Here is a 57,671-nt window from a genome sequence, read left to right on the forward strand (position 1 = left end):
CACAATCCATCAACACCCACACACATATGTGAACTGGGGTCACCACCCCCACCACCAATAACACACCAACCCCCACACAAGAGGGGTCAACAAAAAAATAGAGTTACGGCGGTCCATAGCGGCAGGGAAACGCCCGGACCCATCCCGAACCCGGAAGCTAAGCCTGCCAGCGCCGATGATACTACCCCTACGGGTGGAAAAGTAGGACACCGCCGAACACAAATTAGGAATCGCCCCCCACGTTTTGCGTGGGGGGCGATTCTCTTTTCTCCAATTGAGAAGATTATCGCCACTGCGGGACGTGCCAGTATCCTTTGCGGGGAGGGCGGGTAGAAAGGCACACGTGGTCTCAGACAATCAAGGCGGCGGCGAGCGTCGGCCGCGGCGTGCATCGAACGGCCGTCCCCCCACCGGTGGCGGCCAACGGCAGCGTGACCAACGTGGGCATGATCGCCGGCCGGCAGCCCCGCGATCCTCCGGTCCCGGGCGGGCGCGTTCGGCCCAACCGGCCAGCACCGAGGATCAGTCTTCGGATGCGCCACGGCTTTCGGCGGACATCGAGGCCAGGCAGCTGGCTCCGGATGTCCGCCGGGAACTGACCACGCTGGACAAGTCGACCGCAGATTTCGTGGCCCGCCACCTGGTCGCGGCGGGCAATCTTCTCGATGAGGACCCGGAAACTGCGTTGGCGCATGCCCGTGCGGCCCGGAGCCGCGCGGGGCGGATCGCTGCGGTGCGCGAAGCGGTCGGAATTGCGGCGTACCACTGCGGTGACTGGGCCCAGGCGCTCGCTGAGCTGCGGGCAGCCCGGCGGATGGGCAGCAAGTCGCCGTTGCTGGCGATGATCGCCGATTGTGAACGCGGCATCGGCCGGCCGGAACGTGCCGTGGAACTCGCCCGCAGTGCCGAGGCCGCTGAGCTGACCGGTGCCGACGCCGATGAGTTGCGGATCGTGGCCGCCGGTGCCCGCTGTGACCTCGGACAGTTCGAACAGGCGTTGGCCATCCTGTCGACACCGCAGCTGGATCCGAAGCAAACCGGTCAGGCTGCGACCCGGTTGTTCTACGCCTATGCCGACACCCTGCTGGCCCTGGAGCGTCGCGACGAGGCGTTGAAGTGGTTCATCAACGCAGCGCGTGCTGACGTTGAAGGTGTGACCGACGCGGAAGACCGCATCACGGAGCTGTCCTGAGATGACCACCCTTGCGCGGCAACATGATTGCCTGCTGCTCGATTTAGATGGCACGGTATTCCGAGGGCACGAGCCGACAGTGGGTGCCCTCGACAGCCTGGCCGGCGTCGAGGCGCGGGTGCTCTACGTCACCAACAACGCGTCGCGGGCGCCGGCGCAGGTCGCAGAGCATCTGTGCGAGCTGGGTTTTCGGGCGAAGACCGACGATGTCGTGACGAGTGCGCAGAGTGCCGCGAGCCTGCTCGCCACGCAGTTGGCCCCCGGTGCAGTGGTCCTCGTGGTCGGCACCGACGCGCTGGCGGACGAGGTGACCAACTGTGGCCTGCGGCCCGTGCGGTTGGCCGCGGACAATCCGGTCGCGGTCGTGCAGGGGCATTCCCCGCAGACCGGTTGGTCCGAGCTGGCCGAGGCGGTGCTCGCGATCCGGGCCGGTGCCCTGTGGGTGGCGGCCAACGTCGATCTGACGTTGCCGTCCGAACGTGGTCTGCTGCCGGGTAACGGCGCGATGGTCGCGGCCGTGCGCGCCGCCACGGGTCGTGAGCCCCAGGTTGCAGGCAAACCCGCACCGACGCTGATGAAAGACGCCCTGAGTCGCGGCAGTTTCGACCGTCCACTTGTGGTGGGCGACCGGTTGGACACCGATATCGCGGGAGCCAACGGCGCAGGCCTGCCGAGCCTGATGGTGCTCAGTGGTGTCAGCACGGCGGCAGAAGCGCTGCGGGCCGTCGCGACGGAACGACCGGATTACATCGCGCCCGATCTGCGTGGCCTGCACGAGGATGCCGCCACCCTGGCGGTCGCGCCTCACCCCGCCTGGCGCATCGACGTTGTCGGGGATTCGGTGACAGTGCACGCCACCGGGGCCGACCCGGCCGACTCGCTGTCTGTGGTACGCGCGGCCGCCCATGCCGTGTGGGGCGCCGAGCTCGACCATCAGAGCTTCGCGGTGCAGGCGGGCGATGACGCAGCGCGCCGGGCACTGCAACGGTGGTCGCTGCTGTCGGCGCCCATCGACTAGCGTGAAGACCGCTATGACTACCGATCCCGACGAACTCCGGGCACAGGTCGCTGCGCTGTTGGCCGACCTGCCGGATCCGTCCGTGGAGGGCGCGCAGCTCACGGACGCTGACATCGACCTGCTGGCCGCCCGGTTGGAAGAGGCGCACAACCTGCTTGTCCATGCGCTCGAGGCGGTCGAGAAGGGTCCGGCCGGTGGTAGTGCCGGGTCCGTGGTGCCTGAAAGGTGAGCGCCTGTGGCGCGGCGGGCTCGTGTTGACGCCGAGCTGGTGCGGCGCGGGCTAGCCCGGTCGCGTCAGCAGGCGGCAGAGTTGATCAGCGCAGGCCGGGTCCGCATCGACGGTATGCCGGCCGCGAAACCGGCGACGGCGATCACGGTGGACGCCAACCTCACCGTCTTCCGCAGCGACGAACGAAGCTGGGTGTCGCGCGGCGCACACAAGTTGATCGGCGCGCTCGATGCTTTCGGGATTACGGTCGCCGACCGGCGTTGTCTGGATGCCGGCGCGTCGACGGGTGGCTTCACCGAGGTGCTGCTGGACCGCGGTGCTGCCGAAGTCGTGGCCGTGGATGTCGGATACGGCCAGCTCGCCTGGTCGTTGCGGTCGGATTCGCGGGTGACGGTGTTGGAACGGACGAATGTGCGGGAACTGACTGTCGAGGCGATCGGTGCGCCGGTGGGTCTCATCGTGGCTGACCTGTCGTTCATCTCGTTGGCGACGGTTCTACCCGCGCTGACTGCATGCGCGGAACCCGACGCCGATATCGTTCCCATGGTGAAGCCTCAGTTCGAGGTCGGTAAGGATCGTGTGGGTGCCGGCGGAGTCGTGTTGGACCCCGAGTTGCGTGTCGACGCCGTGTGCGCGGTTGCGCGCAAGGCGGCCGGACTGGGCTGGCCTGCCGTCGCGGTGACGGCCAGCCCGCTGCCCGGACCGTCGGGCAATGTGGAGTACTTCCTGCGCCTTCGCCAGGAGGCCGACCGGTCGCTGCACGGTGACGCGCTTGAACAGGCCGTGCGGCTCGCGGTCGAGGAGGGTCCGCAATGACGAGCGAACGCACGATACTGCTGGTGGTGCACACCGGCCGGGCGGAGGCGACCGAGGTCGCCCGCCGGGTGGAAAAAGTGCTCGGCGACAACGATATTGCGCTGCGAGTGCTCTCTGCCGAGGCGGTCGACCGGGGCCCGCTTCATCTGGCCCCCGACGATATGCGGGCATTGGGCGTGGATATCGAGGTGGTCGACGCCGAAGAGCGCGCGGCCGAAGGCTGCGAGATCGTACTGGTACTCGGCGGCGACGGGACCTTCCTGCGCGCGGCCGAGTTGGCCCGCAATGTCGAGATCCCGGTGCTCGGGGTCAATCTGGGTCGCATCGGTTTTCTCGCCGAGGCCGAGGCCGAAGCCATCGACCGGGTGCTGGAACACGTCATCACGCGCGACTACCGCGTCGAGGAACGCATGACCCTGGATGTGGTGGTACGGGTCGGGTCTGAGGTGGTGAACCGCGGCTGGGCGCTCAACGAGGCCAGTCTGGAGAAGGGTCCACGGCTGGGGGTACTGGGCGTGGTGCTCGAGGTGGACGGCCGCCCGGTGTCCGCGTTCGGTTGCGACGGGGTGCTGGTGGCGACGCCGACCGGTTCCACCGCGTACGCGTTCTCCGCGGGCGGCCCGGTGCTGTGGCCGGATCTGGAGGCGATTCTGGTGGTGCCCAACAATGCTCACGCGTTGTTCGCCCGGCCCATGGTGACCAGCCCGGCGGCGTCGATCGCCATCGAGATCGAAAGCAGCGGTCATGATGCGCTGGTGTTCTGCGACGGTCGCCGGGAGATGCTGTTGCCCGCGGGCGGCCGTTTGGAGGTCACCCGGTGCGCCACCCCGCTGAAGTGGGTACGTCTGGACAGTGCGCCCTTCACCGACCGCCTGGTGACCAAGTTCCGGTTGCCGGTCACCGGCTGGCGGGGGCAGTAGACACCCGTGCTCGCCGAGATCCGAATCGAAGCCCTTGGTGCGATCAGTGCCGCAACCGCGGAGTTCGACCGCGGGCTGACCGTGCTGACCGGTGAGACCGGCACCGGCAAAACGATGGTGGTGACCGGCCTGCACCTGCTCGGCGGCGGCCGCGCCGACGCCACCCGGGTGCGTTCCGGTGCCGACCGGGCGGTCGTGGAAGGACGGTTCAGCACAACCGAACTCGGCGAAGATGTGGCTGGCCGGGTGGAGCAGCTGCTGGACCTCTCCGGTGCCGAACGTGACGACGACGGCAGCGTGATCGCAGCGCGGTCGGTCAGCCGGGCCGGACCGTCGCGCGCCTATCTGGGTGGGCGCAGCGTGCCCGCGAAGTCGCTGAGCAGCTTCACCGCCGAGGTGCTCACCCTGCACGGTCAGAATGACCAATTGCGGCTGATGCGGCCGGATGAGCAGCGCGGCGCGTTGGATCGGTTCGCCTCGGTGGACAAACTGCTGACCCGCTACCGCCAGATCCGCGAGGAGTGGGCGGTGGCCCGGCGCGATCTGGCCGATCGCCGGCTGCGTGCGCGTGAACTGGCGCAGGAAGCCGACCGGCTCAGTTTCGGGATCAACGAGATCGATGCGGTGGCACCGCAACCCGGTGAGGACGAGGCGATCGTCGCCGATATCCGGCGGCTCTCGGAACTGGATGCGCTGCGAGATGCCGCACAGACGGCGCGCATGTCGTTGTCCGGCGCGCTCGACGGCGATCCGTCTCCAGATACGGTGTCGGCCAGCGACGGTGTGGGCCAGGCGAAGTCCGCGCTGGAATCCACCGATGACGCGGCCCTGCGATCGTTGGGCGTGCGCCTTGCCGAGGCGGTGGCGGTGATCGGTGATGTGACTGCCGAACTCGGCCACTACCTCAGCGAATTACCCAGCGATGCCAGCACCCTGGAAACCAAACTGGCCCGGCAGGCCGAGCTGCGCACGCTGACCCGCAAGTACGCCCCCGATATCGACGGGGTGCTGGCCTGGTCGCGGGACGCCGCCGACCGGCTCGCGCAATTGGATGTGTCCGAGGAAGCCCTCGCCGGACTCGAGCGCCGCGTCGGTGAGCTGGAAGCCGCGCTGGTGGTTGCGGCGGGTGAGCTCACCAAGGCTCGCACCAAGGCCGCGAAGGGTCTGGCCAAGGCGGTCACGGCGGAGCTGACCGGGCTGGCGATGGCCAACGCGATGTTCACCATTTCGGTGGGACCGCTGACCGCACGCGCCGACGACTCGGCCCCGGTGACCCTGCCCGACGGCACGGTGGCACACGCCGGGCACGACGGCGTCGACGCGGTCGAGTTCGGCTTCACCGCGCACCGCGGCGCCGATGTGCTGCCGCTGACCAAGAGCGCCTCCGGCGGTGAGCTGTCCCGGGTGATGTTGTCCCTCGAAGTGGTGCTGGCCGCATCGGCCGAGGGCACCACGATGGTGTTCGACGAAGTCGATGCCGGCGTGGGCGGACGTGCGGCCGTTCAGATCGGACGCCGGTTGGCCCGGCTGGCCCGCACCCATCAGGTCATCGTCGTGACCCATCTACCCCAGGTGGCGGCCTACGCCGACATTCACCTCGTGGTCGACAGCGGCAACGGCCGCAGCAAATCCAGCGGTGTGCGCCGCATCGACGACGACGACCGGGTCGCCGAGCTAGCTCGGATGCTGGCCGGACTCGGCGAATCGGACAGCGGCCGGGCACATGCCAGGGAGTTGCTGGAGGCAGCGCAGCAAGACCGCCGCCAGGCTGATTAGCCTGTTACTGATGTGACTAAAGCAACTTGTGAGGCTGGTGTTACGGCGCGCCTCCGCTGTCAGGTGACCGATCCCCGACAGAATCGGCGCATGAAGATGTCAGCGCTGCTAACCCGCAATGCCACCGCACGCCCGGGTGTCACCGGAACGGCCCGCGTAGACCGCGACATCGATCGGCTGCTACGTCGCGTCGGTCCCGGCGACATCGTCGTCATCGACGCTCAGGATCTGGACCGGATCACCGCGGATGCACTGGTCGAGGCCAACATCGCCGGGGTCGTCAACGCCTCACCGTCGATTTCCGGGCGCTATCCCAATCTCGGCCCCGAGGTGCTCGTCGCCAACGGGGTGATGCTCATCGACGAGGCTGGCCCCGAGGTGTTCAAGAAGGTCAAGGACGGCGCCCGGGTACGCCTGCACAACGGCGGCGTGTACTCCGGCGATCGCCGCATCGCGTTGGGCACCGAACGTAATGACCAGGAAATCCACGAGCTCATGCACGAGGCCAAAAGCGGCCTGGTCGCGCACCTGGAGGCGTTCGCGGGCAACACCATCGAATTCATCCGCAGCGAGAGCCCGCTGCTGATCGACGGCATCGGCATTCCGAACATCGACGTCGACCTGCACCGCAGGCATGTGGTGATCGTTGCCGAGGAGGCTGACGCCGCCGACGACCTGAAGGCCCTCAAGCCGTTCATCAAGGAGTACCAGCCGGTGCTGGTCGGCGTCGGCGTCGGCGCGGACGTGCTGCGCAAGGCCGGCTATCGGCCGGCCCTCATCGTCGGGGATCCGGACAAGCTCAGCGTCGAGGTGCTGCGCTGCGGTGCACAGGTGGTGCTGCCCGCCGACGCCGACGGACACGCCGCCGGGCTGGAACGCATCCAGGACCTCGGCGTCGGAGCGATGACGTTCCCGGCGGCCGGATCGGCCGCCGACCTGGCGCTGCTGCTCTGCGATCACCACGGGGCGTCCCTGATCGTCACCGCAGGTCACACCGCCAACATCGAGGAGTTCTTCGACCGGTCCCGCCAACACAGCAACCCGTCGACCTTCCTGACCAGATTGAAGGTGGGGGAGAAGCTCGTCGACGCCAAAGCGGTGGCCACCCTGTACCGCAGCAGGGTCTCCGGCGGTGCGATCGCACTGCTGGTGCTGGCCATGCTGGTGGCCGTCATCGTCACGCTGTGGGTGTCGCGGGCCGACGCGGCAGTGCTCGACTGGCTGGCCGAGTACTGGCACCGCTTGACGGTCTGGGTACAGGGTCTGATCAACTGAGCCGGCGGTCGAACCGTGATTTCGCTACGCACACACGCAATTTCCCTGGCCGCGGTGTTCCTCGCGCTGGCCATCGGGGTGGCGATGGGGTCAGGGCTGCTGTCGAACACCGTGCTCTCGGGGTTGCGTAACGACAAACAGGACCTGCAGCACGAGATCGACACACTCACCGAGGACAAGAACGCCCTCAACGAAAAGCTGAATGCTGCAGGCGAATTCGATGCCCAGATGGCGCCGCGCATGGTCCGTGACGTGCTCAAGGACAAGTCGGTGGTGGTGTTCCGGACACCCGATGCCGCCGATGACGACGTCGACGCCATGTCGCGGTTCATCGGCCAGTCCGGCGGCACCGTCACCGGAACCGTCGCGCTGACCCCGGAGTTCGTGGAAGCCAACTCGGCGGACAAACTGCTCTCGGTGGTGAATTCGCCCATCGTCCCGGCAGGTAAGCAGCTCAGCACCGCCGCGGTCGACCAGGGATCGCAGGCCGGTGATCTGTTGGGCATCGCCCTGCTGACCGACAAGAATCCGGCGGCCCCACCCGTCGACGACACCCAGCGGCAAACCGTGCTCACCGCGCTGCGTGACACCGGATTTCTCACCTATGACGATGAGCACATCGGGGCGGCCAACACCGCGTTGATCGTGACCGGGCCTGCACTCGGCGAGGATGCCGGTAACCGCGGCGCGACCGTGGCGCGGTTTGCCTCCGGTCTGGCCGGACACGGCTCGGGCACCCTGCTGGTGGGCCAGGGCGGATCGGCGTCGGGATCCGGCCCGGTGGCGGTGACCAGGTCCGATGCCGCCTTGACCGCTGCCGTCGCCACCGTCGACGACGCCGACTCCAGCGCCGGGCAAATCACCTCCGTGTTGGCACTGGGCGAACTCGCGGCAGGCGGGCGGCCCGGGCAGTACGGCACCGGCCGGGGCGCCACCTCGGTGACGGTCCCGCAATAACGGGCACCGTCGTCCTGCCCGAAGCCCCGCGCGGCGCGCCGGGCACGGCTTGTCGGGCTCGGTGTTAAGGTGAGATTCCGTGGGTAGGCAGGCCCCAGCTAGGTTCCGCGATCCCCTGCCCGTCATCACGGAGGTTGCTTTTGCCCGCGTTACGCAAGCACCCGCAAACTGCCACGAAACACCTGTTCGTCACCGGTGGTGTGGCTTCTTCACTCGGTAAGGGTCTGACCGCTTCCAGCCTCGGTCAGCTGCTGACCGCGCGGGGCTTGCAGGTGACCATGCAGAAGCTCGACCCCTACCTCAACGTCGATCCGGGCACCATGAACCCGTTCCAGCACGGTGAGGTGTTCGTCACCGAGGACGGTGCCGAGACCGACCTCGACGTCGGCCACTACGAGCGCTTCCTGGACCGTAACCTGTCCGGCTCGGCCAACGTGACCACCGGCCAGGTGTACTCGTCGGTGATCGCCAAGGAGCGTCGCGGTGAATATCTGGGCGATACGGTGCAGGTGATCCCGCACATCACCGATGAGATCAAGAGCCGCATCCTGGCGATGGCCGAGCCCGATGCCAAAGGCAACCGGCCCGATGTGGTGATCACCGAAATCGGCGGAACCGTAGGCGATATCGAATCGCAGCCGTTCCTGGAGGCGGCCCGGCAGGTGCGCCACGACGTCGGGCGGGACAACGTGTTCTTCCTGCACGTGTCGCTGGTCCCGTACCTGGCGCCGTCGGGCGAACTGAAAACGAAACCGACTCAGCATTCGGTCGCCGCCCTGCGCAGCATCGGTATCACCCCCGACGCGCTGATCCTGCGTTGCGATCGGGAGGTGCCCGAACCGCTGAAGAACAAGATCGCGCTGATGTGCGACGTCGACGTCGACGGGGTGATCTCCACGCCGGATGCGCCGTCGATCTACGACATCCCCAAGGTGTTGCACCGCGAGGAGCTCGACGCGTACGTGGTGCGCCGGCTGAACCTGCCGTTCCGCGACGTTGACTGGACCCAGTGGAACGATCTGCTGCAGCGGGTGCACGAGCCGCACGAAACCGTGCGGATCGCGCTGGTGGGCAAGTACATCGACCTGTCCGACGCCTACCTGTCGGTTGCCGAGGCACTGCGTGCCGGCGGTTTCAAGCACCGCGCCAAGGTGGAGATGCGGTGGGTGGCCTCCGACGACTGCGAAACCGAGAACGGCGCCGCAGCCGCGTTGTCCGATGTGCACGGGATCCTCATCCCCGGGGGTTTCGGGATCCGTGGCATCGAGGGCAAGATCGGCGCCATCTCGTACGCCCGCAAGCGCGCGCTGCCGGTTCTGGGATTGTGTCTGGGCCTGCAGTGCATCGTGATCGAGGCGGCCCGTTCCGTCGGGATCGCCGGCGCCAACTCCGCGGAATTCGACCCGGACACCGCGGACCCGGTGATCTCGACGATGGCCGACCAGAAGGACGCCGTCGCCGGCGAGGCAGACCTGGGCGGCACCATGCGGTTGGGCGCCTACCCGGCCGTGCTGGACAAGGGATCCGTTGTGGCGCAGGCCTACCAGGCGACCGAGGTCTCGGAACGGCACCGCCACCGGTACGAAGTCAACAACGCCTACCGGGACCGGATCGCCGAGAGTGGGCTGCGGTTCTCCGGAACCTCGCCCGACGGTCACCTCGTGGAGTTCGTCGAGTACTCGCCCGAGGTGCATCCGTTCCTGGTCGGCACCCAGGCTCACCCGGAACTGAAGAGCCGGCCCACCCGGCCGCATCCGCTGTTCGCGGCGTTCATCGGCGCGGCCCTGAACTACAAAGCCGAAGAGCGGCTGCCCGGAATGGACCTGCCCGAGCAGTTCTCCAACGGGGCCGAGCACGCCGAATCCGAGCTGGAAGCACCGCTGGAGAAATCCGACGTCCGTGGGTGAACACGACTTCGAGACGCTGAGTAGCGAAACCGTTTACGTCGGAAACATTTTCGCGCTCAGGGCCGACGAGGTCAGCATGCCGGGTGGCAACTCGGCGCGCCGTGAGGTCGTGGAGCATTACGGCGCGGTGGCAGTGGTCGCCCTCGACGATGACGGCAATGTGGTGCTGGTCTACCAGTACCGCCATCCGCTGGGCCGTCGTCTGTGGGAACTGCCCGCAGGCCTGCTCGACCTGGCCGGCGAGCCACCCGAGATCACCGCGGCCCGCGAACTCAAAGAAGAGGTCGGCCTGGCGGCCGCGCAGTGGCGGGTACTGGTCGACCTGGATTCCACGCCGGGGTTCTCCGACGAAAGCGTGCGGATTTTCCTGGCCACGGGACTGACCGAGGTCGGTCGTCCCGAGGCTCACGACGAGGAAGCCGACATGATCCTGGAACGGGTGCCGCTGGCCGATGCGGTGGCCCGGGTGTTCTCCGGTGACATCGTCAACGCCATTGCGGTGGCGGGCCTGCTGGCCGCGCACACGGTCTCCGATGTGGAAACGCTCCGGCCGGTCGAGGCGCCCTGGACGGACCGGCCATCGGCGTTCGCCCGGCGCAAGAGTGCGCCGTGACGACGTCGTCCCCACTGCGGGCGACGCTCGAAGGCCAACTTCAGGGCTACCTCGATCACCTGACCATCGAGCGCGGGGTCGCGGCCAACACCCTGAGCTCCTACCGGCGTGACCTGCGGCGGTATGCCGACCACCTGACCCAGCGCGGCATCGACGATCTGGCCAAGGTCGTCGAGGCCGACGTCAGTGAATTTCTGGTGGCGTTGCGCCGCGGTGACCCCGACGCCGGCGTCACCGCACTCTCCGCGGTGTCTGCGGCGCGTGCCGTGGTCGCCGTCCGCGGTCTGCACCGGTTCGCCGTCGCCGAGGGCCTGACGGAACTCGACGTCGCCCGCGCCGTCAAACCGCCCACGCCCAGCCGGCGGCTGCCCAAGAGCCTGACCCTCGACGAGGTACTGGCCCTGCTCGAAGCCGCAGGCGGTGACAGTGAGGCCGACGGTCCGCTGACGCTGCGCAACCGGGCGCTGCTGGAACTGCTCTACTCGACGGGCGCCCGCATCTCCGAGGCGGTCGGGCTCGACGTCGACGACATCGACACCCAGGCCCGGTCCGCGCTGCTGCACGGCAAGGGGGGCAAACAGCGCCTGGTGCCGATCGGCCGACCGGCGGTGAGCGCGCTGGACGCCTATCTGGTCCGGGGCAGGCCCGATCTGGCCCGCCGCGGCCGGGGCGTCCCGGCGATCTTCCTGAACGCGCGCGGTGGCCGACTCTCCCGCCAGAGCGCGTGGCAGGTGTTGCAGGACTCCGCCGAGCGTGCCGGGATCACCTCGGCGGTGTCGCCGCACACCCTGCGGCACTCGTTCGCCACCCACCTGCTCGACGGCGGCGCCGACGTCCGCGTCGTGCAGGAACTGCTCGGCCACGCCTCGGTGACCACGACGCAGATCTACACCATGGTCACCGTGCACACGTTGCGCGAAGTGTGGGCCGGGGCGCACCCACGGGCCAGGTAGGCGGGCCTACCCCAGAAATTCGGACTCCAGCACCAGATCGGGGAGCAGCCTCTGATATTCGGCATGGGTCTTGTGCTCGGTCGTCTCCCAGTGCGTGCCCTGTTGTTCCCGCATGTAGGCGAGGTATTTCGGGGCGCCGGGCAGCCTGACGTTGTCGGCCACCACGATGGCCCCTGGGTGTAGCCAACCGCGCTGCAACAGGCTCTGCAGGTCCGGTAGGTACGCGCTCTTGTGGTGATCGAGGAAGACGAAGTCCAGCGCACCCGCATCGAACCCGTGTTGTGCGAGCGCGTCGAGGGTCCGCCCACCGTCCCCGATGGTCCCGACCACGCAGGTGACGCGGTCCGCCACGCCGGCGTGCGTCCAGATGCGTCGGGCGATTTCGGCGTTGACGGCGGAGAACTCCACCGAGAACACCCGCGCGGCCGGTGCCGCTCTGGCGATTCGCAGGGCGCCGTAGCCGCAATAGGTGCCCAATTCGAGGGCGAGGCGTGGCTTTGCCCGGACGACGGCGGCGTCGAGCAGCGCGCCCTTCTCGTCGCCGACGTTGATCAGGAACGACTTCTCGTAGGCGAATCTGTCGATGGTCGCCAGCACGTCCTCGATGTCGCCGGCGCGGGCGTTGGCCAGGACATACTCGGCCGCCGCGGCCTCCCGGCCGTCACCCCACTGCCCGGTTCTGCCGAAGTGCCTGGCCCCGATTCCCATCCGGATAAACGACCATCGCAACAGCGGCAGTCGCTGCTTGAGAGTCATGTCGCACAGCCTAGGCCGTGCGATTGCCCGCGGGTCTGTCCGTTTTGGGAGCCGGACGACGTTAAACTTGCCCGGATGTTCGCCAAGTCTGTGGGTTGCCTGACCAGCGGTGGTCGCGCGTGACGCCCGACGGCGACGGACCCGATACCGCGCCCGAAGTGGGCCTGACCGGTCGTCCATCACGGTTCATCCCCGAACCACAACCAAAATCGACACACGGCCCGGCCAAGGTTGTCGCGATGTGCAACCAGAAGGGCGGGGTCGGCAAGACCACCTCGACCATCAATCTGGGCGCCAGCCTCGCCGAATGCGGTCGGCGGGTGTTGCTGGTCGACCTCGACCCGCAGGGCGCGTTGTCGGCCGGCCTCGGCGTGCCGCACTACGAACTGGCGCACACGGTGCACAACCTGCTGGTCGAACCGCGGGTGTCGATCGATGACGTGTTGATCAAAACCCGGGTCAGCGGCATGGACCTGGTACCCAGCAACATCGACCTGTCTGCCGCCGAGATCCAGTTGGTCAACGAGGTGGGCCGGGAACAGTCACTGGCCCGTGCGCTGTACCCGGTGCTGGACCGCTACGACTACGTGCTGATCGACTGCCAACCATCGCTGGGCCTGCTCACCGTCAACGGACTGGCCTGCGCCGACGGCGTGATCATCCCGACCGAGTGCGAGTACTTCTCCCTGCGCGGTCTGGCGCTGTTGACCGACACCGTCGAAAAAGTGCACGACCGACTCAACCCACGCCTGGAGATCAGCGGCATCCTGATCACCCGCTACGACCCGCGCACCGTCAATTCGCGTGAGGTGATGGCGCGGGTGATCGAGCGCTTCGGTGATCTCGTGTTCGACACCGTCATCACGCGCACCGTGCGGTTCCCGGAGACCAGCGTCGCCGGCGAGCCGATCACCTCGTGGGCGCCGAAATCCGGCGGTGCGGCCGCCTACCGGTCACTGGCGCGGGAAGTCATCCACCGGTTCGGCGCGTGAACGCCACTGAAACCCAGCCGGACGCGTCACCTGGTTTCAAAGTCCGGTTGACCAACTTCGAGGGGCCGTTCGATCTCCTGCTACAGCTGATCTTCGCCCATCGGCTTGACGTCACCGAGGTGGCGTTGCATCAGGTCACCGACGACTTCATCGCCTACACCAAGGCCATCGGCGCGCAGCTGGAGCTCGACGAGACGACCGCCTTTCTGGTGGTCGCGGCTACGCTGCTGGATCTGAAGGCGGCGCGGCTGCTGCCCGCGGGCGAGGTGCAGGACGAAGAGGACCTGGCCCTGCTGGAGGTGCGGGACCTGCTGTTCGCCCGGCTGCTGCAGTACCGGGCGTTCAAACACGTCGCCGAGATGTTCGCCGAACTGGAGGCCGCGGCGCTGCGCAGCTACCCGCGCGCGGTGTCACTGGAAGATCCCTTCGCCGAGCTGCTGCCCGAGGTGATGCTCGGGGTGGATGCCGACAAGTTCGCCCAGATCGCCGCGGCGGCGTTCACCCCGCGGCCGGTGCCGACGATCGGCACCGAACATCTGCACATGTCCCGGGTGTCGGTGCCCGAGCAGGCCGAGCGGCTGCTCAGCCTGCTGGAACAACGCGGCGTCGGCGAATGGGCGACATTCTCCGAATTGGTGGCCGATTGTTCGGCCGGGATCGAGATCGTGGGGCGCTTCCTGGCGCTGCTCGAGCTGTTCCGGACCAGGACGGTAGCATTCGAGCAAGCAGAACCGCTTGGTGTGCTCCAGGTTTCGTGGACCGGGGATCGGCCGACCAGCGAACACCTGGAAACCGCTGAAGCGGAAGAAGAGATAGAACAATGACTGAGGATATTTCGGCCGACGCCGATCTGGGCATCGACGTCGCCACCGTGCCGGAGCTGGAGGACGGTGAACTCGGCGCGGTGCTCGAGGCGCTGCTGCTGGTGGTGGACACCCCGGTGTCGGTGGATGCCCTGGCCTCCGCCACCGAGCAACCGGCCTACCGAATCGCGGCCAAACTCCGTGTGATGGCCGACGATCTGGCGGCCCGCGACAGCGGTATCGACCTCCGTGAGGCGGCCGGCGGCTGGCGCATGTACACCCGCGCCCGGTACGCCCCCTACGTGGAGCGGCTGTTGCTCGACGGGGCACGGACCAAGCTGACCCGCGCGGCGCTGGAGACCCTGGCGGTGGTGGCCTACCGGCAGCCGGTGACCCGGGCCAGGGTGAGTGCGGTGCGCGGGGTGAACGTGGACGCGGTGATGCGGACGCTGTTGGCGCGCGGGCTGATCACCGAAGCGGGCGTGGACCAGGATTCGGGAGCGGCGACGTTCGCCACGACGGAGCTGTTCCTGGAACGGCTCGGCCTGTCGTCGCTGACCGATCTGCCCGACATCGCGCCGCTGCTGCCCGATGTCGACGTGATCGACGATCTGAGCGAAACACTCGGTGACGAACCGCGTTTCGCCAAACTCAACGGCGGTTCGTCAGGTACCGATCAGCCGATAGCCTTCGATGTGGACAAGGACTGACATGGCTGACGAAGAAGGCGTGCGACTGCAGAAAGTGTTGTCACAGGCGGGTGTTGCGTCGCGCCGCGTGGCGGAACGCATGATCACCGACGGTCGGGTGAAGGTCGACGGGCGGGTGGTGAAGGAACTGGGCACCCGCGTGGACCCGACGGTCGCCGAGATCCGGGTGGACGGCGCCAGGGTGGTGTTGGACGACACCCTGATGTATCTGGCGATCAACAAGCCGCGTGGCATGCACTCCACCATGTCCGACGACCGCGGCAGGCCGTGCGTCGGTGACCTGGTCGAGCACCGGGTGCGGGGCAACAAGAAGCTGTTTCACGTCGGGCGTCTTGACGTCGACACCGAGGGACTGCTGCTGCTGACCAACGATGGTGAGTTGGCACACCGATTGATGCACCCGTCCTACGAGGTGCCCAAGACGTATGTGGCCACGGTGGTGGGCACAGTGCCGCGCGGACTGGGCAAGAGGCTGCGGGCGGGCGTCGAATTGGAAGACGGCCCAGCCCATGTCGACGACTTCGCGGTGGTGGACACGGTGCCCGGCAAGACGTTGGTGCGGGTCACGCTGCACGAGGGCCGCAATCGCATCGTGCGGCGCATGCTGGCCGCGGTGGATTTCCCGGTGCAGGAGCTGGTACGCACCGACATCGCCACGGTGTCACTGGGTGATCAGCGCCCGGGCAGTATCCGAGTGCTCAGCCGCAAAGAAGTTGGCGAGCTGTATCAGGCGGTGGGGTTGTGAGCGGATCATTGGTGGTTACAGTGGACGGCCCGGCCGGCACCGGAAAGTCTTCGGTATCAAGGGCTTTGGCGAGCGCACTGGGTGCGCGCTATCTCGATACCGGGGCGATGTACCGCATCGCAACACTGGCGGTGCTACGGGCCGGGGCCGACCTGGCCGACCCCGAGGCGATCGCCCGGGCGGCCGCAGACGCCGGCGTGAGCGTGGGGTCTGAGCCCGGCGAGGACCGGGCTTACCTTGACGGGGAAGACGTCTCGACCGAGATCCGCGGCGATGCGGTGACGCGTGCGGTGTCGGCGGTCTCCGCGGTGCCCGCGGTGCGGGCCCGGCTGGTCGATTTGCAGCGTGAGCTTTCGGCGGGTGGGTCGCGGGTCGTCGTGGAGGGCCGTGACATCGGCACCGTGGTGCTCCCGGATGCGGATGTGAAGATATTCCTGACCGCCTCTGCCGAAGAGCGGGCGCGGCGGCGCAACGCGCAGAACCTCGCCAACGGGCTGGCCGACGACTATGCGACGGTGCTCGCCGATGTGCAGCGACGCGATCATCTCGACTCAACCCGCGCGGTGTCCCCGCTGCGGGCCGCCGAGGACGCACTGGTGGTGGACACCAGCGATATGGATGAAGCCGAGGTGGTCGCGCATCTGCTCGAGCTGGTCACCCAACATGCGGGGGTACGGCGATGAGCGATGGCACGTGGACCGACGAAAGTGAATGGGAGTTCGGCCAAGAGGTCGCCGAAGCGATCGAGGACGCAGCTGCCGCACCGCCGGTGGTCGCGGTGGTCGGGCGCCCCAATGTGGGCAAGTCCACTCTGGTGAACCGGATCCTCGGCCGGCGCGAGGCAGTGGTGCAGGATATTCCGGGCGTCACCCGCGACCGCGTTTCCTACGACGCGAACTGGCTGGGCCGCCGGTTCGTGGTGCAGGACACCGGCGGCTGGGAACCCGACGCCAAGGGGTTGCAACAACTCGTCGCCGATCAGGCGTCGGTCGCGATGCGCACCGCCGACGCAATCATCCTGGTGGTCGACGCGGTGGTCGGAGCGACCACGGCCGACGAAGCCGCCGCGCGACTGTTGCGGAAGTCGGGTAAGCCGGTCTTCTTGGCAGCCAACAAGGTTGACACCACCCGCGGTGAATCCGACGCCGCGGCGCTGTGGTCACTGGGGGTGGGGGAGCCGCATCCGATCAGCGCCATGCACGGTCGCGGTGTCGCGGACCTGCTGGACCATGTGATCGAGAAACTGCCCGAGGTGTCCGAACTCGCTGCCGGTGGGGGCGGGCCGCGTCGGGTGGCTCTCATCGGCAAACCCAACGTGGGCAAGAGTTCGCTGCTGAACCGGCTGGCAGGCGATGAGCGTTCGGTGGTGCACGACGTGGCAGGCACCACGGTCGACCCGGTCGACTCGCTCATCGAATTGGGCGGAAAGACTTGGCGTTTCATCGATACCGCCGGGTTGCGTCGCAAGGTCGGGCAGGCCAGTGGGCATGAGTTCTACGCCTCGGTCCGCACCCACGGCGCCATCGACGCCGCCGAAGTGGTGATCGTGCTCATCGACGGATCACAGCAGCTGACCGAGCAGGATCAGCGCGTGCTGACGATGGTGATCGAGGCAGGCCGTGCACTGGTGTTGGTGTTCAACAAATGGGATCTGGTCGACGAGGACCGGCGCTACCTGCTGGACCGCGAGATCGAGCGCGAGCTGGCGCAGGTGCAGTGGGCGCCGCGGGTCAACATCTCCGCCAAGACCGGGCGGGCGGTGCAGAAGCTGGTGCCCGCGCTGGAGACGTCACTGGCGTCCTGGGATGCCCGGATCTCGACGGGTCGGCTGAACACGTTCCTCAAAGAGGTGGTGGCTGCCACGCCGCCGCCGGTGCGTGGCGGAAAGCAGCCACGGATCCTGTTCGCCACCCAGGCCGCCTCGCGGCCACCGACGTTCGTGCTGTTCACCACCGGGTTCCTGGAGGCGGGTTACCGCCGTTTCCTGGAGCGGCGGCTGCGGGAGACATTCGGTTTCGAGGGCAGCCCGATCCGGGTGAATGTGCGGGTCCGCGAGAAGCGCGGCAAGAAGTGATTTCGGCGTGATTGGTTGCGCTGTACGTAACTGATCACGCCGAAACCGCCCGGGTAGGGTCGGCCGAGTGCCCGTAATCGACATGATCCTGATTGCCTTGGCAGGCGTCGGGGCAGGAGCCATCAACGCAGTCGTCGGATCAGGCACTCTGATCACGTTTCCCACGCTGGTCGCCTTGGGCTATCCGCCGGTGACCTCGACCATGTCCAACGCGGTCGGTCTGGTCGCCGGTGGCGTCTCGGGCACCTGGGGCTACCGCCGCGAGTTGCGCGGCCAGTGGAACCGGCTGCGTTGGCAGATTCCGGGCTCGCTGATCGGTGCAGGCATCGGAGCCTGGCTGCTGCTGCACCTGCCGGAAAAGGTATTCGTCACCGTCGTGCCGGTGCTGCTGATCCTGGCGCTGGCCATGGTGGTGATCGGCCCCCGGATCCAGGCGTGGGCGCGGCGCCGGGCCGAGGATTCCGGGCAGTCCGCAGACCACGTGAGTCCGCGTCGGATGGCGGCCCTGGTGCTCGGCACCTTCGCCGTAGGGATCTACGGCGGCTACTTCACAGCCGCGCAGGGCATCCTGTTGATCGCGGTGATGGGCGCGTTGCTGCCGGAGTCGATGCAGCGGATGAATGCCGCCAAGAACCTGCTGTCGCTCCTGGTGAACATCGTTGCCGCGGTGGCGTACACGATCGTGGCGTTCGACCGGATCAGCTGGGCGGCGGCGGGCTTGATCGCGGCGGGCTCACTGATCGGCGGGTTCCTCGGCGCCCACTACGGTCGCCGGCTGTCGCCGAACGCCTTGCGTGCGGTCATCGTCGTGGTGGGCCTGATCGGGCTGTACCGGTTGCTGACGGTGTAGGGGCCGCGCTGCGCACCGTCCTTGCGTTCGGTAGGATTCCTGAATCTGTCCAGGTTCGAGAGAAAGGTCGGCCGGTGTCCGAACGTGCATACCGCAACGCACCGTCGACCCGTTCTGCTCTCGAACCGTTCTGGCCCTCGCGCCGGCTGATGGCTTTCGACGAGTGGTGTCGCGCGCGTCGTTGATACGCGCCCGTCAATCCATAAGGTCGCCCGTGTCCCGGTGACCATCGATCGAAAGCAGCCGAACCTATGCGTTCGCTTCTGATCTTCACGCTCGTCGGTGTCGGAGCGCAGCTCGTCGACGGTGCACTCGGTATGGCCTTCGGGGTGACCGCATCGACACTGCTGGTGCTCAGCGGCGTTGCTTCCGCGCAGGCCAGTGCCGCGGTGCACCTGGCCGAGGTCGGGACCACGCTGGCCTCGGGTCTGTCGCACTGGCGGTTCAAGAACATCGACTGGCAGATCGTGCTGAAGCTGGGTGTGCCCGGCGCGGTCGGCGCGTTCCTCGGCGCCACCTTGCTTTCGTCGCTGTCCACCGAGGACGCCGCACCGTTCATGGCGGCGATCCTGGTGTGCATCGGTGTGTATGTGCTGCTGCGGTTTTCGTTGCGGACCCCGCCGGCATTCCGCACCGGCGGCACCCCGCACAGTGCGAAGTTCCTGACCCCGCTCGGTATCTTCGGTGGTTTCATCGACGCGTCCGGCGGCGGCGGCTGGGGCCCGGTGACCACCAGCACGCTGCTCTCCCGCGGCAAGGCCGCCCCGCGCACCGTTATCGGTTCGGTCAGCGCGTCGGAGTTCCTGGTGGCCGTTTCGGCGTCCCTGGGCTTCCTGGTGGGCCTGCGCGAGGAGTTCCTGAACAACATCCCGATCGTGGCGGGGCTGGCGCTGGGTGGCGTCATCGCCGCACCATTCGCGGCCTGGCTGGTTTCCAAGGTCAGCCCGGCGCTGCTCGGTACCGCCGTCGGTGGCGTCATCGTGCTGTCCAACAGTCAGAAGCTGGTGAAGTACTTCGACATCCAGGGCCCGGCGTCGACGGTGCTCTACAGCTCCATCGTCGTCGTGTGGGCGGCGTTGGTGGTCTACGCATGGCGGACCTCGAAGGCCCCGGAATATCTCCCCGAGAAGCTCGATTCCCCCGCCCCGGCTGTCGACGAGCCCGCCGAGTCGGACCTGAAGGGCTAGTCGGCCCCGTCAGCGGGCTGCCGCAGCCCGACGTACATCGTGTTGTGCAGGGTCAGTACGTGTTTGCGCGCAATCTCGGAGGCCGCGCGGCTGTCGTGTCGGTACAGCGCGTCCACCAGCTGCGCGTGTTCGAGGTTGACCTGGTGCAGGTAGCTGATGGGGTACGGGATGAAGTAGCGGTAGAGCCCGTGCAGCACGTCGCAGTAGGTGTTCATCGCCCAGTCGAGATGGCTAGCCGCGGCCACTGATTCGTGGAAGCGCTGATCGGCGTGGTGATAGCTGGTCCAGTCTGTGGTCGCGGCAGCCTCGGCGACGATGGCCGCCAGCTCGTCGATTTCGTCATCGGTGGCGGCGTGTGCCGCGGCGGCGCTGAGCGCGTCCTCGGACAGCGCGCGCAGATCGATGAGGCGGTGCACCTCGGCGGCATCCGCCCGGAATGTGGCCGAAGGGCGGTCGGTGCCGGGGGCAACCCCGGTACCGCTGCGGGCGACGAACGTTCCGCCGGCCCTGCCGCGTCTGCGGACCACGAGGCCCTCGTCGGCCATGGACTGCAGGGCCCGACGGACGGTGGCGACGCTGACGTCCAGGGCCTCGGCGATATCAGGTTCGGCCGGCAGCCGTTCCCCGGTTGCCATGAGCTCCAACTCCATGGCGAGCTCCAGTCGGGCCCGTACCGTGTCGGCGGCACTGAGACGGGTGATGCCCGCGACCGCGGGTGCGCTCAGTGCGGGGTGCGCGTCGCCGACCTGCAACGTCATGAAATTCAGGGTACTGGAACTATTGCTTTATTTGTTCATGCTGAACTAATATCTGCCTTAATTCGCTCATCTTGAGCTATTAGCCGTCGGAGGTCTCCAGTGCCCGGATCGATCACCGTGGCTGCCGTTCAGGCGGCGCCCTTGGCGATGGCGGGCCTGCCCGTGTTCGACCGCGGCGAGACGGTCGCGCAGTTCGCGGCGGACGTGATGCGGGTGCGGGAGGCCATAGCGGGGCCTGCGCTGATCGTCTATCCCGAGATCCACCTGTTCGGCACCGAGGAGACCGAGTCGCTGGGCGCGGCTGCCGAGCCGCTGGACGGCCCGCTGATCGCAGCGTTGGGAGGGGTGGCCGCGGCAGCTGATGCGTGGCTGGTGCCCGGCTCGGTGCTGGAGCTCGGAGAGCACGGCGAGTTCTTCAACACGGCACCGGTTTTCGCGCCCGACGGGCGTCTGGTGGCGTCCTACCGCAAGATGTTCCCGTGGCGACCGTTTGAGAAGTTCACGCCCGGGAACCGGTTCGTCACCGTCGACATCCCCGACGTCGGCCGCCTCGGGTTGTCCATCTGCTATGACGCCTGGTTCCCGGAACTGAGCCGCCACCTGGCGTGGATGGGCGCCGAGGTGATCGTCAACCTCGTCAAGACCACCACCCCGGACCGGCACCAGGAGCTGGTGCTGGCTCGCGCGAATTCGATTGTGAACCAGGTGTTCACGGTGAGCGTCAACTGCGCCGGACCGGTCGGGATGGGGCGCAGCATCATCGTCGACCCGGAAGGTGCTGTGTTGCAGGAAAGTCCGGACGAGGCACCCGGAGTGCTCTGTCAGCACATCGATTTCGAAGCCGTCGCCGCGGTCCGCGAACGCGGCACCGCGGGAACCAACCGGATGTGGGACCAGTTCGGGCCATCCGACAGCCCGATATCCCTGCCGCTGTACGACGGTCGCATCGACCCGCAGCGCTGGTCGCCCTCGAGCCATCCCCAGTGAAAGGTGCACTGCAATGACAGACACATCGAGCAGGCACCCGACTCTGGTACGCGCCCTCGGTTTGCGCTCACTGGTGCTGTTCGGCCTGGCCTACATGACGCCGCTGATCGTGCTCGGCATCTTCGGCGTCGTCGCCGCCGAGACTGCCGGGGCGTCGGCGTCGGCTTACCTCATCGCGCTGGTGGCCATGCTGTTCACCGCGTCCAGCTACGGTCGCATGGCGGCCGCCTACCCGGTGTCGGGCTCGGCCTACACCTACGTGCGGCGCACCATCGAGCCCCGCGTCGGCTTCCTGACCGGCTGGGCGGTGCTGCTCGACTATCTGTTCCTGCCCATGGTGATCTGGCTGATCGGGGCCGCATACCTGCAGGCCCAGTTCCCCGCAGTGCCAGGGTGGCTGTGGGTGGTCGGATTCATCCTGATCACCACCGTCCTCAACTTTGTCGGCATCAAGGTCGCCGACAAAGCCAACTACCTGCTGATGGCGTTCCAGTTGTTGGTGATCGTGCTCTTCGTGGCACTGTCGGTTGTCTCGGTGTTTCGCGACGCGGGAGCCGCCGGGCTGGTCAGTGTGAGCCCATTCGCCGGGATCGGCGCCAGCTTCGGCGGAGTGACGGCCGGTGCGGCCATCGCTGCCTACTGTTTCCTGGGTTTCGACGCCGTGACGACCTTCACCGAAGAGACCGTTGATCCACGCAAGAACATGCCACGCGCCATCATGCTCATCGCACTGATCGGCGGCTCGATCTTCCTGATCGTCGCGTACACGACCCAATTGGTACATCCAGGAGGGGAATTCAGCGACTCCTCGTCGGCGGCGCTGGAGATCGCCAAACAGATCGGCGGCAATCTGTTCGGGGCGGTGTTCCTGGCCGGCCTGATCCTCGCCCAGTTCACCTCCGGTATCGCCGCGCAGGCCTCGGCGTCGCGGCTGCTGTTCGCCATGGGTCGCGATGGCACTCTGCCCCGGTCGGTGTTCGGCACGCTCAGCGCGAAGTTCCGCACCCCGGCGGTCAATCTGGTCATCGTCGGCGTGGTGGGTCTGCTGGCAGTGTTCCTCGACGTGGCGACCTCCACGTCGTTTATAAACTTCGGTGCGTTCGTCGCGTTCACCCTCGTGAACGTGTCGGTCATCGTCTACTACTTCCGTCGTCGCGCGGCCGGCGAGGCGCACAACCCCTTGCTATACGTCGTGGCACCGTTGATCGGCGCGATCATCACGTCGTATCTGCTGATGCAACTCGACAATCGGGCGATCATCCTGGGGCTGAGCTGGTTGGGCATCGGCGTCATAGTGCTGGCCGTGACGAGCCGCGGTTTCAAGCAGCTGCCGCCGGAGATCGCTGTGGACGAGGCCGAGACCGCGATCGCCGAACCCGCGGCGCCGTGAGACCGTGAAGGTCGCCCTGGCGCAAATCGGTTCGGGCACCGACCTCGCTGCCAACCTGGCACTGATCACCGCGGCGGCCACCGCTGCACGCGATGGGGGAGCCGAAGTGGTGCTGTTCCCCGAATATGCGATGTACGAAAAGCCGGTCGTGGACAGTACTTTCGCCGAGGTGGCCGAGCCGCTGCACGGCCCGTTCGGTTCTGCGGTGTCCGCGTTGGCCGCACGGCTGGGCGTCGCGGTGGTGGCCGGTCTGGTTGAGACCAATCCGGTCGATCCCACGCGGCCGTTCAATACCTTGGGTGCATGGGGCGCCTCAGGGGAGGTTCTGGGACGACATCGCAAGGCCTTGCTGTACGACGTCGGGGCGTTCAGTGAATCGACGTACATCAGCGCCGGGGAGGTGAGCGACCTCTCGGTGGTGCGCATCGGCGGCACCGGGTTCGGGTTGCAGACCTGCTATGAACTTCGGTTCCCCGAGATCAGCAGGCGCCAGGCGCGGGCGGGTGCAACGGTGCTCGCGGTGCTGTCGTCGTGGGTGCCGGGGCCACGCAAGATCGCGCAGTGGTCGACGCTGGCCAGTGCCCGGGCGATCGAGAACATCTGCCACGTCGCCGCAGTTACACAATCCGCGCCGGTGTCGATCGGGCACAGCCTGGCGGTGGCCCCCGACGGCGTACTGCTGGCCACCCTGGGCAACGCTCCAGGCCTGGTTACGGCGACCATCGACCACGATGCCACGCATCGGCTGCGCCAGGCCGACCCCGGCGCGCTCGCCGTCGACATGTGACCGGTGGGGCGGATTACGAAAAGGATGGGCGGCTGCGATAGGATTTCGTCCGCTGCCGGTGCAAGCCGGAAGCAAGCGGGCTGTGGCGCAGCTTGGTAGCGCACTTGACTGGGGGTCAAGTGGTCGCAGGTTCAAATCCTGTCAGCCCGACACAAAAGCAAAGGCCAGGTCCGGCGTAAGCCGGCCTGGCCTTTGTGTTGCGGAGGGGCGGACATGACGCTGGGAGCCGAAGCGCCCGCCGAGGTACGAGGCGGTCGCGCCGGCGGTCCCTGTCAGCCCGACCATGAAAAGAAACTCGCCGGTGAAGCCGAGCGAGTTTTTTCATGGTCGGGGGACAAGATGCCGGGCCCGTGGGCGGATTCTGTCAGCCCGACACATCAAACCGCCTGATGCTGGATAGTGATATCGACCTGTTCCTGGTGCGCGCCTCCGTGTCCGAAACTGATTGTTACGACGAAGGCCCTGTCCTCTGGGAGCAGCAGGTGACTGAACTCGCCCGACTGGTCACCGCGTGGACCGGCAACGACGCTCGCGTCGTCGAGTACACCGACGATGAGCTCCGTGCCGCGGTCATGGCTGGCGAGCCGCTGCTCGATGACGTGTCTAGGCAGGGCCTGACCGTCGCCGGCGCACGGGCATGGTTCAACAAGCAGCTACGCGCGATCGGCGAGGCCGCCCCGACAAAGAGACCTTGATGGCTGGACAACGCGAGTGCGACCCCGTAGTCACCTCCGGGCGACTGGCCAAGGCGAACGAGTTCTTCGACGCCGCTGAACATCTGGAAGAACGACATGCCGAACGCGGCCGGGAAAGTGATCTGTTGGGCGCAGATGCAGCTACCCAGTAGATCTGTTCCAACGGTCGGCTACGTACGCCGCGCCAAGTAGACCACGCGTACTGCCAACACGGCCAGGCCGAGTCCCACCGCGATCACCGCGACCCGAAGAACCATGGAAGGTATTGTCGCCGGGAGCTTTTCGTGGGCTGACGACACAAACCTCACGGGAGACGGTGATGCGGCGCGGTTGACGGCATCGGCCAATTCGCGGGCGGAGTCTTCGGTGAAGTTGCCGGTGATCTGGGTGCGACCGTAGGGGATGGCCTCCCGTATCTGCGGGGCGCTGACAACTCGGGTGTCGAGGGTGAAGGCCGCGTAGGTGCCGATGTTCGCATCGGTGAAGTCAGTCCAGAGGCGTGTCGCGTAGTCATCGAATTGCAGGTCGACGACGTACTGATCGGACTGGCGATTCAAACCTGCACTTGCGTGTTCGATGTGCTCGCCGCCGACGAGCGACTTGTCCAGTAGGTACACGTCCTGTCGGTCTGTTGAGCACGTGACCAGCGGCAAGTTCGGGTCGTCCTGGCCCGCCAGCGCATCGTTCTCGTCACAGCGCGTGCTGTGAAACTGCATGGCCCGGGTCTGAGTCGCCTGGGTTGTGCTCTGCCGAAGCTCTTTCTCGTTGGCGACGACCTGTGCAGGGCTGCCGCCGGACCCCGCGGACAGAGGCGGTGCGCCCGGTGGCAGTGGGGGTTGAGCCTTGACGGGCGTGGTCAGGATCAACGGACGGAGGTTCAGCGTTGGTGGCACCCCAGGTCCGAACATGCTGCGCAGGGCACCATTGTCGAGGTCGTGGCCAGGGAACGTGGCGACCACGTCGCTGCCGTCGGCCGTAACCTCGACGTCGGAGACTCCCCGTTCGGCCAGGCGTGTCTTGACATCGTTCACCGCCGCTGCCGTGACGTCCTCCGATGGCGGTGAGCGTTCCTGCCCCTGCAGCGCGAATGTCGCGCGAGTGCCGTCTCTACCTGCCCAGATGCTTTTGGTGAGAAAGACCGCCACCAGGTAGCCGAGGACGAGTACGGCCACCAGAAGAATCACTGCGACACGGGACACGGGTGTGGGGCCGTTGCGCGGCGGCGGAGCACCGGGCGGGAATGCCGGCTGTGGTTCGAGTTCTGACACCTTGTTCCTCTCCACGGAATTACGAGAGTCGTTCTGGGTGTGCCATCAATACTCCGACGAAGCGGTGCCACATGGCAATGGGTGCGCACCGCGCTGATCAAGACGCGCACAGTCGGCGGCGGGCATGGAAGGGTAACGGCCATGCCAGAGGACTTGACCGCCGAGGATGCCGCCGCGCGGCTGAACACTGCCGACACGCTGGGCATTCCTCTCGGCCCCGGTCAGCCACCCGCGTTTCTGCGTGCGCTCGGGGAGCGCGAGGACTGGACCGAATTGCAGGTGTACGGGGCGCTGCTCGCGGTCGGCACGGACCTGTTTTCGCGACCCGGCGTTCACTACCTGTCGGGCTTCTTCGGTCCGCTTGAGCGCGGGCTTCGCGACAGCGGTGCCAACATCGGGTTCACGCCCGCGGACTTCCGGCGCTTCGGACCTCTGCTCGAGCGGCAGGCGCCACGCGTGATGACAACGGTGGCTGCGCCGCCCGACGTCGACGGCTGGTGCTCGCTGTCGTTGCACGCGGGAGGCACCATCGGCGAATTGCACCGCGCGGGTGCCGATCCCGATCGGGTGCTCGTCGTCGAGGCGTCCGATTCGTATCCGCGCACATTCGGCTCGGGCGAGGAGCCTCGGAGGGCAGAAGCGCAGCGATCCGGGAATGGATACCGTCACGCGGTGCACATCGACGAGATCGACATCCTCGTGCACTCGACCGAAGCCCCGCTGTCGCTGCCCGCACCGCCGCCAACCGATGTGGACACGGCCATCGCCCGGCACGCCGTCGCCTTCATCCGGCCCGGGTCGACGCTGCAGACCGGGATCGGCTCGATCCCGAGCCAGATCGCCGCGCAGCTGGCCGAGGGTGACGGCGGCGACTACGGGCTGCACACCGAGATGTTCACCGATGGCTGTATGCAGCTGCATCGTGCAGGCAAGGTCACCAATGCGCGCAAGGGCGTGTACGACGGGGTGAGCGTGACGACCTTCGCGTTCGGCTCGCCGGAGCTCTACTCGTGGTTGGACGGCAATCCCGACGTTGCGTTCCTGCCGGTCGAGATTGTCAACTCACCCGAGGTCATCGCCGCCAACCGCAACATGATCTCGATCAACGGCGGGCTCATGGTGGATGTACACGGCCAGGTCGTGGCCGACACGATCGACGGCGACCAATTCAGCGGGATCGGCGGAGCCGAGGACTTTGTGGCAGGAGCCGGACTCGACCTGTCGGACCGTTCGCTGATCTGCCTACCCTCAACATTCGAGAAGAATGGCGATCTGCTGTCGCGGATCGTGCCGTGGTTCGGGCCGGGGGCGGTCATCACGACCCCGCGTCATCATGTCGACGTGATCATCACCGAGTACGGCGCCGCCGAGTTGGAAGGTTTGACGGTGCAACAGCGCGGTGAGGCGCTCGCGGCGATTGCGCACCCGAAGTTTCGCGATGGGCTGCGGGAAGCGGCGGAACGTGCCGCTAACGGGCGTTCACCGGTGGGTTGAGCAGTCCGAGCAGCTGCAGATCCGTGACGTATTTGACCAGGACTGGTTTCGAGACGTGTGGGATGTCGTGGCTGGGGCCGATTTTGGCCTCTTGGACGGCGGTGCGGAACCGGTCGGCCGGTGCGTAGGACCCGTTGGTGGGTGCCGGTGGTTGCAGTTCTGGTTGGCTCTGCTTGAGCACGGTCAGCATCTGCAGTACCGAGTTCTGCCGTTGCTGTTCGGGCAGGGCGCGTAGCCCGGTTTCGAAGCGTTGCAGCCAGTGTCCGAAGTCGGTGATGCATTCGATCGGGTAGCCGGCTTCGATGAGCCAGTCGAGGTAGGTGTCGATCCCGATGCCGTCGTCGTGGGGGTTCATCACGTGATAGGTCTGGAAGCTCGGGGTGTCCGAACGTGCCACCTGCCAGCCCAGCCGGGTGATGGCCTCGGCGACGAAGTCCACCGGCAGCCCGTCGAAGTGGGCCCGCTGGCGGTTGCCGTCGGCGTCGAGTTGGTAGAACGACGCGGGTGCGACCCCGGTGGCCACGATGCTGAGCACCATCCGGGTGACGGTGTCGGAGACGTTGAGCTGACCGGCGAAGGTGGGCTCGACCATGATCATGCCCGACCGGAACACCGCCACCGGTAGTCCGCACAGGTCGTGGGCCTCGCGCAGCAGGACCTCGCCGGCCCATTTGCTGTTGCCGTAGCCGTTGGCGTAGCCGGCGTCGACGGTGCGGGTGGCGCTGACGGTCCGGATGTCGGCGTCTTCGGTGAACATTGCCGGTTCGATCTGGCGGCCGACATCGGAGGTCGAGACGAAGGTGTAGGGCTTGAGTTTGGCGGTCAGGGCGAACCGGATCAGTTCGGCGGTGCCGATCACGTTGGGTCCGAACAGTTCCCAGTAGGGCAGCACACTGTTGACGAAGGCCGCCGAGTCCACGATCAGATCGACGCTGTCGGCCAGTTGTTGCCAGGTCTGTTCGTCGAGGCCCAGGTTGTGTTCGCCCTTGTCGCCGGCGATGACCCGCAATCGTTCCGAGGCCAGTTCCTTGAAGTGCTTGCGCAGCACCGGGTCGGTGTCGAAGGTCGCTTCCAGGCGCCGGCGGGCGTCTTGGTCGGAGGCGGCGCGCACGAGGCAGATCACGGTGTCATCGACGCGTCGCATCCGTTGGAGCCAATCCAGCAGCAGATAGCGTCCGAGGAACCCGGTCGCCCCGGTCAGCAGAACGGTCTGCACCTGCCCGTCCGGGCGCGGCAGACTCGGAGCCGCCCGCAGCACACCAGCATCGATGAACTTGGCCAAGGTGAGATCAGCGGCATGAATCTCGTTGGCGCCGTTGCCGTGTACGGATTCGACGGTCGGACCAATGGGCGCGGCAGCGCCGGCGTCGTTGTCCACGTGCTGGCTCAAGGCCCGCACCGACGGCGCCTCGAACAGCGTCCACACTCCGAGTTGGGTATCGAGGGCGGAGTTGGCTGCGGCCACCACCCGCATCGCCGAGATCGAGTCGCCGCCCAGTTCGAAGAACGAATCGTCGACGCCGACCTCTTCGATGTCCAGCACCCGGGCGTAGATGCCGGCGATGATCTTCTCGACCCTGGTGGCGGGAACGCGGTATCGATTGGTGCTCCGGTACTCCGGAGCCGGCAACGCGCGCCGGTCGAGTTTGCCGTTGACGGTCAGCGGCAACGCCGGAATCACCACGACCGCGACCGGAACCATGTACGCCGGCAGGCGTTTCGCGAGCGCGGCACGCAGGTCCGCCGGCTCGGCGCTGCCTGCGACGTAACCGACCAGACGCTTGTCACCGGGACGGTCCTCACGGGCGATCACCGCCGCCTGATCCACCCCGTCCAACTCGGCGAGCGCGGCCTGGATCTCCCCGAGTTCGATGCGATAGCCACGGATCTTGACCTGCTCATCGGCACGACCCAGGTACTGCAACTGCCCGTCGGCACCCCAGCACACCAGATCACCCGTGCGGTACATCCGGGCACCGGACTCCCCGAACGGGCACGCCACGAACCGCGACGCCGACAATCCCGGCCGGTTGACGTAGCCGACGCCCAAGCCCCGGCCTGCCAGGTACAGCTCACCGACCACGCCCACCGGCACCGGACGCAACCAGCCATCCAACACGAACACGGCGGCCCCCGGCACCGGCGAACCGATCGGGACACCGCCCGAGGAGCCTTCTGCCCCAGCTTTTTTCAACGGCGCACTGATCGCCGCGTAGATCGTCGCCTCGGTCGGGCCGTAGGCGTTGAGCATCACCCGGCCCGGAGCCCAGCGATCCACGACCTCGGTCGGGCAGGCCTCGCCGGCCACCACCAAGGTGGTGTTCTCCAGCCCCACCGGGGACAACATGCCCACCGCCGACGGAGTCTGGTACAGCACCGTGACCCCTTCGGCCACCAGCAACTTGTGCAGATCATCCGGCGAGCCCGCAGCCCACTCCGGCACGATCACCAGCCGCGCACCGTGCAACAGGGCGCCCCAGATCTCCCACACCGAGACATCGAAAACCAGTGAATGCCACTGCGACCACACCTGTTCCGGACCCATCGGCAGGTCGGCGTGCAGTGACTCCAACACCTGCGTGACGTTGCCGTGGGTGATCGCCACACCCTTGGGCACCCCGGTCGTACCCGAGGTGTAGATCACGTACGCCGGATCGTCGGCGGCCGGGGAGGCCAACCTGGTGCGCGCCCGCGCCGCCGCGGAACGCTCGTTGAGATCGATGACGTGCACATCGAACCCGTCCAGGCGCGAACGCAAGTTTTCGGTGGTGACCGCCGCGACCGGACCGGCGTCTCTGAGCATGAACTCCAACCGCACTGTAGGCACCGCCGGATCGATCGGCACATACGCTGCCCCGGTCTTGAGCACCGCCAGGATTGCGACGATCGCCTCGGCAGAGCGCGCAACCAGTAGTGCCACACACGCGCCCGGGGCCGCGCCGTGTGCGGTCAATGCATGCGCCAGCCGAGTCGAGGCCGCGTCGAGTTCGGCGTAGCTCATCGAGCGGCCGTCGAAAGTCAGCGCGGGCGCGTCCGGGGTCTGCGCCACCTGCACGGCGAACCGCTGTGGAATCGACGTCGTGGTGTCGACCGGCTCGAACAAGACTGTCCGGTGGCACCACTCGTCGAGGCGCACGTGCTCAGCCGAGTCGAGCACATCGATCGACAAGAGCGGCCGAGTGGGATCGTCGACCATGGCGGTCAGCAATCGCCGGAACCGCTCGAACAGCGCTTTGATGTCCGCCCCGTCGAAGGCCCCGGCGTCGAACTCGACCCGAAAGCCCAGTTCCTGACCAGGCAGCGCCATCACCGACAGCGGGTAGTGGTTGTACTCGCGGCTGCTGAACTCCGTGATCGACAACTCATGGGCGCCTGACATCGCGCTGGTGTCGATCGGGTAGCTCTCATACAGGAAAAGGGTGTCGAAAAGCTGCTCGTGACCGGCGACATGGTGAATCTCGTTGAGCGCCAAGTGCTCATGCTCGATTGTGTCGTTGTGGGCGCGTTGCAGCTGAGCGAGCAGGTCGGCAACGGTGGTCGTGGCAGTGGCGCTCGCCCGCACAGGCACAGTGTTGATCAGCAGGCCGACCATCGATTCGGCACCGGCCAGCTCCGCCGGCCGCCCGGACACCGCGGTCCCGAAGGCCACGTCACGCTGCCCGGTCAGCACCATCAGCAGCTGCGCCCAAGCCGCCTGCAGCACGGTGCTCATCGTGGTGTGGCAGGAACGCGCCAACTGACCGAGGGCCCGTGTTGTTTCGGCCGATACCTGATACGACTCCACGCTGCGCTGCCCGCTCCGGACGGCCCTGCCGACCAGCGTGGGGGCGTCGAAGCCGTTGAGTACGGTACGCCAGGCCGCCCGCGCCGCGTCTCGATCCTGGCCGACCAGCCAGCTGATGAAATTACGATACGGCGCCGACGGGGGGAGCCGCCGCCCGAAGTAGGCGGCGAAGATGTCCTGCAGCAGGATGGGTAGCGACCAGCCATCGATCACGATGTGGTGGAACGTCATAACGAACCGGTGCCGGTCGCCCGCGGTACGGATCAAGGCGGCACGGAAGCTGGGACGGCGTGCCAGGTCACAGACCGCGGCACGCTCGGCGGCGCTGAGCTGCCGGATCTCGTCGTCGGGCTCGCGGTCGTCGCCCCGCAGATCCAGATATCGCCACGCCATCACCGGGTCGGCGGAGATGACCTGTACGGGCTCGCCGAACTCGTCACAGAAGCGGGCCGCCAGGTTGGGGTGGCGGCGAACCACGGTATCCAGTGCGTCGCGTAGGCGGCCCTGGTCGAGGACTCCGCTCACGGTGATGTCCAGCTGCACCGCATACAGGTCGACGATTGAGCTGTCTTCCTGCTCCTGAACGAGGGTCGAGTGGAAGAGCAGTCCTTGCTGCACCGGGGTCAACGGCAGGACGTCGGCGATCTGGTACCGCTGTTGGAGCTCCTCGATATGCTGCTGGCTCAGTCGCGCCGGCGCGATGTCCGACGGAGTCAGGCCGCCGCCACCGGAGTGGACGTGCGCACAGATTCCGGCCAGCGCCTCGAACCACAACTGGCTCAATCGCTGTACCTGGGCCTCGCCGACGGATGACGGTGCCCACGTCCAGGTAGCCCGCAATCGCGGGCCGGTATCGTGATCATCGATGGTGACGGCGTTGAGTTCGACCGTGTGCATCAACGGCATTCGCACCGCCGTGGCCGCCGCCGTCGACGACAAACCCGCCTCGGATATCTGCCACGATGCCATCGAAGGATCGGATGCCGGCGCGCCGAGCCGTCCCAGGTAGTTGAATCCGATCGTCGGGTCGGTCGCGACCAGGTTCACCTCGGGATTCAGGTAACGCAGCAGTCCGTAGCTCAGGGGATCGGGCAGGGCGCGAAGTTGTTCCTTGGCGTTCTTGATGATCAGGCCTAGCGCGGCGGCACCGGAACTCACCTGCGCCCAGGACAGGTCGCCCACAGCCAGCGACACCGGGGACTTGGTGGTGAACCACCCCACCGTGCGCGACAAGTCGACATCGGTGGCCAGATCTTCGACGCGGCCGTGGCCCTCGACATCGATGCCGATCGGGGCTCCGCCAGAGCCCAGGAATTCATTCCAGGCCAACCCGAACGCGATCAGCAGTACATCCTGCACCCCGGCATGAAACGCTGCGGGCACCTCGCCCAGCAGTTGGCCGGTGGTCTCGGTGTCCAGTGACACCGACATCTCCCCGGCACTCACGTAGGTGTCCACGGTCGGGTCGGCTGCAGGCAAGGCAGCCGGGACTGCCGCCAGCCGGCGCCACGAATCGGCCAGCTCGACCACCGCGGCGCTGCGCGCATGCTCGTCCAGCAGTGCCGACCAGCGGGCGAACGACGTCCCGCCGGTCGGCAATTCCACGGGCTGCCCGCTGTGGTGCTGGGCCCAGGCGATGTTCAAGTCTTCCAACAGAATTCGCCACGACACGCCGTCGACAGCCAGGTGGTGGATCATCAACACCAACTGAGTGGTGGCGCCGACCCACAGCGCGCTCAGCATTGCCCCCTGCGCAGGGTTCAGCCGCGACCGCGCCGCCACCAACGCCTCATCGGACAATACATCGACGGTATGCAGGCAATCGGCGGCATTCACCGAGCCCACCTCGGGCACCAGCAGCGACCCGCCGTCGTCCTCGACGCGCAACCGCAATGTGGCATGCCGATCCAGCAGGGCCTGCAACACGACTGCGACGCCAGCCTCGGTAACCGAGGCCGGGGCCTGCACCACCATCGTCTGGTTGAACTCATCGATCGGTCCGTTGATGCTGTACAGCCAGCGGATGATCGGGGTCGGCAGTACCGGCCCGATACCCTCGTCGGCCACGGCGGCCTCGCCAGCTGCCGCTTGAGCCACGGCGGCCAACCGGGCCACGGTCTGTTCGACGAAGAGGTCGCGCGGGCGGCACGACACACCGGCGGCGCGAGCGCGCGCCACCACCTGCATCGACAGGATGCTGTCCCCGCCCAGATCGAAGAACGAATCATCGACCCCGACCCGCTCGACGCCGAGCACCTGTGCGTAGGCGTCGGCCAGGATCTTCTCCACCGGCGTGCTCGGCGCGCGGTAATCTCCAGCGGTGCCGCGGTATTCCGGCGGTGGCAACGCGTGTGTGTCCAGTTTGCCGTTGACGGTCAGCGGCAGTGCCTCCAACGTCACCACGGCGGCCGGCACCATATGGTCCGGGAGCTGTTCGGCGAGCGCGACACGCAATTCGGCCGGATCAGCGGTCCCGGTGATGTAACCGACCAGGCGCTTGTCGCCAGGACGGTCCTCACGCGCGATGACGACAGCCTGTTCTACGCCGCCCAGCCGTGCGAGCGTGGCCTGCACTTCGCCGAGTTCGATGCGGTAGCCACGGATCTTGACCTGCTCGTCGGCCCGGCCCAGGTACTGCAGTTGCCCATCGTCGTCCCATCGCACCAGGTCCCCGGTGCGGTACATGCGCGTGCCAGGCCGCCCGAACGGGCATGCCACGAACCGCGAAGCGGTCAAGCCCGTGCGGCGCCAATACCCAACGCCGACACCGCGACCCGCCAGGTACAACTCACCGACCACACCGGCGGGCACGGACCGCAACCAGCCGTCCAGTACGAAGAACGCCGCGCCACGCACCGGCGAACCGATCGGCGGGGCACCCGAGCCCGCCGTCAACGGTGTGCTCTTCGATACCCACATCGTGGTCTCGGTGGGTCCGTAGATGTTGACCATCACCCGACCCGGCGCCCACCGATCGACCAACTCGACCGGGCACGCCTCGGCGCCGATCAGCAAGGCCACCGAATCCAAACCCGCCGGGGACAACCCCCGCACCGCGGAGGGCGTCTGGCTCAGCACGGTGACGTGTTCGTCGACCATCAACGCGTGGAAGTCATCGGGTGAACCGGCTACCGACTCCGGCACCACCACCAGCCGACCACCGTGCAGCAGCGCACCCCAGATCTCCCACACCGAGAAGTCGAAGGAATAGGAGTGGAACTGTGTCCACACCTGGCTGGGCGCCAACGGCACGCCGATATCCAGCGAGTCGAAGAGCTGGGTCACGTTGCGGTGCGTCACCGCAACGCCTTTGGGCACCCCGGTGGTACCCGAGGTGTAGATGACGTGGGCAATGTCGTCGGGACGCGGCCCTGGCAGCGCGCTGCCAGGGCAGGCGTCGATCCTGGGGTCGGTCACGTCGACGACCAGCACGTCATGACCGTCCAGCGCGTCGGTGAGGGCAGTGGTCGTGACCGCTGCGATCGGCGCGCCGTCGGTGATCATGAACCCGATACGCGTCGCCGGAAGCGCCGGATCGACAGGAAGATACGCCGCGCCTGTCTTGAGCACCGCCAGAATCGAAACGATCGCCTCACCGCAACGGGGAAGCACTATCGCCACGCGCTCGCCAGGGCCGGCGCCGTGGCCGACCAAGAAGTGCGCCAGCCGGTTGGAGGCTTCGTCCAGCTCGCGATAGCTCCACGACTGCTCCCCGGAAACCAGCGCCGCCGCACCGGGTGCACGGCCCACCTGCACTGCGAACAACTCCGGAACGGACGCGAGCGTGCCCACCGGCTGGGTCAACACCGCCCGGTTGCCCCACCCGTCCAGCTGCTCGTGTTCATCGTGATCGAGCAGGTCGATCGATATCAACCGCCGTGACGGGCCACCACCCATGCTTCCCCCGAAGACCTGACCAAACAGATTTCTCGTCCTGGCCGCGTGGGAGAGGTGGCTTGCCCCTCCCTGCATCAAAGGATAGTGGCGTAATTGTCGTTATGTTTATTTTTCGGACGGCGAACGGGTATTGGTTCGTGCTTGTTCTTACACCTTCCGCAACGAACCCGCGATGTGCAATGCCGGGTGCGTAAGTGCCGCAAGGGCACTCGTCGCCAAGATGCGGACCCTTGACACGAAATGGAATCGATTCCATACTAACGTGGAATGGATTCCATAGGGCCCCGGCACATCGACATCGAGGTTGACACGCACCATGACAGAACCCCGTCCTGACATCGCGCCGTTCTCCATGCTGCTCCGCATCGCGGGCGACGAAGATCAGATGGAAATCTGGTCGGCGCGTACGAGCATCCAGGGCTGGCTGGCGTTCGAACGTGCGCTCGCGCTGGCACAGGCGGACGAAGGGGAGATGACGACCGACGACGCGGCGTGCATCGTCGCTGCGGCCAGACTCGATACGATCGATGAGAAGGTGCTCTGGGAGACCGCGCGCACGGTCGGCTATCCGATCCTGGGCCTGGTGCGCCAGATTGCCGGGGCGCTGCCGCCGGGCCCGGCGGGCCGCGTCCACTTCGGCGCCACCACCCAGGACGTGATGGACACTGCGCTGGCGCTGCAGATGGCGTGTGCGATGGACCGGATCGACACCGGCATAGTAGATCTCGGTAACGCGCTGAGTGACCAGATCGAGGCGCATCGGCTCACGGTCATGGCCGCCAGGACACACGGTCAGCAGGCGGTACCCACCACCTTCGGCGCAACCCTGGCCGGCCTCCTGGGCCAGTTGACCCGCCACCGCTCCCGGATTGCCTCGGCGCGCCCGCATCTCGAGGTCGTCTCGCTCTACGGTGCGGGTGGCACCGGTGCGGCACTCGGACCAGGAGTGGCGAAGGTCCGGCGCCGGGTGGCCGAGCGACTCGGCCTCGGTTTCAGTGATGTGCCGTGGCATGTCGAGCGGGATGCTCCCGCGGAGTTCGGATGGTTGTGTGCCACCATCGCCGGTGGTTGTGCGAAATTGGCGCGCAACGTGATTGATTTGTCGCGCACCGAAGTCGGTGAGGTCAACGAGAGGTTCTCCGATCACCGTGGCGCGTCCTCGACCATGCCGCAGAAGATCAATCCGATCTCCTCGGAGATCGTTGTCGGACTTTCCGCCACCGCCAGTGCCCTGACGTCGGCGTTGACCCGCTTCCAGGAAGCAGGCCACGAACGCTCCGCCGGGGAATGGCAGATCGAATGGCATGTGCTGCCGCAGCTCGCCGTGCTGGCGGGCAGTGCCCTCGCTGAGTCGGTCGACCTGGTCCGGGGCTTGCGGGTGAACACCGAACGGATGCGGCAGAACCTGCAACTCGATGGGGGTCTGGTGCTCGCCGAGTCGCTGATGATGCAACTGGCGCCGGCGCTCGGCCAGACCGGCGCCCACGATCTTGTGTATCAGGCGGCGCAACGAGCGCGCCGCGACCGCCTGCACCTCGTCGAAGCAGTGGCGGCCACCGCTCGTGAGCAGGGTTTGGCGCTGGGTGACCTGCCCTTCTCGGCCGATGACTATCTCGGGGAGGCGGCACAGATCTGCCGCACCGCCGTCGACTCCTGGCGAGGCCTCGCAGGCCCGGCCCCCGCCCGGCCCGCGCTGTCGAGCCTCGCGCTGGCCTGACGGCCACGATCAACCTCAACGTACGCAAAGGAGCGTCCATGCCCGACTCTGCACCAGAGGTGACCAAGTCGCCGCCTGCGCCCAGCACTGTCGCCTTCGCCAGCTTCATCGGCACCACCATCGAGTGGTTTGACTACCTGGTGTTCGGCGCGACGACGGTGCTGATCCTCAACCCGCTGTTCTTTCCGTCCGAGGACCCGCTGAACAGCACCCTGGCCGGGTTCGGAGCCATCGCCGTCGCCTTCATCGCCAGACCGCTCGGCGGCTTGTTCTTCGGGCACTACGGTGACCGATTGGGCCGCAAGCGCATGCTGGTGCTGTCGGTCTTGTTGATGGGTATCGGGACGTTTGCCGTCGGCCTGCTACCCACGTATCACCAGATCGGCATGTGGGCGCCCATCATGCTGGTCGTCCTACGATTCTTCCAAGGTTTCGCGGTTGGCGGTGAGTGGGGCGGCGCCGTGCTGATGTCTCTGGAACACGCACCGCCGCATCGCCGCGCGTTCTATGCGAGCTTTCCCCAGGCCGGCGTACCTGCAGGCGTGGTGCTGTCGACCGGTGCCATTGCGATCATCACCGAGGTGTTCTCGGAAGAGGATCTGCTGGCCTGGGCGTGGCGGCTGCCGTTTCTGGCGTCCGTTCTGTTGGTCGCCGTCGGTCTGTGGGTGCGCCTGCGGGTGACCGAATCTCCGGAATTCCTTGCGCTGCAAGACAAGCACAAACTACCCAAGGTGCCCGCGACCGATGTGGTGAAATCACACAAGCATGCGCTCATCGCCGGGATGCTTGCCAGTCTGGCACCGAACGCCATGTTCTACCTTGCCAGCACGTTCTTCCTCAGTTACGCCACCACGACTCTCGGCGTCGCCCGTGACACTGTCCTGGTCGCACTCATCGTCGCAGCGGCCATGGAAGTGGTGACGCTGCCGCTGTTCACGGTGCTGGCCGATCGGTGGACTACCCGAAGGTTCCTGGTATTTGCCTCGCTACTCGTGGCTGCCGGTGCGGTACCGGTCTTGCTGTTGATCAACACCGCGACGGTGACCGGGGTGTTCGCCGCGTACCTCCTGGCGTTACCGCTGCTGCATGCGGTGTCCTACGGGGTGGTGGCGGGCTTCACCGCAGACCTGTTCCCGGCCGAGGTCCGCTATACGGGGTCGTCGATGGCCTACCAGTTCGGTGGTCTGGTCACGTCGGCGCCGGTGCCGATCATCGCGTCTATGCTGCTGACCAGCACCGGCTCGTCCACCTCGATCGCGCTGTACGTGATCGCCGCCTGCGGATTGGGCGCGATCGCCGTCGGATTCGCGCCACAGCCGCCGTCGCTGCCGGTGACCCCGCGTGACGAAACCACAGCAGTGAAAGAAGGTGCGCCATCATGATCGCCAAAGGCGCGGTACTCAACTCCGTCCACAACCAGCAGCCCTTCGCCGAGCACCGGCCGTTGACCGTGTGCGACATCGAGATCGGGGACCCGCAGCCTGGTGAGCTTCTGGTGAAGATGGAAGCGGCCGGGCTGTGCCACTCCGACCTGTCCCGGGTCAACGGCGACCGGGTGGGCGTGGCACCGGTGGTTCTCGGCCACGAAGGTTGCGGACGGGTGGTGGCCGTCGGTGGCGGTGTGGACGACATCACCATCGGGGACAAGGTGGCACTGGTCTTCCATACCCGCTGTGGTGAGTGTGACGCCTGTACCGGAGCGCGCTGGTCACTATGCCCCACAGGACTTTCCACCGCCGCCAGCGGAGAACTGCTGCGCGGAGGGCGACGGTTGCGCCTCGACGGCCAGGAGATCAGCCACCACGCAGGCGCTTCGGTGTTCGCCGAGTACGCCGTGGTGGACCGCAGGACGGCGGTGATCATTCCCGACGCGATCCCGAGTCCGGTGGGAGCCCTGCTCGGCTGCGCTCTGCTGACCGGAGGCGGTGCGGTGCTGAACGCCGGGCAGGTGGCGGCGAGCGATGACGTCGCCGTGGTGGGACTCGGGGGCGTGGGTCTGGCAGCGGCGATGGTCGCCGCGGGTCGAGGGGCCCGGGTGACCGCAATCGATCTGCTCGAGGCCAAGCTGGACATGGCCCTGTCGGTCGGTGCCCACCACACCATGACCCCCGACCAGGCCCACGCGTGCGGTCACAAGTTCGACGTCGTCATCGAAGCCGTCGGGCGGACCCAGGCGCTCGAAGCCGCGGTCACACTCACCCGGGTGGGCGGACGCACTGTCACCGTGGGCCTGCCGCATCCGTCGGCCCAAATCAGCGTATCGGCGGCTGCCCTTGTCCTGGAAGCGCGTTCGCTCGTCGGGTCCTATCTTGGGTCCGGGGACCCTGCCGCCGACATCGCAGAGTACGCCGAGATGTACCTGCGCGGGGACCTGCCCGTCGACAAACTCATCTCACAGCACATACACCTCGATGACCTCAACGAAGCCCTTGACAGCCTGACGGCCGGCGAGGTCGCCCGTCAGGTCGTCGTTTTCGACCACTAGCTCTCGACAACTGGAGATCAGGAGACAGCGTTGACTGCACACCATGCCGTTCTGGACACCTTCTGCAAAGGTGTTTGGATCAACAACAAGTCCGCAGATGCCGCGGACGGCAGGACATTCGATATCGAGAACCCGGCCAACGGCGAACCGCTGTGCCGCGTCGCCGATGCGGGCGAGACCGAGGCGATGCAGGCGCTCGACGCCGCTGTCGCCGCCCAGGCGGCGTGGGCGGCGACCTCGCCCCGGCTGCGGTCGGATATTCTGCGCCGAGGTTTCGATCTGCTGACGGCCCGCACCGAAGAACTCGCCCAGCTGATCACCCTCGAGATGGGTAAGTCGGTCGCCGAATCGCGCGGTGAGGTCGCCTACAGCGCCGACTTCCTGCGCTGGTTCTCCGAAGAGGCCGTGCGCATCCGGGGCGACTACACCGCGAACCCGACCGGACCCGGACGGATCGCGCTGATCCGTCAGCCCGTCGGGCCGTGCCTGTTGATCACCCCGTGGAACGTGCCGTTGGCGATGGCCGCGCGAAAAGTGGGTCCGGCGTTGGCTGCCGGTTGCACCACGGTGCTCAAACCCGCCGAGCAGACACCACTGACCGCTCTGCTGTTCGCCGAGATCATGCAGGAAGCGGGCCTGCCTGCCGGCGTGCTGAACGTCGTGCCGACATCGCGGCCCGAGGTCGTTGCCACGCCGCTGCTCGCTGATCCCCGCCTGCGCAAGGTCTCGTTCACCGGCTCGACCGAGGTGGGGCGTCTTCTGATCCGGGCGTCGGCCGACAACGTATTGCGCACGTCGATGGAGCTGGGCGGCAATGCGCCGTTCATCGTGTGCGCCGACGCCGATGTCGATGCGGCCGTGGCCGGGGCAATGGTGGCCAAGATGCGCAACGTTGGGGAGGCCTGCATCGCGGCGAACCGGTTCTACGTGCACGAGGCCGTGGTCGACGAGTTCAGCGAGAAGCTGGTGGCGCGGCTCGAGAGGCTCTCTGTCGGCGACGGTTCGACGCCGGGGACCGATGTCGGGCCACTGATCGACGGTGAGCAGCGGGACAAGGTGGTGGCGTTGGTGGCCGACGCCGTCGACCACGGCGCCGAGGTGGTGCTCGGCGGCGCCCCACCCGAAGGAGCCGGGTATTACTACCCGCCGACCGTGTTGCGGGGCGTCTCGCCCAACTGCCGGATGAACTCGGAGGAGATCTTCGGCCCCGTCGCGCCGCTGACCACTTTCACCGACGACGAGGAAGCGCTGCGCCTGGCCAATGACACCGAATATGGCTTGGTGAGTTATGTTTTCACGTCCGACTACGGGCGCGCGCTCTGGTTCGCCGAGCGCCTCGAGGCGGGCATGGTAGGTCTGAATCGCGGCTTCATCTCCAACGCCGCCGCACCGTTCGGCGGTATCAAGCAGTCGGGTCTGGGACGCGAGGGCGGTGATGTGGGCATCGATGAGTACCTCGAGGTCAAGTATGTCGCCATGGGGCCGGAGTGAGCGAACCGGCCCGTGTTGAGCGGGATTTCGCCGGTGAGGTCGAAGTCCGGGCCGACCACTTGTGGGGCGCGCAGACCCAACGCGCGCTGAACGCGTTCACGATCAGCGATCTGAGAATGCCGCAGGCGCTCGTGCGCACCCTCGGGTCGCTGAAACGTGCGGCAGCACAATCCAACAACGGTCTTGGACTGCTCGATGACCGGCTGACCGCGGTTATCGTGCGAGCGGCAGGCGAGATCGCCGCGGGAGAACACGACGACCAGTTCCGGATCGACCTGTTCCAAACCGGCAGCGGCACCAACACCAATATGAACGCCAACGAGGTGATCGCAAACCGGGCCAACCAGCTGTTGGGTCAGTCACTGGGCGCCAAAACTCCGGTGCATCCCAACGATCACGTCAACTTGGGACAGTCCTCCAATGACGTGACGCCGACGATCATCCACGCCACAGCGCAGACCGCCCTGACCCATCGTCTCCTGCCTGCATTGCGGTACCTGTACGCCACGCTGGCCGATCTGGCCCGGCGCACCGGAGACGTGGTGAAATCGGGGCGCACGCACCTGCAGGACGCCGTCCCGATCAGGATGGGCCAGGAGTTCGCCGGTCACGCCGGACAGATCGCGCGTGGAATCCGCCGTATCGAGGCCACCCAGGCCGGCCTCGCCGAAGTCGCGCTCGGCGGCACCGCGGTGGGCACCGGTGTCAACACCCATCCCGACTTCGCGGCCCGGGTGGTGGCGAAACTCGCTGATGAGTTCGATATCGACTTGCGCGAGACCGGCAATCACTTCCAGGCGCAGAACTGTTCGGATGCCGTAGTTTTCGTCTCAGGAGCGCTGCGGACGGTCGCGGTGAGCCTACTCAAGATCACCGAGGACATCCGGTGGATGAGCAGCGGTCCGGTGGCAGGCTTGGCGGAGATCACGGTACCGACGTTGGGGATGGGGTCCTCGATCATGCCGGGCAAGACCAACCCGGTGATCGCCGAGGCCGTCAGCCAGGCAGCGGTCAAGGTGATCGGGAATGACGCGACCATCGTCGCCGCGGGCAGTCGCGCCAACTTTGAGATCACGGTGATGTCACCGGTGACGGCATATGCACTGCTGGAGTCGGTCGACATCCTCATCGGTGCAGCGACCACCTTCGCCGATCGGTGCCTGGCCGGGGTGTGCCCGACTGGCACCGGACCGCGTCTGGTGGCACACAACGCGATGCTGGCGACCGCGCTGGCGCCTCGAATCGGCTACGAGAAGGCCGCCGCTATCGCAAAAACCGCCGCGGCGCGTCAGAAGTCCGTACTGGACACCGCCCGGGCGATGAGCGATGTGCCTCAGGATGACCTGGTGACGCTGCTGGACGCTACCTCGATGACGGGACCGGTCGGCGTCGAGACTGATGAGTGATGGCGGCGACCGAATCGCGGATCCGGAGCTCACCCTCCATCTGAATCACCGCCGGCCGCTTCGCCGGCCTACCGTCCCAGGTGTCGATGGCGGCGAGGATCTCGCGGCTCGCACGCCGGCCCATATCGGCCAGCGGCGGGGCGAATGTGGTGATGGCCGGATTCCACACTGAATACCAGGCGGGGTCGTTGAATCCGGCGATCGACAGCTCTGTCGGAATGTCGATCGACCGCCGTTTGCAGACGGCCAGGGTGCCCAGCACGAACTGGGCGCTGAGCGCCAATACGGCCGTTGGCAGGTCGTCGGCGATCGATTCGATGGCCGCCGCGCCGGCATCGATGGTGAGTGCCGCAGACAGCACACGTGTGCGCGGCTGAGCGCGATCGTGTGTTCCCGCAGGCACTTCGGGGATATCCGCGGCCGCGATAGCCGAGCGGAACCCGGCGAGCCGGTCCTTGGTGGTGGAAAAGTCCGACGGCCCGACGAGTGCGACGATATCGCGATGGCCGACGTCGATGAGGTGTTCGGTGAGCAGCTGGACACCCTGGGCATCGTGGCTGAGCACGGCGGTGGCGGTGCAGCGCTGCGACCGGCGGTTCAACTGCACCACCGGAAGTGTCGTGGGCACCGAGCCCAGGGGATCGACGGGTACGTGGACCACGCCGTCCACCTGGCGGCTCAGCATTGTCTCCCAGGCCCGCTGCTCATCGCCGGCCGCGCCGCCGGTCTGTGCGACGATGAGCTGAAACCCGGCCGCATCCAGCTCCACCTGGAGCACCTCCGCGGCCGAGGTGTAGAACTCATTGCTCAGGTCCGGAATCAGCAGCCCGATGGCCCGGCTACGGCGTTCCCGCAACGCGCGGGCAGCGGCGTTGCCGCGGTACTTCAGCTTGGCCGCGGCGGTCTGGACACGGCTCTTGGTCGCTTCGTCCACATAGCCCTTGCCGCTCAACGCCCGCGACGCGGTACCTACGCCGACGCCGGCGAGTTTTGCGACATCGGCGAGGGTGCTCACGCGACCAATCTAGCTGAATGCCATGCCCCGATCATCGAGACGAGCCTGGTCGCCACCCCGGTGGATCCTTGGTTAGTAGGGCTATGTTCAGCGGTTGGCGTCGATCAGGTCCACACCCAGCTCGGTCGCGTGGTGAATGACCGCTTTGCCGTCGCGACGGCTGTGTGTCAACCGCGCCTGTCGCAGCGCTGACGCATGTTCGGACGCAGACGCGGGGCTGATACCGAGGTTTCGGGCGATGTCGCCGGTGGTGTGCTCACCGGTCAGCATCCGCAGCACAGCCGCCCGGGTTGGCCCGAGAATCGCTGCGAGCGAGTCGGATTCGGTGCCGATCCGGATGGTCAGATCGGTGGACGTGGGGTAAGCCAGGATGACCGGTTGGTCGCCAAGCTCCCCGACGAGCGGCGACTCGGCCCAGAATACGGCGGGTGTCAGCACCAGGCCCCGCCCGCGTAATGCGACGGTGTGGCGTTGTGGGCTGTCGATCTCCAGGCAATCTCCCTCCCACCGCGCGCCGGGGATCACCGTGCTGAGCATGGCGCGCACGCCGAGGTGTGCCATGACGCGCCCCTGACGGGCCAGCTCGATCCGGTGGTTCGCCTGGATCTCCGGCCAATACGGTTCCAGTACCGCCGCATACGCCCTCGTGGTCGCACGACCCAACGCCAGCATCGCCTCACGATTCCCGCTGATGGCGTGTCGCAGATAGTGGGGGGCACCGTCGCCCTCAGTGGGGCCGCGTCGGAAGACGGCAAGCTCGGCATTCGCCTGCCGCGGGCCCAGTCCTTCGATGGACCGCATGCCCTCGTCGAAGTCGTCTCCCAGCACCGTCGGCGACAATGACCACGAGAAGTGGCCCACCACCGCGCGTCCGGACGGTGCCGACAGGGGAAATGCCGCAAGCGCACGACAACGCCACCGCTGGCCCCACGGCGTGCGGATACCCTGCCGCAGCGCCCGTGCCGCGAACTTCATCTCCAACAGGGGAGCGGGCGAAGGCAGAAACCGCGTCGACGCAAAGTCGTCGGCGGTGAATATGAGCCGCAACCAACTGCCCTACAGTCCGCTGCCCAACGTTTCGAAGAGCACGCGATCACCATAAGCCCTGTTTGTGGGGTACGTCGGAGAACGGCGACAGTACCGACGGGCGAACGTTTCGGCGTCAGTCGAAACGTTGTACCGAGCCCGTGCATCGGCGCTTTAATCGGGCAAGCGGGGGCGGGTACGGATCGCGTGATGCGCGGACCGCTTGACTGTGAAGGATGCACAGTGACAGCCGTATCGGCGGGCAGCTAGCCCAAGGGGGAACGCGCCGGCCGGGGGACCGGAGCGTGTGCGCCTGCCCGCCGATCGGCCTTTCCAGAACGCTACTGGTTCGAAAAGGCCCCTACTGGTTCGAAAAGGCAGAGTCGAAGCTGGTCTGGGGCTGGTCCCACAGCAGTGAGCGAACGTAGGTGGCGGCTTCAGCGGCCCCGTGCAGTCGATCCATACCTGCGTCCTCCCATTCGACCGAGATAGGTCCCCGGTAACCAATGGCATTGAGGGCGCGGAAGGCGTCTTCCCATGGAACGTCGCCGTGCCCGGTGGAGACGAAATCCCATCCGCGGCGTGGATCGCCCCACGGTAGGTGAGAGCCGAGAACGCCGGCGCGGCCGTTGGCCGGGCGCAGCCGGGTGTCCTTACAGTCCACGTGGTAGATGCGGTCTTGGAAGTCCCAGATGAAGCCGACAGGATCAATGTTCTGCCACATCATGTGCGACGGATCCCAGTTGAATCCGAAGGCGGCACGGTGGTCGATTGCCTCCAGGGTGCGCACGCTGGTCCAGTAGTCATAGGCGATTTCTCCGGGATGCACCTCGTGGGCGAATCGCACCCCTTCCGAGTCGAATACATCGAGGATCGGGTTCCATCGTGCGGCGAAATCTTCGTAGCCCGCGTCGATGACGGCTGCGGGTACCGGCGGAAACATCGCGACGTAGGGCCACACCTTGGACCCGGTGAAACCCACCACGACATCGACCCCGAGTTTGCGCGCAACGCGTGCAGCTCGTTTCATGTCTTCGGCCGCGCGTCGCCGCACTCCCTCCGGTTCGCCGTCCCCCCACGTCGAGCGCCGCACGATGGCTTGGTGGCGGAAGTCGATCGGGTCGTCGCAGACCGCTTGGCCGGTGAGGTGATTGGAGATGGCGAACACCTTCAGCCCATGGCTGTCGAGAATGTCCATTCGCGATTGCAGATAGGCCGCGTCAGTGTCGGCGCGTTCCAGATCGAGGTGGTCACCGGATGCGGCGATCTCCAATCCGTCGTAACCCCATTCGGCGGCCAGCTCGGCGACCTTGTCAAACGGTAGGTCGGCCCATTGGCCGGTGAAAAGGGTGACAGGGTGGCTGGATTCGGTCATACGTTGCTCCATTGTCCGCTGGCGGCAGAGTCCAATACTGCCTCGACGATCCGTGTCGACCGCATCCCGTCGGCGAGAGTGGGTAACCCGTCGGGCCGTGCGCCGTCGATGGTGGCATAGGTATCGGCGACAAAGGCATCGAATGCATCGGTCCAGCCCTGGGCGTGCCCCGGCGGGGTGCGGTTGAGGCGGGCCTGGTCCGGAGCCGGATCGGCTTCGCCCCGGTGGAGCTTCAGCGTGCCGTGTTCGGTTCCGAGCCAGATGCTTTCGGGGTTCTCCTGGTCGAACACCGCTGATTTCCGGGTGCCGTCGACTTCGAGCCAGAGCCGGTTTTTCCTGCCGGCGGACACCTGGGAGATGACGGTGTTGGCGGTGATTCCGCGCGCAGTGCGGAACGTGGCGACGGCGATGTCTTCTGTATGCACCGGCGCCAGATCTCCTGTGCTCTGGCCACCGAACGAGACCATCGAACCCGCGGGCCGTTCCGGGTAGGTGATGGTCGTGCTGGCACTCACCGAGGTGAACGTCTCTCCCGACACGAATTCAGTCAGGTCGCACCAGTGCGTGCCGATGTCGGCGAACGCGCGGGAGGCACCTCCGGCGGCGGGATCGACCCGCCACGTGGAGGCACGCGGAGACAGCAGCCAGTCCTGCAGATAGGAGCCGTGAACGAGCGCGATATCGCCCAGTTCACCGGCGATGCGGCGGGCTCGGATTTCGCGGACCAACGGATGGTATCGATAGACGTACGGCACGGTGGCGATGACGCCCGCGGACTGCGCGACGTCCACCAGTCGAGCGGCGGCGTCGACGGTGGTCGCCACCGGTTTCTCGATGATCACGTGGATTCCCGCCGTGATCACCGCTTCCGCGTAGGAGGCATGGGTGTTGTTGGGTGTGCAGATGTGTACGACGTCGGGGCGGTCGACAAGAAGCGCGTCCAGGTCGGCATAGCCGTTGGGTACGGACCACTGCGAGGCGACGGCAGTGGACCGCTCCGGGCTGGAACCGAGGACACCGATGACGTTGGCACCCGAGTTGCGAGCGGAGCGCAGATGTACCGCGGCGATCATGCCGGTTCCGACTATGGCGATTCGGACGGTGGTCATCGCGGCTGTTCGATGAGTACGAAATAGGGCACGGAAACTCCGTCAGGGTGAGGCGCCTCTAATGACGTCGTCAGCGTACCCAATCTTCGTTGTATGGGTGCGGCAGACCGAAAATGTCTGCGACTGAACAGTTCTGAACTTCTTGCCGGTCGCTCGCCCGCTGGGGGAGACGATGTTTGCTGCGGGGCGTTCGTCGTGACGGGTGCCGCGGTTCCGGATGCGCTGCCGTGCGGCCGGCGCGACAAGCGCGGTGGACTGAGGCATTCTGACAGCGCCGGATAAAAGTGACGGTGCTCACAAATTGTGCTTGACGCGGTGGAGCTCACACCCGTAGGTTCAATTATCGATATCGATAGTGCAACGAGAGGGCCCGCAGTGGCGGAAGTGGTCTTGGAGATGCAGGCCATCAGCAAGTCTTTTCCTGGCGTTCGTGCGCTATCGCAGGTGGGATTGGAAGTCGAGGCCGGCGAGGTGCACTGCCTACTCGGGCAGAACGGGGCAGGAAAATCCACGTTGATCAAGGTCCTTGCCGGCGTACATCGACCGGACGAAGGCCGCATCTCGGTTTCCGGGCGGGACGTGGAGTTCGACAGCCCCACGGCGGCCATGGTTTCGGGGATAGCAACGATGTACCAGGAACTCGATCTCGTCGACCACCTCTCCGTTGCGGCGAACGTGTTTCTCGGTCACGAAAAGTCGTCATGGGGATTCACCCGGCGGTCGGATGCGCGCACCGCGACCGCCGCGCTCCTCGCACGTCTGGGACACAGCGAGATCTCGCCGGGCCAGCTGGTCGAGCACCTTTCCCCGGCCGGTAAGCAGATTGTCAGCATGGCGCGTGCGCTCTCCCGCGAAGCGCGCATCATCGTGATGGACGAGCCGTCGGCTGTGCTGTCACACGACGAGGTCGTCAATCTTTTCCGGATCATCCGCGAGGTCACCGCGGCGGGTGTGGCAGTCGTCTACATCTCACATCGTCTTGAGGAAATCCGTGAGATCGGAGACCGGATAACGGTTCTCAAGGACGGACGTACAGTAGCGGCGGGCCTCGATGCCCAGAAAACCACAACCGACACCGTCGTTTCGCTGATGTCCGGCAAGACCCTCGAAACGACTTTTCCTGCCCGACTGGACGCACAGTGTCGTGGCGAAGTCGTGCTGGATGTTCGAAACCTCTGCCGTGCTGGAGAATTCGAGGATGTCACCTTCTCTGTCAGGGCAGGTGAGGTGGTCGGCATCGCAGGGCTGGTGGGATCCGGACGATCTGAGATCCTCGAGACGATTTTCGGTGCCCGGCGCGCGACAAGCGGATCAGTGAGTGTCTCGGGCACGGCCGTCAGGGCGGGAAGTGTCCGCCGCGCCATGCAACTCGGAATCGGTCTCGCGCCCGAGGAACGCAAGAGTCAGGCATTGCTGTTGGGTGAGTCGATCGCCCGCAACATGTCCATCTCCTCTTTGAAGAAGTTCTCCCGAGGCGGCTGGCTCGATCGCCGGAAGGAAGTCACCCGCGCGCACGAGCTCGGCTCGCAGCTAGATCTGCGACCGCTCAACCCTGCCGCCGCCGCGCGAAATCTCTCTGGTGGCAACCAACAGAAGGTGGTCCTTGCGCGCTGGCTCATCTTTGGTTGCAAGGTCCTTCTGCTCGACGAACCGACCAGGGGAGTGGACGTCGGTGCCCGGGCCGAGATCTACGCGATGGTCCGGGAACTCGCACGCTCAGGAATGGCAATCGTCGTCGTATCAAGTGAAGTTCCGGAAGTGCTGGGGCTCGCCGATCGGGTCGTCGTCGTTCGGGAAGGGCGTGTCCTCGCCGAATCCGCAGCAGAGGAACTCACCGAACAACACGTCCTCGACATGGTCATGGAAGGCAGCGCAACCGTGGAGATCAAGGAGGCAGCACTGTGACCGGTCCGGTGGAGCTACAGCCCGATGTCGAAGGCGGAACGCCCAGCCCTTCTCGTGGAGACCACTCATCGAAGAAGTCACCTTCGGGCCCGCAATGGCTGAATGTCGTGAGGGCAGATCGCAACATCGGATTGCTCGTCGTCCTGGTCGCCCTGTTCGTGGTGGGTTCGGTAACCAGCACGGAGTTCCTCCAGTTCAGCAACGTGGTCACGATCTTGACTCTGGCCAGCGTCATCGGCGTGGTCAGCGTGGGTGCGACGTTTGTGATCATCGGCGGCGGGATCGACCTTTCTGTGGGTTCTGTCCTGGGCCTGGCATCGGTGTGGGCGACCACCGTCGCCACCCAGGCATACGGGCCATGGGTGATGGTGATGACATCGCTGATCGTCGGGACAGTCTGCGGATTGGTCAACGGGGTGCTGATCGCATACGGCGGGTTGGTCCCGTTCATCGTGACCCTTGCGATGCTGGTGGGTGCTCAAGGCCTGGCCGAGCTGATCTCCAACCGTCAATCGCAGTTGCTGTCCCAGCCCGCGCTCTCGGATGTCCTGTTCCACCGGTTGTTCGGACTTCCCGTTCTTGTCTACATCTTCGCCATCGTCGCGGATCTGGGTTGGATACTGTTGAATCGCACAAATTTCGGCGCGCGGACTGTCGCGGTCGGAAGCAATGCCGAAGCCGCTCGACTGGCCGGCATCAATGTCCAGCGGCACACGCTGCTGCTGTATGTGCTCAGCGGGTTCTGTGTCGGTATCGCAGCGATCATGGTGGTGGCCCAGACGAATACCGGCGCAAGCACCTTGGGCAGCCTGTATGAGCTCGACGCAATCGCTGCGATCATCGTCGGTGGAACACTTCTCTCCGGCGGCCGGGGCACCATCGTCGGCACTGTGCTCGGCGTGCTCGTCTTCACGACGATCACCGATCTGTTCATTCTCAACGGTCTCGACTCGCCGATCCAGAAGATCGCCAAGGGCGCAATCATCGTGGCGGCCGTGCTTTTCCAACGGCGGACGCAGAAAGCCAAACGGTAGTACGCACTGCTCCAAACAGAATTCATCCAGAGAGAGGACGAGCGTGAAGCACCGCAACGAAGGAGACCTTGTGTCAGGTTTGGGCAGGCGGCGCATGCTGGTCGGCATGTCGGCTGTCGGTGCCAGCGCGGTAGTGGCGGCGTGCACCAGCAACTCGACAGCGCCGGCGTCGACTTCCATGGATTCCGAGGGCAGCAACAGTGAGCCGGGGAAGGACGTGACAATCGGATTCTCGGCCCCGGCAGCAGATCACGGATTCATTGCGGCAATCACAGCCAACGCGAAAGCACAGGCGGACAGCTACAAGGACGTGACGCTGACAGCGACTGAGGGCACCAACGACGTGGCGATCCAGATTGCCGCCGTGCAGAGCATGATCAACAAGAAGGTCGATGCCATCGTCATCCTGCCATTCGACGGCAAAGCGCTGACAGAGGTTGCCGGTAAAGCGATGGCCGCCGGAATTCCCGTCATCAACCTGGATCGTGTCCTCTCCTCACCCTTGTCGTATCGAACATGGGTGGGTGGTGACAATTACGGCGCCGGTGCCAACGCCGGAAACTACATTGCCGCCCGGCTGAAAGACGTGGTCAATCCGGTGATCCTCGAGATTGCCGGTCTCGACAACCTGGAGCTGACGCAACAACGCAGCGCCGGATTCAAGGCAGCCCTTGCCGATCACGGCCTCACCGTGACCGACCGGCAGGCAGGCGACTTCACCGCCGCCACGGGCCAGAAAGTGGCGGCCCAACTGCTCCAGGCGCACGGAAAAATCGACGCCATCTGGAACCAGGACGACGACCAGGGAATCGGCGTGGAGGCCGCCATAAAGCAGGCCAACCGGGACGAGTTCTTCATGGTGGGCTGCGCCGGATCCAAGCACGTGATGGAGATGATCAAGGCCGGGACCGGGCCTGTCGAAGCGACCGTGTTGTACAGCCCCGTCATGGCCGCGTCTGCGATCTCCCTGGCGCGTCTGGTCGCACAGGGACGGCCGCTCAACGACCTCGCCGAACTGGACGTCCCTGCCTCCCTGACGACGTACTCAGCTGTGGTCACAAAAGACAACGTCGACCGCTATCTGAGTATCGGCTTCAGCTGACGCCGGGCCGCGGGGGTCGGGCCGGGAGTTCGGCGTAATTCCATTGATGATTCCGTGCGTGCAGGCACGCCGCTTCGATGTCGCCGGCTCGCATGACCGCAACCAACTCTGCGTGTTCGTCAGCGACATGCTGCAACTCGGGATGGATGACCATGAGAGCGATTGCCGTGCGTGCTTCGATTTGGAGAGCTTCCCAGGCACGTGTCAACAGGAGATTCGAGCTGGCTGTCACGACACGTCGGTGGAATCGCGTGCTGGCCAACCCTATTGCGTGCGGATCGCCGGCTTCGGCGCTTCGGTACATGTCCTCGACGTCGGCGTCCAACTCAGCGAGGGGCAGGTCGCCGGACAGCATCGCCAAGCGTGTCGCCGTCTCCTCCAGCGCGGCTCGCACCACGTATGCCTCGCGAATGGTCTGTTCGACGAAGGGGATAACGGTCTTCCCGCGCCTCGGTCGGTTCTCGATCAGGCCCAGCCCTTCGAGTTCTCGCAGAGCTTCACGGACAGGGGCCTGGCTGGTCCCGAAGTCCAGGGCAATCTGTGTTTCGACCAGTCGTTCGCCGCTGCTCAAGTCGCCCGACACTATGCGTTCGAGTAGCCCATCTCGAATCTTCTCGCTCAGTGTGGGTTTGGGCGACCGTGCCGCCAGCTGTCGGGCAGATGGTCGGTCATCTGCTGGCACTTCGCCCCTTTCGTTAGGTCATCTCTCGATATGCGCCTATAAGTTTCGTGCCGCTTGACGGATTTAGTCAATCAGGCTTAGTTTAGATTATCGATATCGATAATTGGAGGGACATGCTCACCGGTATCCACGTGCCCGAGAACCCCGAGTCGGCTGCTGGGCTCGTGATGGCCGGCGGGTTGCCTCTGGGAGGGGGCACCTCACTCATGCCTCGCCTCAATGACCACGCATCTCCGCCCACCGAGTTGGTGAGTTTGCGTCACGCCGGCCTGGATTCGGTGCGAATCGACGGTCAGACCGTCGCGCTGGGAGCCGCGGTGACTCTCTCAGCGATAGAACGCAATCCGGACCTGTCGGTCCTGCACCAAGTGGTGCGGACGATCGCGGCACCGCCCGTTCGGAGTCTCGCCACGGTCGCGGGCAACCTGTTCGCTCCACAGCCGTACGGTGACCTCGCTGTCGCGCTACTCGCACTGGATGCCGAACTCGACTTCGCCGACCGCGATGGTTTCCGCACCGGTTCGCTGGAGAACTTCCTCGCCGACGACCACGACCACGCGCTCATCACGCAGATACGGTTCCGCCGACCGCAGGGGAGCAGCTTCCGGTACCTGAAAGCAGCGCGGCGCAGGCTGAACTCGGGCTCTGTGGCGACGATCGCGGCGACCATCGAGCTCGAAGATCAGCGCATTGCCGCAATCAGGGTGGCGCTGGGCGGGCTTGCGCCACGCGTCATCCGTGCCCATGCAGTCGAGGGGGCCCTACGCGGCAGGCGGCTCGATGCAGACTCCGTGGAAACCGCCTGCCGCGAAGGCCTCGACGATCTCGATCCGGCTGACGACGCGTACGCATCCGCGTGGTATCGCCGCCGGGTGTTTCCCGTTCACCTACGCCGGGCGTTGCTCGGCGTCTGAGTATCACGAAGGAGCAACGCCCATGACCGCACAGATCGTGAACCTCACGGTGAACGGCACACGAAAGACAATGATCGCGCAACCAGAGACCACACTTCTCAACGGGATTCGTGATTCGTTGGGGTTGATGGGCGCCAAACGAGGATGTGCGCAGGGCGCGTGCGGCTCATGCACCGTGCTGCTCGACGGCGAGCCCGTGGTGGCATGTCTCGTACCCGCGGTGACGGTGGACGGAGCCGCGGTGCAGACCATCGAGGGAATAGCCAAGGACGGTGAACTGAGCGATGTCCAGCAGGCGTTCCTGGACGGATTCGCCACCCAGTGCGGATTCTGTACACCGGGCATGATCCTCTCGGCCACGGCCCTGCTGGAACGCACCGACGACCCAACATCCGCCGAGGTCATCGAGGCGATCAGCGGAAACGTCTGTCGCTGCACCGGGTATGAGCCGATAGTGTCGGCAATCCTGGAGGCGGCGGCCAAACATAGGCAGAACGGCGCCGCGCCAGTGTCCGAGAACCGCGCAGCCGGAGTCGAGGTGACGGCCTGATGCCCCGGGTCAATCCCATCGACGCCACCTACTTCAGCAATGGGCACCGGGACGATTTCACCGTGATCGGTACGACGGTGCAACGTTCGGACGCGCGCGGTCACGTGACGGGCAAAACTGTCTTCTTCGAGGACATGAGGCTGCCAGACATGGCATTCGTCAAGATCCATCGATCGTCACGCCACCATGCATTGGTCGACAACGTGGACGTATCAAGGGCTCTCGCGGTTCCCGGTGTCCAACGGGTGCTCACCCATCGAGACGTGCCGGCGAACTGGTACACCGTGCTGAGGCTCATCGGTGTGGAGCCCAACGATGAGCCGGTGCTCGCCGAGGACCGTGTTCTCTACGTCGGCGAACCGATCGTTGCGGTCGTGGCCGATTCGGAAGCGGCAGCGATCGAAGGCGCCGCACAGGTTGAGGTCGCCTACACAGATCTGCCGGCTGTGCTCGACGTCGAGGAGGCCCTGTCCGATGACGCGCCGATCATCAAGAAGAGCGGCACGAACCATTTCGTCTACGAAGGCCACCACGCCCGTCGAGTTCGCCTGGGTGATGTGGAGAAAGGTTTCGCCGGTGCTGACCGCGTCTACGAGTGGCGCTACAGCTCTGCCCCGATCGAACACGCGCCCACCGAGACCACGGGGTGCATCGTCATCCCGATGGGGGGCGGGCGGCTTCAGATCCATACGAACACGCAGGCTGCGTTCTTCACACTCGACAACACCGCGTTGATCTTGGAACGGCCGTTCACCGATCTACAGGTCAAGGGCGGCACGGTAGGCGGCGGATTCGGCGGCAAGGTCGACGTGATGGTCGAGCCGATCGCCTGCATCGCAGCGGCCCTGCTCGACCGACCGGTGAAGTTTGTCTACACCCGTGAGGAAGAGATGCAGGTGTCATCCACCCGTGCGGCCGAGCGGATCTACATCAAAGACGGCGTGATGAACGACGGCCGCATCATGGCGCGACAAGTCATGCTCTACGTGGATTCCGGTGCCTACTCTCGCCATTCGCCGTATGGGACCACGAAGGCGGCCGCGCATCTTCCGGGCCCGTACACGATTCCCAATGTCTACGCCGATTGTCATTGCGTGTACACGAACCGGACACCATCGAGCGCGATGCGCGGATTCGGGGTCACCATCGCCGATTTCGCCATCGAGTCGCAGATGGACCGGATTGCGCGGGATCTGAACATCGACCCCCTTCAGTTCCGTTTGATCAATGCCTACCGGGACGGCGATATGAAGGCGCATCGAAAGATCGCCTCCGGCACGGCGTTGATCGAGGTCATTCAACGTGCCGCCGATCTGGTGCACCACGAGCTACCCCCCGAGTACAGAGCCATGTCCTCATCGATTCCCAGGGAGACTCACCAGTGACACTCCTCAAGGGGCGCGGGTACGCCTCGGTCAATTACCCCACCGGGATGAACCTGGGAGGCGATCCCTCCCAGGCGCTCATCCACGCCACGACCATGGGCGGGTTCGTCATCAGCCTGTCGTCGGTCGATCTCGGACAAGGCCTCAAGACCATCACCGCGCAAGTGGCTGCCGAGACCCTGGGCATGCCTTATGACAGCGTCATTGTCGACACCGCGGACACCGATACCGGACCGCACTGCATGGGCACCTTCGCAAGTCGCGGAACCCACCGGGTGGGCAACGCGGTCATCATGGCGGCCCGCGAAGCGCGCGAGGTGATGCTGGCGGTGGCCGCCGAGGAACTGGAAGTCGATGCAGGCGATCTGGAGACGGACGGTACGGGCTACGTTCGGGTCAAGGGTGCTTCCGAGAAGAAGATCCACATTCAGGACATCGCGTTCGCGGCTCATTTCAAGCAAGGCAAGACCATCTCTGGACGCGGCATCTTCCTCAAGGAGAGGAGTTACCCGGTACCCGAGACCGGAGAGATGGACCCGGATTCGGAGCAGGCACACGCATGCACCGTCGCCGAGGTGGAGGTTGACGACGAGACCGGTGTGGTCGAGGTGCTGGCGCTGCACAATGCCTACGAGATCGGACGTGCGCTGAATCCTGCGATGGTCACTCAGCAGGTGGAAGGGGGCGCCTGGATGGGAATGTCCCACGCATTGTTCGAATCCACCGAACCCTATTACCCGGCGTCGCGCGAACATGGCCCGGTCGATTTCAGCCAGTACCTGATGCCCGGGCCTGCTGACACCCCGGTTCAAACCAGTGTGATCCTCGAACGGCCGGCCGAGACAGGGCCGTTCGGCGCGAAGGGTATCGGCGAGATGACCGCGAACGCGCCGATACCTGCGATCGCGAATGCGATTTTCGACGCCTGCGGTGTCCGATTGACCACGATGCCGTTCACGCCGGAGTCCGTGCTTCGTGGTCTCGACAGAATCCGCGAGGAGAAGGCTCTCTGATGCCCTCCGCCCCGGACGATCTCGACCAGGACGAGGTGCCTGGCTTCGGCGATATCGGACAGTCGTTGAGGGATCAGAATTATTTTGCGGATGAAGGACTTGTCACCGCGATCAGATTGGCGAGTGTGCTGGAGCGCCCGCTGCTCCTCGAGGGCGAGCCCGGGGTGGGTAAGACAGAGGTGGCCCGGGCGATGGCATCCATCCTGGGGACCGATCTGATTCGGCTGCAATGCTATGAGGGGCTCGATGCCTCGCAGGCGCTCTATGAGTGGGACTACCCGAAACAGCTCCTTTCCCTGCGGGCCGCAGAGGTGGACCACCGCACCGCGGGCACTCTCTACACCGACGAGTTCCTGTTGGAACGACCACTTCTCAAAGCGATCCGCACACCGCGCCGGTCGGTTCTGCTGATCGATGAGATCGACAGGGCGGACAGCGAGTTCGAAGCCTTCCTGCTCGAGTTCCTGGACCGCTTCGAGGTGACCATTCCCGAGATCGGCACGGTGACGGCAAGAAGATCACCGCTGGTGGTACTCACCTCGAACCGGACCAGAGAGTTACACGACGCCCTGAAGCGCCGCTGTCTGTACCACTGGATCCCGTTCCCCGAGCCCGACCGGGAACGCGCGATCATCGACGCCCAGGCGCCGGGACTCGGTGCGCGCAGCGCTGAGCAGTTGGTCGCTTCAGTCAACGTCATCCGCGGTCTGCGTCCGATGAAACGTCCTGGCATTGCCGAATCGATTGCGTGGGCCCGAGGATCACAGATCCTGTCGCGGGACGGGTCCGACTGGTTGGAAGCGATGCAACGGTCGTTGGGGCTGTTGGTCAAGCACGAGGAAGATCTCGCGCTGATCAATGATCATGCGGGCGAGGTGTTCGGTTTCGAATGACTGGCACATGGGCGGGGGAGGCGAAGGCCAGCGGTGCGCCGGCCTCCTGGATCGAGGAGCACCTCGCACGGTTTCTCCGGACGTTGCGCGAGTCGGGGTTGTCGGTCACTGCGCCCAAACAGCTCGATTTCCTGCGTGCCATCGAGTCGGTCGCGCCCACATCGGAGCGGGAGCTGTACTGGATCGGCCTGGCCACTCTGACCACCTCCCGTCGTGACGGCGAGATCTATGACCCGGTCTTCGCGCACTTCTTCCTTGCGTCGGATCTATCTGTCGGGCCCGAACCTGCCCTTGAACCCGAGCCAGAGCCCGAGCCCGAGGAACAACGTGCTCCCGGCTCAGGCGGAAGCAACGACTCGGAATTGTCAGATGCCGACGGGGATCAGGGGCTCGAAGCCAGCACAGCAGAACTTGGCCACCGGCGCGTTTTTGCGGCGACCAGCGCACACGACAGGGATGTCATGGATCGCATTGCGCGTGATCTGCCCGCGGCGATGCTGAAGACCCGTGCTCGCCGCCGTCGCGCCGGGCACCGTGGCCAGTGGGTAGACCTGAGACGGACGTACGCGCGATGCCGGCAGACGTATGGTGAAGTTGTTGCGCTGCACTGGAAACACCGGCCGATGCTGGAACGCCGCGTGCTACTGATGATCGACGTCTCCGGTTCGATGAAGCAGCAGTCGGCAGACTACCTGCGATTCGCGCACGTTCTGGTCGATGTCTGTGAACGCGGCGAGGTATTCACCTTCGGCACCCGGCTCACGCGCGTCACCAAGGCTCTGCAGACACCGGACGTCGATTCGGCGCTCGCCGCCCTGTCAACCATGGTGCTGGACGCCGACGGTGGCACCAGGATCGGTGACTCGTTGGTCGAGTTCCTCTCCAACGCACGGTTCGTCACCATGGCCCGCGACGCGGTGGTGATCATCATTTCGGACGGACTCGAGCGGGGCGATTGCCGACCGATGTCCGAATCCGTCGCGCGTTTGCGACTGCTCGGTCATCGCCTGTACTGGTGGAGCCCGCTCGCTTGTGACCCGTCATATCGTCCGATCACTCGTGGCATGGCTGCCTGCTGCGCGCACATCGACATGATCTCCGGAGTCGATGACCTGGAATCCACTCACCGCCGGATCAGCGAGGGACTCGGTGGCTCCGGCACCCGCACAGCGAGGGAGCATTCGCATGTCTGAACGTGAACAGTATTCCGGCGAGATCGTCGATTGCCACCACCATGTCTGGCGGCGCGACGACATGGAGTGGCTCTCCGGCCCGATGGTTCCGCGCATCTTCGGTCCCTACGAGCCGATCCGGCGCGACTACCTGATCGCCGAGTTCACCGAAGACGCGGTTTCGGCCGGCATCGGCGCATCGGTGTACGTGCAGCCCAATTGGCCGCTCGATCAGGTTCTCGAGGAAGTGGAGTGGATCAACGGGCTGAATCGAATGAGTGGATGGCCGATGGCGATGATCGGATCCGCTGACTTGTTCTCGGACAAGGCGGTTGACGTGATGCGTCAGCAGAAGGAGGCCAGCCCTCTGTTGCGTGGCACGCGATTGCAGCTCCATTGGCACGAGCGCGAGGAGTTCAGATTCGCATCGTCGCCAGATTGTGTGAAGGACAAGATATTTCGAGAGAACATCGCCGCGCTCGCCGAGCTTGGGTGGTTGTTCGAACTGCAGGTGTTTCCGGACCAGATGGCTGATGCTGCGGAGTTGGTGGCCGAGAATCCAGA

At 65.9% G+C, this 57,671-nt stretch carries 48 protein-coding genes, 1 tRNA gene, 1 rRNA gene and 1 pseudogene (1 of these 51 running past the window's edge); 42 read left to right on the forward strand and 9 right to left on the reverse strand.

What is annotated here, in order from left to right:
- Positions 1 to 104: 104 nt before the first annotated feature.
- The 12 genes from rrf to xerD all read left to right on the forward strand — a co-directional run bounded on the left by rrf (position 105) and on the right by xerD (position 11,656).
- Positions 105 to 218: ribosomal RNA gene (rrf, locus tag M1247_RS14425) — 5S ribosomal RNA — on the forward strand.
- A gap of 125 nt (positions 219 to 343) precedes the next feature.
- Positions 344 to 1,192: a tetratricopeptide repeat protein gene (locus M1247_RS14430; RefSeq protein WP_317157040.1), complete on the forward strand. Its 849-nt coding sequence runs from the start codon at positions 344 to 346 to the stop codon at positions 1,190 to 1,192.
- 1 nt (position 1,193) lies between these two features.
- Entirely contained in the window at positions 1,194 to 2,210 is a 1,017-nt protein-coding gene (locus tag M1247_RS14435) for an HAD-IIA family hydrolase (RefSeq protein ID WP_317157041.1), read from the forward strand.
- Positions 2,211 to 2,223: 13 nt separating this feature from the next.
- Positions 2,224 to 2,439, forward strand: coding sequence for a hypothetical protein (locus tag M1247_RS14440; RefSeq protein WP_317157042.1), 216 nt, complete (start codon positions 2,224 to 2,226; stop codon positions 2,437 to 2,439).
- A gap of 6 nt (positions 2,440 to 2,445) precedes the next feature.
- Positions 2,446 to 3,255, forward strand: coding sequence for a TlyA family RNA methyltransferase (locus M1247_RS14445; protein ID WP_317157043.1), 810 nt, complete (start codon positions 2,446 to 2,448; stop codon positions 3,253 to 3,255).
- Complete coding sequence (locus M1247_RS14450; RefSeq protein WP_317157044.1) at positions 3,252 to 4,175, forward strand: NAD kinase; 924 nt, start codon at positions 3,252 to 3,254, stop codon at positions 4,173 to 4,175. The genes M1247_RS14445 and M1247_RS14450 overlap by 4 nt, the downstream gene beginning before the upstream one ends.
- A gap of 6 nt (positions 4,176 to 4,181) precedes the next feature.
- Positions 4,182 to 5,951: a DNA repair protein RecN gene (gene recN, locus M1247_RS14455; RefSeq protein WP_317157045.1), complete on the forward strand. Its 1,770-nt coding sequence runs from the start codon at positions 4,182 to 4,184 to the stop codon at positions 5,949 to 5,951.
- 90 nt (positions 5,952 to 6,041) lie between these two features.
- Entirely contained in the window at positions 6,042 to 7,226 is a 1,185-nt protein-coding gene (gene steA / locus M1247_RS14460; RefSeq protein ID WP_317157046.1) for a putative cytokinetic ring protein SteA, read from the forward strand.
- A 15-nt stretch (positions 7,227 to 7,241) separates the two neighbouring features.
- Positions 7,242 to 8,183, forward strand: a complete 942-nt coding sequence (locus tag M1247_RS14465; protein WP_317157047.1) for a copper transporter — start codon at positions 7,242 to 7,244, stop codon at positions 8,181 to 8,183.
- Between the two features lie 140 nt (positions 8,184 to 8,323).
- Complete coding sequence (locus M1247_RS14470; RefSeq protein ID WP_317157048.1) at positions 8,324 to 10,090, forward strand: CTP synthase; 1,767 nt, start codon at positions 8,324 to 8,326, stop codon at positions 10,088 to 10,090.
- Positions 10,083 to 10,703, forward strand: a complete 621-nt coding sequence (locus M1247_RS14475; protein ID WP_317157049.1) for an NUDIX domain-containing protein — start codon at positions 10,083 to 10,085, stop codon at positions 10,701 to 10,703. Before M1247_RS14470 ends, M1247_RS14475 begins: the two co-directional genes overlap by 8 nt.
- On the forward strand, positions 10,700 to 11,656 hold the full coding sequence (gene xerD / locus M1247_RS14480) for a site-specific tyrosine recombinase XerD (RefSeq protein ID WP_458695223.1): 957 nt from the start codon (positions 10,700 to 10,702) through the stop codon (positions 11,654 to 11,656). The genes M1247_RS14475 and xerD overlap by 4 nt, the downstream gene beginning before the upstream one ends.
- Before the next feature lie 6 nt (positions 11,657 to 11,662).
- On the opposite strand, the gene M1247_RS14485 is transcribed toward xerD, so the two are convergent.
- A complete protein-coding gene (locus M1247_RS14485) occupies positions 11,663 to 12,412 on the reverse strand; it encodes an O-methyltransferase (protein ID WP_317157050.1) in 750 nt (249 codons plus the stop codon).
- A gap of 119 nt (positions 12,413 to 12,531) precedes the next feature.
- Here M1247_RS14485 and M1247_RS14490 point away from each other — a divergent pair, with 119 nt between their 5' ends.
- The 8 genes from M1247_RS14490 to M1247_RS14525 all read left to right on the forward strand — a co-directional run bounded on the left by M1247_RS14490 (position 12,532) and on the right by M1247_RS14525 (position 19,773).
- Positions 12,532 to 13,404, forward strand: coding sequence for a ParA family protein (locus tag M1247_RS14490; protein WP_317157051.1), 873 nt, complete (start codon positions 12,532 to 12,534; stop codon positions 13,402 to 13,404).
- Positions 13,401 to 14,228 carry a segregation/condensation protein A gene (locus tag M1247_RS14495; protein WP_317157052.1) on the forward strand — a complete coding sequence of 276 codons (828 nt, stop codon included), beginning with the start codon at positions 13,401 to 13,403 and terminating at the stop codon, positions 14,226 to 14,228. Before M1247_RS14490 ends, M1247_RS14495 begins: the two co-directional genes overlap by 4 nt.
- Positions 14,225 to 14,917 carry an SMC-Scp complex subunit ScpB gene (scpB, locus tag M1247_RS14500; RefSeq protein ID WP_317157053.1) on the forward strand — a complete coding sequence of 231 codons (693 nt, stop codon included), beginning with the start codon at positions 14,225 to 14,227 and terminating at the stop codon, positions 14,915 to 14,917. The genes M1247_RS14495 and scpB overlap by 4 nt, the downstream gene beginning before the upstream one ends.
- Before the next feature lies 1 nt (position 14,918).
- On the forward strand, positions 14,919 to 15,662 hold the full coding sequence (locus M1247_RS14505) for a pseudouridine synthase (protein ID WP_317157054.1): 744 nt from the start codon (positions 14,919 to 14,921) through the stop codon (positions 15,660 to 15,662).
- Positions 15,659 to 16,345, forward strand: coding sequence for a (d)CMP kinase (gene cmk / locus M1247_RS14510; protein WP_317157055.1), 687 nt, complete (start codon positions 15,659 to 15,661; stop codon positions 16,343 to 16,345). The genes M1247_RS14505 and cmk overlap by 4 nt, the downstream gene beginning before the upstream one ends.
- Complete coding sequence (gene der / locus M1247_RS14515; RefSeq protein WP_317157056.1) at positions 16,342 to 17,736, forward strand: ribosome biogenesis GTPase Der; 1,395 nt, start codon at positions 16,342 to 16,344, stop codon at positions 17,734 to 17,736. The genes cmk and der overlap by 4 nt, the downstream gene beginning before the upstream one ends.
- Positions 17,737 to 17,803: 67 nt before the next feature.
- Positions 17,804 to 18,586 carry a sulfite exporter TauE/SafE family protein gene (locus M1247_RS14520; protein ID WP_317157057.1) on the forward strand — a complete coding sequence of 261 codons (783 nt, stop codon included), beginning with the start codon at positions 17,804 to 17,806 and terminating at the stop codon, positions 18,584 to 18,586.
- 251 nt (positions 18,587 to 18,837) lie between these two features.
- On the forward strand, positions 18,838 to 19,773 hold the full coding sequence (locus M1247_RS14525; RefSeq protein WP_317157058.1) for a sulfite exporter TauE/SafE family protein: 936 nt from the start codon (positions 18,838 to 18,840) through the stop codon (positions 19,771 to 19,773).
- Here the strand turns inward: M1247_RS14525 and M1247_RS14530 are convergent.
- Positions 19,770 to 20,531, reverse strand: coding sequence for a FadR/GntR family transcriptional regulator (locus M1247_RS14530; protein ID WP_317157059.1), 762 nt, complete (start codon positions 20,529 to 20,531; stop codon positions 19,770 to 19,772). The genes M1247_RS14525 and M1247_RS14530 overlap by 4 nt on opposite strands.
- Before the next feature lie 99 nt (positions 20,532 to 20,630).
- Here M1247_RS14530 and M1247_RS14535 point away from each other — a divergent pair, with 99 nt between their 5' ends.
- From M1247_RS14535 to M1247_RS14560, 6 genes and pseudogenes are all read left to right on the forward strand, one after another.
- Positions 20,631 to 21,518: a carbon-nitrogen hydrolase family protein gene (locus M1247_RS14535; protein ID WP_317157060.1), complete on the forward strand. Its 888-nt coding sequence runs from the start codon at positions 20,631 to 20,633 to the stop codon at positions 21,516 to 21,518.
- Between the two features lie 13 nt (positions 21,519 to 21,531).
- Complete coding sequence (locus tag M1247_RS14540) at positions 21,532 to 22,908, forward strand: APC family permease (protein WP_317157061.1); 1,377 nt, start codon at positions 21,532 to 21,534, stop codon at positions 22,906 to 22,908.
- A gap of 4 nt (positions 22,909 to 22,912) precedes the next feature.
- Entirely contained in the window at positions 22,913 to 23,695 is a 783-nt protein-coding gene (locus M1247_RS14545) for a nitrilase-related carbon-nitrogen hydrolase (RefSeq protein WP_317157062.1), read from the forward strand.
- A gap of 76 nt (positions 23,696 to 23,771) precedes the next feature.
- Positions 23,772 to 23,845: transfer RNA gene (locus M1247_RS14550), tRNA-Pro, on the forward strand.
- Positions 23,846 to 24,072: 227 nt separating this feature from the next.
- Positions 24,073 to 24,390, forward strand: a pseudogene (locus tag M1247_RS14555) (nucleotidyltransferase domain-containing protein); the annotation flags it as partial.
- Positions 24,390 to 24,542, forward strand: a complete 153-nt coding sequence (locus M1247_RS14560) for a hypothetical protein (RefSeq protein WP_317157063.1) — start codon at positions 24,390 to 24,392, stop codon at positions 24,540 to 24,542. The pseudogene M1247_RS14555 and the gene M1247_RS14560, both read left to right, overlap by 1 nt.
- Positions 24,543 to 24,560: 18 nt before the next feature.
- Here the strand turns inward: M1247_RS14560 and M1247_RS14565 are convergent, their stop codons facing one another.
- Entirely contained in the window at positions 24,561 to 25,658 is a 1,098-nt protein-coding gene (locus tag M1247_RS14565; RefSeq protein WP_317157064.1) for a SecDF P1 head subdomain-containing protein, read from the reverse strand.
- A gap of 141 nt (positions 25,659 to 25,799) precedes the next feature.
- Here M1247_RS14565 and M1247_RS14570 point away from each other — a divergent pair, with 141 nt between their 5' ends.
- Positions 25,800 to 27,152, forward strand: a complete 1,353-nt coding sequence (locus tag M1247_RS14570) for an acetyl-CoA hydrolase/transferase family protein (RefSeq protein ID WP_317157065.1) — start codon at positions 25,800 to 25,802, stop codon at positions 27,150 to 27,152.
- Here the strand turns inward: M1247_RS14570 and M1247_RS14575 are convergent.
- Positions 27,127 to 34,833: a non-ribosomal peptide synthetase gene (locus tag M1247_RS14575; RefSeq protein ID WP_317157450.1), complete on the reverse strand. Its 7,707-nt coding sequence runs from the start codon at positions 34,831 to 34,833 to the stop codon at positions 27,127 to 27,129. The genes M1247_RS14570 and M1247_RS14575 overlap by 26 nt on opposite strands.
- 316 nt (positions 34,834 to 35,149) lie before the next feature.
- Between M1247_RS14575 and M1247_RS14580 the strand changes: the two genes are divergently transcribed.
- Genes M1247_RS14580 through M1247_RS14600 form a run of 5 tightly spaced genes read left to right on the forward strand, consistent with a single transcriptional unit; the run spans position 35,150 to position 41,932 of the window.
- The gene (locus M1247_RS14580) at positions 35,150 to 36,550 is read left to right on the forward strand and encodes a lyase family protein (protein ID WP_317157066.1); all 1,401 of its coding nucleotides are present in this window, start codon (positions 35,150 to 35,152) and stop codon (positions 36,548 to 36,550) included.
- Positions 36,551 to 36,588: 38 nt separating this feature from the next.
- Complete coding sequence (locus M1247_RS14585; RefSeq protein WP_317157067.1) at positions 36,589 to 37,932, forward strand: MFS transporter; 1,344 nt, start codon at positions 36,589 to 36,591, stop codon at positions 37,930 to 37,932.
- Positions 37,929 to 39,035, forward strand: a complete 1,107-nt coding sequence (locus M1247_RS14590) for an alcohol dehydrogenase catalytic domain-containing protein (protein ID WP_317157068.1) — start codon at positions 37,929 to 37,931, stop codon at positions 39,033 to 39,035. Before M1247_RS14585 ends, M1247_RS14590 begins: the two co-directional genes overlap by 4 nt.
- Before the next feature lie 30 nt (positions 39,036 to 39,065).
- Entirely contained in the window at positions 39,066 to 40,526 is a 1,461-nt protein-coding gene (locus M1247_RS14595; RefSeq protein WP_410506871.1) for an NAD-dependent succinate-semialdehyde dehydrogenase, read from the forward strand.
- Entirely contained in the window at positions 40,523 to 41,932 is a 1,410-nt protein-coding gene (locus tag M1247_RS14600; RefSeq protein WP_317157069.1) for a class II fumarate hydratase, read from the forward strand. The genes M1247_RS14595 and M1247_RS14600 overlap by 4 nt, the downstream gene beginning before the upstream one ends.
- Here the strand turns inward: M1247_RS14600 and M1247_RS14605 are convergent.
- From M1247_RS14605 to M1247_RS14620, 4 genes are all read right to left on the reverse strand, one after another.
- On the reverse strand, positions 41,889 to 42,947 hold the full coding sequence (locus M1247_RS14605) for a LacI family DNA-binding transcriptional regulator (protein ID WP_317157070.1): 1,059 nt from the start codon (positions 42,945 to 42,947) through the stop codon (positions 41,889 to 41,891). The genes M1247_RS14600 and M1247_RS14605 overlap by 44 nt on opposite strands.
- Positions 42,948 to 43,034: 87 nt before the next feature.
- Positions 43,035 to 43,922: an ArsR/SmtB family transcription factor gene (locus tag M1247_RS14610; RefSeq protein WP_317157071.1), complete on the reverse strand. Its 888-nt coding sequence runs from the start codon at positions 43,920 to 43,922 to the stop codon at positions 43,035 to 43,037.
- Positions 43,923 to 44,334: 412 nt separating this feature from the next.
- Positions 44,335 to 45,348 carry a sugar phosphate isomerase/epimerase family protein gene (locus M1247_RS14615; protein WP_317157072.1) on the reverse strand — a complete coding sequence of 338 codons (1,014 nt, stop codon included), beginning with the start codon at positions 45,346 to 45,348 and terminating at the stop codon, positions 44,335 to 44,337.
- Entirely contained in the window at positions 45,345 to 46,457 is a 1,113-nt protein-coding gene (locus M1247_RS14620; protein ID WP_317157073.1) for a Gfo/Idh/MocA family protein, read from the reverse strand. The genes M1247_RS14615 and M1247_RS14620 overlap by 4 nt, the downstream gene beginning before the upstream one ends.
- A 375-nt stretch (positions 46,458 to 46,832) precedes the next feature.
- Here M1247_RS14620 and M1247_RS14625 point away from each other — a divergent pair, with 375 nt between their 5' ends.
- The 3 genes from M1247_RS14625 to M1247_RS14635 all read left to right on the forward strand — a co-directional run bounded on the left by M1247_RS14625 (position 46,833) and on the right by M1247_RS14635 (position 50,498).
- On the forward strand, positions 46,833 to 48,362 hold the full coding sequence (locus M1247_RS14625) for a sugar ABC transporter ATP-binding protein (protein ID WP_317157074.1): 1,530 nt from the start codon (positions 46,833 to 46,835) through the stop codon (positions 48,360 to 48,362).
- A gap of 107 nt (positions 48,363 to 48,469) precedes the next feature.
- Positions 48,470 to 49,396, forward strand: a complete 927-nt coding sequence (locus M1247_RS14630) for an ABC transporter permease (protein ID WP_317157075.1) — start codon at positions 48,470 to 48,472, stop codon at positions 49,394 to 49,396.
- 70 nt (positions 49,397 to 49,466) lie between these two features.
- Positions 49,467 to 50,498, forward strand: coding sequence for a substrate-binding domain-containing protein (locus M1247_RS14635; protein WP_317157076.1), 1,032 nt, complete (start codon positions 49,467 to 49,469; stop codon positions 50,496 to 50,498).
- Here M1247_RS14635 and M1247_RS14640 read toward each other — a convergent pair.
- A complete protein-coding gene (locus tag M1247_RS14640; RefSeq protein ID WP_317157077.1) occupies positions 50,491 to 51,180 on the reverse strand; it encodes a GntR family transcriptional regulator in 690 nt (229 codons plus the stop codon). The two genes, M1247_RS14635 and M1247_RS14640, sit on opposite strands and share 8 nt — an antisense overlap.
- Positions 51,181 to 51,293: 113 nt before the next feature.
- Here M1247_RS14640 and M1247_RS14645 point away from each other — a divergent pair, with 113 nt between their 5' ends.
- The 7 genes in view from M1247_RS14645 to M1247_RS14675 are tightly spaced (at most 22 nt apart) and all read left to right on the forward strand, a layout consistent with a single transcriptional unit that may run on beyond the window.
- Entirely contained in the window at positions 51,294 to 52,094 is an 801-nt protein-coding gene (locus tag M1247_RS14645) for an FAD binding domain-containing protein (RefSeq protein ID WP_317157078.1), read from the forward strand.
- Positions 52,095 to 52,116: 22 nt separating this feature from the next.
- The gene (locus M1247_RS14650; protein ID WP_317157079.1) at positions 52,117 to 52,644 is read left to right on the forward strand and encodes a (2Fe-2S)-binding protein; all 528 of its coding nucleotides are present in this window, start codon (positions 52,117 to 52,119) and stop codon (positions 52,642 to 52,644) included.
- A complete protein-coding gene (locus M1247_RS14655; RefSeq protein ID WP_317157080.1) occupies positions 52,644 to 54,029 on the forward strand; it encodes a xanthine dehydrogenase family protein molybdopterin-binding subunit in 1,386 nt (461 codons plus the stop codon). Before M1247_RS14650 ends, M1247_RS14655 begins: the two co-directional genes overlap by 1 nt.
- The gene (locus tag M1247_RS14660) at positions 54,026 to 55,042 is read left to right on the forward strand and encodes a xanthine dehydrogenase family protein molybdopterin-binding subunit (RefSeq protein ID WP_317157081.1); all 1,017 of its coding nucleotides are present in this window, start codon (positions 54,026 to 54,028) and stop codon (positions 55,040 to 55,042) included. The genes M1247_RS14655 and M1247_RS14660 overlap by 4 nt, the downstream gene beginning before the upstream one ends.
- The gene (locus M1247_RS14665; protein ID WP_317157082.1) at positions 55,042 to 55,935 is read left to right on the forward strand and encodes an AAA family ATPase; all 894 of its coding nucleotides are present in this window, start codon (positions 55,042 to 55,044) and stop codon (positions 55,933 to 55,935) included. Before M1247_RS14660 ends, M1247_RS14665 begins: the two co-directional genes overlap by 1 nt.
- Positions 55,932 to 57,128, forward strand: a complete 1,197-nt coding sequence (locus M1247_RS14670; RefSeq protein WP_317157083.1) for a vWA domain-containing protein — start codon at positions 55,932 to 55,934, stop codon at positions 57,126 to 57,128. Before M1247_RS14665 ends, M1247_RS14670 begins: the two co-directional genes overlap by 4 nt.
- Positions 57,121 to 57,671: the 5' portion of an amidohydrolase family protein gene (locus M1247_RS14675; RefSeq protein WP_317157084.1), read on the forward strand. It continues 370 nt past the right edge of the window; 551 of the gene's 921 nt are visible here — the first part of the coding sequence; it begins with the start codon at positions 57,121 to 57,123; its stop codon lies beyond the right edge, outside the window. The genes M1247_RS14670 and M1247_RS14675 overlap by 8 nt, the downstream gene beginning before the upstream one ends.

The organism is Mycobacterium appelbergii (genome assembly GCF_032883035.1).
GTDB classification, from domain to species: Bacteria; Actinomycetota; Actinomycetes; order Mycobacteriales; family Mycobacteriaceae; genus Mycobacterium; species Mycobacterium appelbergii.

Coding starts and splice junctions, on each gene's coding strand:
- M1247_RS14670 (WP_317157083.1), top strand. CDS start 55,932: ATGACTGGCACATGGGCGGGGGAGGCGAAGGCCAGCGGTGCGCCGGCC.
- M1247_RS14645 (WP_317157078.1), top strand. CDS start 51,294: ATGCTCACCGGTATCCACGTGCCCGAGAACCCCGAGTCGGCTGCTGGG.
- M1247_RS14560 (WP_317157063.1), top strand. CDS start 24,390: ATGGCTGGACAACGCGAGTGCGACCCCGTAGTCACCTCCGGGCGACTG.
- M1247_RS14540 (WP_317157061.1), top strand. CDS start 21,532: ATGACAGACACATCGAGCAGGCACCCGACTCTGGTACGCGCCCTCGGT.
- der (WP_317157056.1), top strand. CDS start 16,342: ATGAGCGATGGCACGTGGACCGACGAAAGTGAATGGGAGTTCGGCCAA.
- steA (WP_317157046.1), top strand. CDS start 6,042: ATGAAGATGTCAGCGCTGCTAACCCGCAATGCCACCGCACGCCCGGGT.
- M1247_RS14590 (WP_317157068.1), top strand. CDS start 37,929: ATGATCGCCAAAGGCGCGGTACTCAACTCCGTCCACAACCAGCAGCCC.
- M1247_RS14440 (WP_317157042.1), top strand. CDS start 2,224: ATGACTACCGATCCCGACGAACTCCGGGCACAGGTCGCTGCGCTGTTG.
- M1247_RS14610 (WP_317157071.1), bottom strand. CDS start 43,922: ATGAAGTTCGCGGCACGGGCGCTGCGGCAGGGTATCCGCACGCCGTGG.
- M1247_RS14655 (WP_317157080.1), top strand. CDS start 52,644: ATGCCCCGGGTCAATCCCATCGACGCCACCTACTTCAGCAATGGGCAC.
- M1247_RS14525 (WP_317157058.1), top strand. CDS start 18,838: ATGCGTTCGCTTCTGATCTTCACGCTCGTCGGTGTCGGAGCGCAGCTC.
- M1247_RS14650 (WP_317157079.1), top strand. CDS start 52,117: ATGACCGCACAGATCGTGAACCTCACGGTGAACGGCACACGAAAGACA.
- M1247_RS14620 (WP_317157073.1), bottom strand. CDS start 46,457: ATGACCACCGTCCGAATCGCCATAGTCGGAACCGGCATGATCGCCGCG.
- M1247_RS14615 (WP_317157072.1), bottom strand. CDS start 45,348: ATGACCGAATCCAGCCACCCTGTCACCCTTTTCACCGGCCAATGGGCC.
- M1247_RS14505 (WP_317157054.1), top strand. CDS start 14,919: ATGGCTGACGAAGAAGGCGTGCGACTGCAGAAAGTGTTGTCACAGGCG.
- M1247_RS14435 (WP_317157041.1), top strand. CDS start 1,194: ATGACCACCCTTGCGCGGCAACATGATTGCCTGCTGCTCGATTTAGAT.
- M1247_RS14570 (WP_317157065.1), top strand. CDS start 25,800: ATGCCAGAGGACTTGACCGCCGAGGATGCCGCCGCGCGGCTGAACACT.
- M1247_RS14585 (WP_317157067.1), top strand. CDS start 36,589: ATGCCCGACTCTGCACCAGAGGTGACCAAGTCGCCGCCTGCGCCCAGC.
- M1247_RS14665 (WP_317157082.1), top strand. CDS start 55,042: ATGCCCTCCGCCCCGGACGATCTCGACCAGGACGAGGTGCCTGGCTTC.
- M1247_RS14530 (WP_317157059.1), bottom strand. CDS start 20,531: ATGACGTTGCAGGTCGGCGACGCGCACCCCGCACTGAGCGCACCCGCG.
- M1247_RS14580 (WP_317157066.1), top strand. CDS start 35,150: ATGACAGAACCCCGTCCTGACATCGCGCCGTTCTCCATGCTGCTCCGC.
- M1247_RS14450 (WP_317157044.1), top strand. CDS start 3,252: ATGACGAGCGAACGCACGATACTGCTGGTGGTGCACACCGGCCGGGCG.
- M1247_RS14575 (WP_317157450.1), bottom strand. CDS start 34,833: ATGGGTGGTGGCCCGTCACGGCGGTTGATATCGATCGACCTGCTCGAT.
- M1247_RS14485 (WP_317157050.1), bottom strand. CDS start 12,412: ATGACTCTCAAGCAGCGACTGCCGCTGTTGCGATGGTCGTTTATCCGG.
- scpB (WP_317157053.1), top strand. CDS start 14,225: ATGACTGAGGATATTTCGGCCGACGCCGATCTGGGCATCGACGTCGCC.